This is a genomic window from Pantoea pleuroti (assembly GCF_014156615.1).
Classification (GTDB): domain Bacteria; phylum Pseudomonadota; class Gammaproteobacteria; order Enterobacterales; family Enterobacteriaceae; genus Pantoea; species Pantoea agglomerans.
The window spans coordinates 346,039-403,350 of record NZ_SBFD01000002.1 but is presented as its reverse complement, the minus strand read 5'-3'; the positions used below and the strand labels follow the sequence as shown (position 1 = coordinate 403,350).

The 57,312-nt window shown below is 57.7% G+C and carries 52 protein-coding genes (1 of these 52 only partly in view); 34 read left to right on the top strand and 18 right to left on the bottom strand.

The genetic code is table 11. The features are described from left to right. Window positions 1-135: 135 nt before the first annotated feature. A complete protein-coding gene (locus EPG66_RS05865; RefSeq protein WP_182686213.1) occupies window positions 136-1,776 on the top strand; it encodes a methyl-accepting chemotaxis protein in 1,641 nt (546 codons plus the stop codon). A 124-nt stretch (window positions 1,777-1,900) separates the two neighbouring features. On the opposite strand, the gene EPG66_RS05860 is transcribed toward EPG66_RS05865, so the two are convergent. After that, entirely contained in the window at window positions 1,901-2,344 is a 444-nt protein-coding gene (locus EPG66_RS05860; RefSeq protein WP_031292560.1) for an NUDIX hydrolase, read from the bottom strand. Window positions 2,345-2,650: 306 nt separating this feature from the next. Between EPG66_RS05860 and EPG66_RS05855 the strand changes: the two genes are divergently transcribed. The 3 genes from EPG66_RS05855 to idi all read left to right on the top strand — a co-directional run bounded on the left by EPG66_RS05855 (window position 2,651) and on the right by idi (window position 6,536). Beyond that, complete coding sequence (locus EPG66_RS05855; protein ID WP_022625997.1) at window positions 2,651-3,760, top strand: suppressor of fused domain protein; 1,110 nt, start codon at window positions 2,651-2,653, stop codon at window positions 3,758-3,760. Window positions 3,761-3,951: 191 nt separating this feature from the next. Beyond that, complete coding sequence (locus tag EPG66_RS05850) at window positions 3,952-5,847, top strand: methyl-accepting chemotaxis protein (RefSeq protein WP_022625996.1); 1,896 nt, start codon at window positions 3,952-3,954, stop codon at window positions 5,845-5,847. Between the two features lie 146 nt (window positions 5,848-5,993). Beyond that, on the top strand, window positions 5,994-6,536 hold the full coding sequence (idi, locus tag EPG66_RS05845; RefSeq protein WP_010254245.1) for an isopentenyl-diphosphate Delta-isomerase: 543 nt from the start codon (window positions 5,994-5,996) through the stop codon (window positions 6,534-6,536). A gap of 124 nt (window positions 6,537-6,660) precedes the next feature. On the opposite strand, the gene EPG66_RS05840 is transcribed toward idi, so the two are convergent. Then, complete coding sequence (locus tag EPG66_RS05840) at window positions 6,661-8,136, bottom strand: MFS transporter (protein WP_064704698.1); 1,476 nt, start codon at window positions 8,134-8,136, stop codon at window positions 6,661-6,663. A 306-nt stretch (window positions 8,137-8,442) separates the two neighbouring features. Here EPG66_RS05840 and osmF point away from each other — a divergent pair, with 306 nt between their 5' ends. The 4 genes from osmF to EPG66_RS05820 are packed head-to-tail and all read left to right on the top strand — an operon-like array spanning window position 8,443 to window position 12,192. Further along, a complete protein-coding gene (gene osmF, locus EPG66_RS05835) occupies window positions 8,443-9,354 on the top strand; it encodes a glycine betaine ABC transporter substrate-binding protein OsmF (protein WP_033766761.1) in 912 nt (303 codons plus the stop codon). 3 nt (window positions 9,355-9,357) lie between these two features. Further along, window positions 9,358-10,533: an ABC transporter permease gene (locus EPG66_RS05830; protein ID WP_182686211.1), complete on the top strand. Its 1,176-nt coding sequence runs from the start codon at window positions 9,358-9,360 to the stop codon at window positions 10,531-10,533. Then, the gene (locus tag EPG66_RS05825; protein ID WP_010254263.1) at window positions 10,526-11,473 is read left to right on the top strand and encodes an ABC transporter ATP-binding protein; all 948 of its coding nucleotides are present in this window, start codon (window positions 10,526-10,528) and stop codon (window positions 11,471-11,473) included. The genes EPG66_RS05830 and EPG66_RS05825 overlap by 8 nt, the downstream gene beginning before the upstream one ends. Continuing rightward, a complete protein-coding gene (locus EPG66_RS05820) occupies window positions 11,461-12,192 on the top strand; it encodes an ABC transporter permease (RefSeq protein WP_010669716.1) in 732 nt (243 codons plus the stop codon). Before EPG66_RS05825 ends, EPG66_RS05820 begins: the two co-directional genes overlap by 13 nt. A 175-nt stretch (window positions 12,193-12,367) precedes the next feature. Here EPG66_RS05820 and EPG66_RS05815 read toward each other — a convergent pair whose 3' ends face one another. Then, complete coding sequence (locus EPG66_RS05815) at window positions 12,368-13,102, bottom strand: MerR family transcriptional regulator (RefSeq protein WP_010254274.1); 735 nt, start codon at window positions 13,100-13,102, stop codon at window positions 12,368-12,370. Window positions 13,103-13,251: 149 nt separating this feature from the next. Here EPG66_RS05815 and EPG66_RS05810 point away from each other — a divergent pair, with 149 nt between their 5' ends. From EPG66_RS05810 to ybiB, 4 genes are all read left to right on the top strand, one after another. Then, window positions 13,252-13,815 carry an XRE family transcriptional regulator gene (locus tag EPG66_RS05810; protein ID WP_083068628.1) on the top strand — a complete coding sequence of 188 codons (564 nt, stop codon included), beginning with the start codon at window positions 13,252-13,254 and terminating at the stop codon, window positions 13,813-13,815. Beyond that, window positions 13,812-14,330: a GNAT family N-acetyltransferase gene (locus tag EPG66_RS05805; protein ID WP_182686209.1), complete on the top strand. Its 519-nt coding sequence runs from the start codon at window positions 13,812-13,814 to the stop codon at window positions 14,328-14,330. Before EPG66_RS05810 ends, EPG66_RS05805 begins: the two co-directional genes overlap by 4 nt. 191 nt (window positions 14,331-14,521) lie before the next feature. Further along, window positions 14,522-16,690, top strand: a complete 2,169-nt coding sequence (gene dinG, locus EPG66_RS05800) for an ATP-dependent DNA helicase DinG (protein WP_033767358.1) — start codon at window positions 14,522-14,524, stop codon at window positions 16,688-16,690. 26 nt (window positions 16,691-16,716) lie between these two features. Further along, window positions 16,717-17,685 (top strand): DNA-binding protein YbiB, encoded by a 969-nt coding sequence (gene ybiB / locus EPG66_RS05795; protein WP_069025980.1) that lies wholly within the window; start codon window positions 16,717-16,719, stop codon window positions 17,683-17,685. Between the two features lies 1 nt (window position 17,686). On the opposite strand, the gene EPG66_RS05790 is transcribed toward ybiB, so the two are convergent. From EPG66_RS05790 to hutH, 3 genes are all read right to left on the bottom strand, one after another. Then, a complete protein-coding gene (locus EPG66_RS05790; protein ID WP_031591721.1) occupies window positions 17,687-18,844 on the bottom strand; it encodes a M20 aminoacylase family protein in 1,158 nt (385 codons plus the stop codon). A gap of 200 nt (window positions 18,845-19,044) precedes the next feature. After that, entirely contained in the window at window positions 19,045-20,730 is a 1,686-nt protein-coding gene (hutU, locus tag EPG66_RS05785) for a urocanate hydratase (RefSeq protein WP_022625986.1), read from the bottom strand. A 15-nt stretch (window positions 20,731-20,745) separates the two neighbouring features. After that, entirely contained in the window at window positions 20,746-22,296 is a 1,551-nt protein-coding gene (gene hutH, locus EPG66_RS05780; RefSeq protein WP_182686207.1) for a histidine ammonia-lyase, read from the bottom strand. A gap of 326 nt (window positions 22,297-22,622) precedes the next feature. Between hutH and hutC the strand changes: the two genes are divergently transcribed. Beyond that, window positions 22,623-23,378 (top strand): histidine utilization transcriptional repressor HutC, encoded by a 756-nt coding sequence (gene hutC, locus EPG66_RS05775; protein WP_010254300.1) that lies wholly within the window; start codon window positions 22,623-22,625, stop codon window positions 23,376-23,378. Here hutC and EPG66_RS05770 read toward each other — a convergent pair. Continuing rightward, window positions 23,362-23,904, bottom strand: a complete 543-nt coding sequence (locus tag EPG66_RS05770; protein WP_182686205.1) for a HutD/Ves family protein — start codon at window positions 23,902-23,904, stop codon at window positions 23,362-23,364. The genes hutC and EPG66_RS05770 overlap by 17 nt on opposite strands. Continuing rightward, window positions 23,901-25,256 (bottom strand): formimidoylglutamate deiminase, encoded by a 1,356-nt coding sequence (locus tag EPG66_RS05765; RefSeq protein WP_083068613.1) that lies wholly within the window; start codon window positions 25,254-25,256, stop codon window positions 23,901-23,903. Before EPG66_RS05765 ends, EPG66_RS05770 begins: the two co-directional genes overlap by 4 nt. 81 nt (window positions 25,257-25,337) lie before the next feature. On the opposite strand from EPG66_RS05765, the gene hutI reads away from it, so the two are divergent. After that, a complete protein-coding gene (hutI, locus tag EPG66_RS05760) occupies window positions 25,338-26,555 on the top strand; it encodes an imidazolonepropionase (RefSeq protein WP_031293039.1) in 1,218 nt (405 codons plus the stop codon). After that, on the top strand, window positions 26,552-27,343 hold the full coding sequence (gene hutG, locus EPG66_RS05755) for an N-formylglutamate deformylase (protein WP_182686203.1): 792 nt from the start codon (window positions 26,552-26,554) through the stop codon (window positions 27,341-27,343). The genes hutI and hutG overlap by 4 nt, the downstream gene beginning before the upstream one ends. Here hutG and EPG66_RS05750 read toward each other — a convergent pair. Next, window positions 27,306-27,464 (bottom strand): hypothetical protein, encoded by a 159-nt coding sequence (locus EPG66_RS05750; protein ID WP_182686202.1) that lies wholly within the window; start codon window positions 27,462-27,464, stop codon window positions 27,306-27,308. The genes hutG and EPG66_RS05750 overlap by 38 nt on opposite strands. A 194-nt stretch (window positions 27,465-27,658) precedes the next feature. On the opposite strand from EPG66_RS05750, the gene EPG66_RS05745 reads away from it, so the two are divergent. Genes EPG66_RS05745 through EPG66_RS05725 form a run of 5 tightly spaced genes read left to right on the top strand, consistent with a single transcriptional unit; the run spans window position 27,659 to window position 32,290 of the window. Then, on the top strand, window positions 27,659-28,507 hold the full coding sequence (locus tag EPG66_RS05745; protein ID WP_031591733.1) for a transporter substrate-binding domain-containing protein: 849 nt from the start codon (window positions 27,659-27,661) through the stop codon (window positions 28,505-28,507). A gap of 12 nt (window positions 28,508-28,519) precedes the next feature. Then, a complete protein-coding gene (locus tag EPG66_RS05740) occupies window positions 28,520-29,239 on the top strand; it encodes an ABC transporter permease (RefSeq protein ID WP_010254310.1) in 720 nt (239 codons plus the stop codon). Window positions 29,240-29,247: 8 nt separating this feature from the next. Further along, window positions 29,248-29,979: an ABC transporter permease gene (locus EPG66_RS05735; protein ID WP_010254311.1), complete on the top strand. Its 732-nt coding sequence runs from the start codon at window positions 29,248-29,250 to the stop codon at window positions 29,977-29,979. 2 nt (window positions 29,980-29,981) lie between these two features. Beyond that, window positions 29,982-30,776: an ABC transporter ATP-binding protein gene (locus EPG66_RS05730; RefSeq protein WP_022625980.1), complete on the top strand. Its 795-nt coding sequence runs from the start codon at window positions 29,982-29,984 to the stop codon at window positions 30,774-30,776. Continuing rightward, window positions 30,773-32,290, top strand: coding sequence for an HAL/PAL/TAL family ammonia-lyase (locus EPG66_RS05725; protein ID WP_031591734.1), 1,518 nt, complete (start codon window positions 30,773-30,775; stop codon window positions 32,288-32,290). Before EPG66_RS05730 ends, EPG66_RS05725 begins: the two co-directional genes overlap by 4 nt. Window positions 32,291-32,293: 3 nt before the next feature. Here the strand turns inward: EPG66_RS05725 and EPG66_RS05720 are convergent, their stop codons facing one another. After that, window positions 32,294-32,926, bottom strand: a complete 633-nt coding sequence (locus EPG66_RS05720) for a flavin reductase family protein (RefSeq protein WP_010254320.1) — start codon at window positions 32,924-32,926, stop codon at window positions 32,294-32,296. A gap of 141 nt (window positions 32,927-33,067) precedes the next feature. Here EPG66_RS05720 and rlmF point away from each other — a divergent pair, with 141 nt between their 5' ends. After that, window positions 33,068-34,000, top strand: a complete 933-nt coding sequence (rlmF, locus tag EPG66_RS05715; RefSeq protein WP_031591737.1) for a 23S rRNA (adenine(1618)-N(6))-methyltransferase RlmF — start codon at window positions 33,068-33,070, stop codon at window positions 33,998-34,000. Window positions 34,001-34,315: 315 nt separating this feature from the next. On the opposite strand, the gene glnQ is transcribed toward rlmF, so the two are convergent. From glnQ to rhtA, 5 genes are all read right to left on the bottom strand, one after another. Beyond that, window positions 34,316-35,038: a glutamine ABC transporter ATP-binding protein GlnQ gene (gene glnQ / locus EPG66_RS05710; RefSeq protein WP_010254327.1), complete on the bottom strand. Its 723-nt coding sequence runs from the start codon at window positions 35,036-35,038 to the stop codon at window positions 34,316-34,318. Further along, window positions 35,035-35,694 carry a glutamine ABC transporter permease GlnP gene (glnP, locus tag EPG66_RS05705; protein WP_022625976.1) on the bottom strand — a complete coding sequence of 220 codons (660 nt, stop codon included), beginning with the start codon at window positions 35,692-35,694 and terminating at the stop codon, window positions 35,035-35,037. Before glnP ends, glnQ begins: the two co-directional genes overlap by 4 nt. Before the next feature lie 78 nt (window positions 35,695-35,772). Next, window positions 35,773-36,519 carry a glutamine ABC transporter substrate-binding protein GlnH gene (gene glnH, locus EPG66_RS05700; protein WP_010254333.1) on the bottom strand — a complete coding sequence of 249 codons (747 nt, stop codon included), beginning with the start codon at window positions 36,517-36,519 and terminating at the stop codon, window positions 35,773-35,775. Between the two features lie 319 nt (window positions 36,520-36,838). Further along, complete coding sequence (gene dps, locus EPG66_RS05695) at window positions 36,839-37,342, bottom strand: DNA starvation/stationary phase protection protein Dps (protein WP_031591741.1); 504 nt, start codon at window positions 37,340-37,342, stop codon at window positions 36,839-36,841. A gap of 326 nt (window positions 37,343-37,668) precedes the next feature. After that, on the bottom strand, window positions 37,669-38,583 hold the full coding sequence (gene rhtA / locus EPG66_RS05690; protein WP_010254339.1) for a threonine/homoserine exporter RhtA: 915 nt from the start codon (window positions 38,581-38,583) through the stop codon (window positions 37,669-37,671). Between the two features lie 368 nt (window positions 38,584-38,951). On the opposite strand from rhtA, the gene ompX reads away from it, so the two are divergent. Then, window positions 38,952-39,464, top strand: coding sequence for an outer membrane protein OmpX (ompX, locus tag EPG66_RS05685; RefSeq protein ID WP_010254344.1), 513 nt, complete (start codon window positions 38,952-38,954; stop codon window positions 39,462-39,464). Window positions 39,465-39,705: 241 nt separating this feature from the next. On the opposite strand, the gene EPG66_RS05680 is transcribed toward ompX, so the two are convergent. Next, on the bottom strand, window positions 39,706-39,897 hold the full coding sequence (locus EPG66_RS05680; protein WP_029518943.1) for a hypothetical protein: 192 nt from the start codon (window positions 39,895-39,897) through the stop codon (window positions 39,706-39,708). Between the two features lie 253 nt (window positions 39,898-40,150). On the opposite strand from EPG66_RS05680, the gene mntR reads away from it, so the two are divergent. The 7 genes from mntR to EPG66_RS05645 all read left to right on the top strand — a co-directional run bounded on the left by mntR (window position 40,151) and on the right by EPG66_RS05645 (window position 49,169). After that, complete coding sequence (gene mntR / locus EPG66_RS05675; protein ID WP_010254350.1) at window positions 40,151-40,609, top strand: manganese-binding transcriptional regulator MntR; 459 nt, start codon at window positions 40,151-40,153, stop codon at window positions 40,607-40,609. Between the two features lie 20 nt (window positions 40,610-40,629). Then, window positions 40,630-41,739 carry an SLC13 family permease gene (locus EPG66_RS05670; protein ID WP_022625975.1) on the top strand — a complete coding sequence of 370 codons (1,110 nt, stop codon included), beginning with the start codon at window positions 40,630-40,632 and terminating at the stop codon, window positions 41,737-41,739. A gap of 150 nt (window positions 41,740-41,889) precedes the next feature. Beyond that, window positions 41,890-43,035 (top strand): HlyD family secretion protein, encoded by a 1,146-nt coding sequence (locus EPG66_RS05665; protein ID WP_010254357.1) that lies wholly within the window; start codon window positions 41,890-41,892, stop codon window positions 43,033-43,035. Further along, complete coding sequence (locus EPG66_RS05660) at window positions 43,032-44,600, top strand: DHA2 family efflux MFS transporter permease subunit (RefSeq protein ID WP_182686200.1); 1,569 nt, start codon at window positions 43,032-43,034, stop codon at window positions 44,598-44,600. Before EPG66_RS05665 ends, EPG66_RS05660 begins: the two co-directional genes overlap by 4 nt. Before the next feature lies 1 nt (window position 44,601). After that, window positions 44,602-46,131 carry an efflux transporter outer membrane subunit gene (locus EPG66_RS05655; RefSeq protein ID WP_182686198.1) on the top strand — a complete coding sequence of 510 codons (1,530 nt, stop codon included), beginning with the start codon at window positions 44,602-44,604 and terminating at the stop codon, window positions 46,129-46,131. 865 nt (window positions 46,132-46,996) lie between these two features. Beyond that, window positions 46,997-47,398 (top strand): H-NS family histone-like protein, encoded by a 402-nt coding sequence (locus EPG66_RS05650; RefSeq protein ID WP_003850507.1) that lies wholly within the window; start codon window positions 46,997-46,999, stop codon window positions 47,396-47,398. A gap of 178 nt (window positions 47,399-47,576) precedes the next feature. Beyond that, a complete protein-coding gene (locus EPG66_RS05645; protein ID WP_010254366.1) occupies window positions 47,577-49,169 on the top strand; it encodes an ABC-F family ATPase in 1,593 nt (530 codons plus the stop codon). A gap of 387 nt (window positions 49,170-49,556) precedes the next feature. On the opposite strand, the gene moeB is transcribed toward EPG66_RS05645, so the two are convergent. Beyond that, the gene (gene moeB / locus EPG66_RS05640; protein ID WP_182686196.1) at window positions 49,557-50,315 is read right to left on the bottom strand and encodes a molybdopterin-synthase adenylyltransferase MoeB; all 759 of its coding nucleotides are present in this window, start codon (window positions 50,313-50,315) and stop codon (window positions 49,557-49,559) included. Continuing rightward, complete coding sequence (gene moeA, locus EPG66_RS05635; protein ID WP_182686194.1) at window positions 50,316-51,551, bottom strand: molybdopterin molybdotransferase MoeA; 1,236 nt, start codon at window positions 51,549-51,551, stop codon at window positions 50,316-50,318. A 256-nt stretch (window positions 51,552-51,807) separates the two neighbouring features. On the opposite strand from moeA, the gene EPG66_RS05630 reads away from it, so the two are divergent. The 5 genes in view from EPG66_RS05630 to gsiD are tightly spaced (at most 54 nt apart) and all read left to right on the top strand, a layout consistent with a single transcriptional unit that may run on beyond the window. After that, complete coding sequence (locus EPG66_RS05630) at window positions 51,808-52,767, top strand: isoaspartyl peptidase/L-asparaginase family protein (RefSeq protein ID WP_182686192.1); 960 nt, start codon at window positions 51,808-51,810, stop codon at window positions 52,765-52,767. A 9-nt stretch (window positions 52,768-52,776) separates the two neighbouring features. Further along, on the top strand, window positions 52,777-54,633 hold the full coding sequence (locus EPG66_RS05625) for a dipeptide ABC transporter ATP-binding protein (RefSeq protein WP_031594646.1): 1,857 nt from the start codon (window positions 52,777-52,779) through the stop codon (window positions 54,631-54,633). Window positions 54,634-54,687: 54 nt separating this feature from the next. Further along, entirely contained in the window at window positions 54,688-56,223 is a 1,536-nt protein-coding gene (gene gsiB / locus EPG66_RS05620; protein ID WP_010669736.1) for a glutathione ABC transporter substrate-binding protein GsiB, read from the top strand. A 46-nt stretch (window positions 56,224-56,269) separates the two neighbouring features. Beyond that, complete coding sequence (gene gsiC / locus EPG66_RS05615; RefSeq protein WP_010254376.1) at window positions 56,270-57,199, top strand: glutathione ABC transporter permease GsiC; 930 nt, start codon at window positions 56,270-56,272, stop codon at window positions 57,197-57,199. Then, a protein-coding gene (gene gsiD, locus EPG66_RS05610; protein WP_182686190.1) for a glutathione ABC transporter permease GsiD crosses the window boundary here: on the top strand, window positions 57,196-57,312 show its 5' end (the start). The gene runs 789 nt beyond the window's last position; only the first 117 of its 906 coding nucleotides appear in the window; the start codon lies at window positions 57,196-57,198; its stop codon lies off the right edge, out of view. Before gsiC ends, gsiD begins: the two co-directional genes overlap by 4 nt.

Genomic DNA, 57,312 nt, shown 5'->3' with positions numbered 1-57,312 from the left:
CAACATTTTGCGCAAGCCGCATACAGCAATAACCCCTAACTGCCTCTGAATGACCCTACAAAAATAAAAGATAAGATAATCGTTAATCCACATTTAAAGCTCTATTAAATAAACGTTATTTCAGCTAGGAACCTTATGAACAACATCAGAATCGGCACGCGGCTTGGCGCTGCGTTTACCTTCATCCTTCTTCTTCTGGTTATCGTTGCGTTTACCGGATTTACCCGCATTCAGTCTCTGGGAGAGACGGCGGATACGCTTGCAGGCAGCCGCTATCAGAAGGCCTCGACTGCAACCAATCTGCGTTACTATTCAACTGACCTTAGCCGGCTGGTCCGTAACGTTGTCCTGGCGGATGCACCTGACCGGAAGGCCGTCTTTAAAAAAGATTATGACAGGGTACATGATAAAATTACCGCTACGGTTGATCAGGTTGATGCCCTGCTGAAGGCGCCCAAAAGCCGGGAGCTGATTGCGCAAATCAGGAGCACCGGCAGTCAGTATCTGGCCTTTTCTGATGACGTTGTCGCGCTGGGAATGGCAGGCAAGCGGGACGAGGCCGCACAACTTCTTCTTGGTCCGCGCTACCAGACCCAGGTTGACTATCTGAAAACTATTGCAGACCTGGTATCTTTTCAGGAACAACAGATGCAAACGGCGCGTAGTGCTGCTGAAGATGAACAACATGCGGCCACCATTCTGCTGACTTCGCTGAGTGCTGCCGCCATTCTGCTTGCCGTCGCCGCAGCCTGGCTCATCACCCGCAGCATTACCCGCCCACTGAGCATAACGCTTGCCGCCGCACAACGCATCGCACGCGGAGACCTGAGTCAGGCCGTCCCTGTCAGCGGACGGGATGAAACCGGTATGCTGCTCATCGCAGTTGCTGAAATGCAGGACTCGCTGGCGCAGACGGTCAGCACAGTACGCCGGAATGCCGAGAGCGTTGCCGCAGCCAGCCTGCAGATTGCGCAGGGGAACACAGACCTGTCTCAGCGCACCGAGGAGCAGGCCAGTGCACTGGAGCAGACCGCTGCTACCATGAGCGAGCTCAGCGTCACAGTCAAAAACAATGCCGACAATGCCCGTCAGGCGGCACAGCTTGCTGTTAACGTGAGAGAGGTCGCCCGTCAGGGCAGCGAGGTGACTTCCGACATTTTCGGAACCATGAAATCTATCGGCGAAAGTTCTGGCCGGATTGCGGACATCACATCGGTGATTGACAGCATTGCCTTCCAGACCAACATACTTGCCCTTAATGCGGCGGTAGAGGCGGCGCGTGCGGGTGAGCAGGGGCGTGGTTTTGCCGTCGTCGCCGGTGAGGTGCGCACGCTGGCTAGCCGCAGCGCCACAGCAGCCGGTGAGATCCGTCAGCTGATTGAGGCAAACTCTGCAAGCGTAAGTGCAGGCAGCACCCTGGCGAGCCGGTCTGTAACCACGATGGCGGATATAGTGTCATCGGTCGGTCAGTTAAGTGATACCGTTGAGGAAATTACTGCTGCAAGTGCCGAACAGGCCCGCGGTATTGAGCAGGTCGGCATCGCCGTAACGGAGATGGATGGTGTGACGCAACAGAATGCGTCACTGGTCGAGGAATCAGCTTCAGCCTCGCAGAGCCTGCGCGAACAGGCATCCCTGCTGCTGCAGTCGGTGTCGGTATTCACGCTTGCTGCAGTCTCTCATCCTGCAGCCACCCGGCATGCAATTGTATCTGTACCAGCCGTAGTGAAGAAAGAAGCGCCTGCTGATACAGACGGAAACTGGACGACCTTCTGATATCTGGCTGCGTCCTGCAGAGCGCAGCCTCTCTCCTTTTCCGTATTGACTCTTAAGAATGTCCGCTTTGTGCCATAAGCGGACGTTCAGGGTATCATGTTGCAGTTAATGTTGAAGGTCCGGCTTACTCCCTTTCAAGTATGTTAATGATTAAATCGCGTGGAAAAATTGTCTCATTGGTGTGTATGAGCTCTTCAATTGTCCACCAATGATAATCGCGTATGACTTCCTGTTCATTGCTACTCCACCCTGAGCGGTCGAGCTCAACTGTATTTGCATCAATCATAAAGAAACGCTCTTCAGCAAGTACAGTCTCCCCACTGGGTAGCATCATTGTGAAGTTTTGGGACGCTATCTGTGGTCCTGTTAATGTCCTTATCAAACCCGTTTCTTCAAATAATTCGCGTATAGCGGCCTGCTCGAAAGATTCATTTTTTTCAAGCCCTCCACCCGGTGTTGCCCAGTATGTTTTTCCTCTCAGAGCTCCATCTTTATGACAGAACCTAAAGAGCAGGACGCGATTATCAGGCGAAACAATGATCAGTCGAGATGATGGTCGAATGCGCACGTATCCCCTTAAAAAAGCTTAAATACTAATTCTTGATATTTATATAAACATAAATTGCAGCCTGAATCGGCCTATAGGTCTGTATTTTCTTACAGCTTTAATCTTACACAACGTCCGCTCCTCGCTCATAGCGGCCTTTGAGACCTACAACGGCCACAATTCCAAAGCGCAGCTCTTCACCAAAAAACCTCACCACCCCTCCAACTCCCACACTTTGAGACTATTACCCTTGTCTCAGATAGCCGCAGCCAGGATCCTGCTCTATTCTCGGGGAAAATGGATTCCTCCAGGCTTTGTCGAGGCACTATGACGTACAAATCCCTGATTGCTGAAGTCCACAATCAGCAGCGCACCCTGACCGCCATTGTCGAACAGGATGAGCGCACTGCCTATTTTTACATCTGGCCAACCGACCTGTTTCGCAGCCAGTATGCGGTACGCGGCTGCTGGCTACGAAACCTGCTGCCGGCACCGGCGCAGGAAGATCGCGAGGCGATGGAGCAGGGCATAGCGCCGCTGCTCAGCGCCGAGTATTGCCGTAATCTGGAAGCGGAACCCGCGCTGGATCCGGCTGGGCTGCAGGTACTGTGGGAGCCGAGCGATGATGGCGCGGCGCTGTGGTACTACGGCCAGCTGCTGGCGGTGATCCCCGGCTGGAGCCTCTATCAGGAGAAGCAGGTGAGCTTCTCTGCGGGCTGCATCAAAAAGAACCGGCTGACGGCACCGCTGGGGTCGGCATCAACCAATGACTACTACGCGCGTGCGGAGCATCAGCGTCAGTTCTGGCGCGAATGGCACGACGGCAGCGAGTGGGATAAGGTGCAGAACGATCTGATGGCCTGCTATCAGGCGCGCTTTGGCGAGTCAGTGAAGTATTACGCTATCGATCAGGGCAGCTGGCCGCCGATGGCGATCTCCCAGCACTGGCATCAGGGCGTCTGGTATTTCCTGACCATCGGCATGAGCATCCGGCCGATGCCGCAGGTCGATTATCTGTTTGATGAGCTGGCGCCGCAGTATCGCCGCATTGAACTCGGCATGGCGGTTGACGGTGAAGTCATGACCGAAGGCAATGCGGTGCAAATGGCCAGCGCGCTGGCGGAGTTCGTGCATCTGCCGTGGGCGCGACTGACCTGGCTGGGCGAGGGCCATACGCTGGCGTCGGAAGTGGCACCCGTCGGCTTTGAAAGCTTCCTGCTCGCCAATGAGCTGGCAACCGAACAGGCGCAGTTCTCGCTGCCAAAACGCGACGGCGACCGTCCGACTCTGCTCTGGACTACGCCGATTACGGAAGCGGAGCGGCAGTTCGCCCAGGCGGATGAACATGGCGGTCAGAAGTTACGGGAATTGTTAACGGCGGATGGCAATAATCACATCTTCCGTCCGCGCCAGCAGGTCGTCAGTTCAGAAGAGTAGGCCAGCAGTAATGCGCCTGTTCGCCCATTCCCCGGTGCCCGCCGGGGACGTGATAGTTTCTCTCTGAAATTAAATTTTTACATAAATCAAACATTTCTCAAATATGTGATCTTGCCCATCTCAAGTTCCTGTTTGCCGTGCCGTTAAACCCGATCAGGCAATCGCGCCGCACCAGGTTCAGGGGAACGAAGATGTTTAAAACAACACAATCCCGCTTCACCGCAACAATGATCGCGTTCTTTGTTGCGCTTTTACTCGTTACAGTCTGGGTTATTAATCAGTTTGTCGCGCCACAGCTGGTCGATAGCGAAAGCCGTCTGGTTCGCTATCAGGTGGATTCGCTGGCTTCCGGTATCGTTGAACAGATGAACCGCGTTCAGGCCCAGCAGCGCGCCATTACCGAAGCCGCATCCGTCATGGACAGCGCCACCATCGACACCCTGTTACCGACGCTGGTTAACCAGTATCAGGACAGCAATGTGTTTGGTGGCGGGATCTGGCCACTGCCAAACCGTCGTGACCCGGCCAAAGAGAAGGACAGCAGCTTCTTTGCCCGTAATGCCAGCAATGAACTGCAGGTGAACACCTACTGGAACTCCGACGCGGCTGACAAATACTGGGAGCAACCCTGGTACAAAGATGGCATGGCCGCTCCGAAAGGCCAGTGTGCCTGGGCAAAAGCCTATCAGGATGCCGCCAGCCCGCAGCCGCGCACCAACTGTGCTATGGCTATCTACAAAAACGGCACGGCGTGGGGTGTCGCCACCATCGATGTGACGCTGGGGTTCTTTAACCAGCTGGCGAAGCAGATGGGTGAAACCATTCAGGGCAACGTCCTGATCGTCGAGGCCGATGGTAAAGTTGTGGGCAATGGCGCGCTGGTAAATGCCGCACCGAAGCTGGAGAACCTGGCTGACGTGCAGATGCCGATGGCAGCACCGCTGAAAACGCTACTTAACGGTGTTGGCAATCAGCCGCTGGAAACTACCTATGACAGCAGTGAAGGCGAGCAGACGCTGTTCGTGCAGGCCATTCCCGGCAGCCCGTGGTATCTCGCCAGCAGCCTGCCAACCAGCCTGCTGAAAGCGCAGTCGCACAACATGCTGACCCGTCTGGGTCTGGTGCAGATCCCCCTGGCGGTGATCCTGCTGCTGGTGTCGCTGGGCTTTGTCCGCGCCATGATGAAACGTCTTAACGTGCTGAACAGCAACATTGAAGCGCTGTCGACCGGTGGTGCCGATTTGACTCAGCGTCTGCCAGCCAGCAACAGCCCGGAGTTCAACGCCGTCGCGCAGAGCTTTAACCAGTTCATCAGCTATCTGCAGGGGCTGCTCCAGCAGGTGGGCGACAGCGCGCTGGCAATCACCGCCGCGTCGCGGGAAATTGCCAGCGGCAACGCCAATCTCTCCTCCCGTACCGAAGATCAGGCCAGCTCGATTGTGGAAACGGCCGCGTCAATGGAACAACTGACCGGCACCGTGCGTCAGAACGCCGACAATGCCACCCATGCTAACCAGCTGGCAGGTGATGCCTCGCAGGTGGCCGCACGTGGCACCGAAGTGGTCCGTCAGGTGGTGACCACCATGGGCGAGATTCATCACTCATCCCGCAAAGTGGTCGATATCATCAGCGTGATCGACAGCATCGCATTCCAGACCAATATCCTGGCGCTGAACGCCGCAGTAGAAGCTGCACGGGCCGGTGAACAGGGCCGCGGTTTTGCGGTGGTGGCATCGGAAGTGCGCAACCTGGCACAGCGTTCAGCCAACTCGGCGCGTGAGATTAAAAAGTTAATCGAAGAGTCGGTGGCGAACATCGATACCGGCAGCGCGCTGGTCGAGCAGGCGGGCCAGACCATGGATGAGCTGATGAAGGGCGTGAGCAGTGTGACAACGCTGATGAGCGAAATTATGTCAGCCAGCCGCGAACAGAGCCTGGGCATCGAACAGGTTAACGTTGCGATTACCCAGCTGGATGGCACCACGCAGCAGAACGCCGTGCTGGTGGAGCAGGTTTCTGCTGCCGCGCAGGCGATGGAATCGCAGAGCACCCAGCTTGAGCGGGTGGTTCAGAGCTTCCGACTGTAATCCCTCCCCAGGCCAGCCTTGCTGGCCTGATTTTCTCTCTGCTTCATCCGCTTATCTCCGCCTGACTCGGGTAAAAAATCCTCGATGATCCGCCCAAACCGATAATTCTGTGCCAGAATAGTTGGGAATAATCTCAAGGAAACGCCATGTCTGCTATTGAAGTTATCCTCGTTGACCACCTCGATCGTCCCACCGGCAAGATGGAAAAGCTGGAAGTGCATGAAAAAGGATTACTGCACCGCGCGGTGACGGTCTACGTCTTCAATTCCCGGCAGGAGCTGTTGCTACAACGGCGTGCCAGCGATAAATATCATTGTGGTGGCTTGTGGAGTAATACCTGCTGTGGTCATCCTTATCCTCATGAATCAACCCGCGACGCCGCCGAGCGCCGCCTGCGTGAAGAGATGGGGATGGTGGTGACGCTGACGCCGGTGTTTGAGCTGAGCTACAACCTGAAGCTGAGCAATGGCCTGACTGAACATGAGTATGGTCACGTCTTCTTTGCCGTCTGCGACAGCCTGCCGCAGCTGAATCCGCAGGAAGCGGATGCCTGGGATTATCGCCCGATGGCGCTGATTGAGCAGCAGATGCAGCAGCAGCCACAGCAGTTCACACCGTGGTTTTTGCATACCTTCCCGCGCATCCCGGACTATCTGGAGCAGTTTCCTTTTCCGCAAGTTACCGCATAAAAAAACCGCACTAAGGTGCGGTTTCAATGCTGGCCGGAGAAGCCGGGCCGGGATAAACAATGCGCCAGGGTTATGAGCCCGTTTGCTCCCTGAGCCGGCGCGCTATCCACGCCCTGACCATTGATTATCGCTGCAGCTCGAAATCTTCCGCATCCACATCATAACCCGACGGTTCCCAGCGGATCGCCAGCAGCGCCAGCAGGCCCGCCAGTGGTGCCAGGAAGATCACCCAGAACACGCCGGTGCCCAGCGCCGCAACCAGCACTGGAAACAGAAACAGCGAAACGGTAGAGCTGCCGCGCATCAGCGTCTGGTTAAAGCCGACACCCACGCCGCGCAGCGACGTCGGATAGCTCAGCGACGCAAAAGTCATAGTATGGGAGCCAGGCCCGAATCCCTGTCCAAACAGGAACAGCGCCAGCATGCCGATCGCCAGCGCGGCTTCCTGGCCGCCTTCCGGACGACCAATCAGCGCCAGCCCGAGCAGCGCCACGCACTGACAGGCATAACCCGCCACCGACATCTTCCACGCCCCGAGGCGCGGCACCAGTCGCACCGCCAGTATCCCGCCGACAAAGGCGAACAGCAGATTCAGGGCCAGCGACACCAGAATCGTGGTAAGCATTGACTGGGCAAAGAAGCTGGAGATGATCACCGGCAAGCCAAACGCCACCGCGTTATAAGCAAAAGATGAGGCAATGGAAGTGATGGTCGCCAGCAATGTACGGCGGCGATAAACACCCTGTAACAGCGCGCCATAGTTACGCCAGCTCGCCTTGCGCACCGGCATGGCAGGCGTCAGCGCGGCGTCGGCTGCCACCTGGGCATTAATATTCCACGCACTGCGTAAAATCGCCGCGGCACCTTTCAGGTCGCCCTGATTCGCCGCCCACACCGGGGATTCGCTCATGTAACGGCTACGGATGGCGATGATGATAATCGCCGGAACGGCACCAAAACCAAGGATCAGCCGCCAGAGCCAGTCGGTGTGGCTTTCGGGTAACACGGCATAGAGCAGCAGCACCAGCAGATAAGAGATGCTGATCGCCGCATACCAGGTTGGGCACCACATCGCCACGCTGGCCGCTTTATTACCCTTGCCACGCAGCCGGGAAAACTCCGCCAGAAACGCCATCGCCACCGGCAGATCGATTCCGACCCCCAGGCCCATCACAAAACGCGCGCCGGCCAGCACATACTCATTGGGGGCAAACGCACAGGCGATAGCCGCCACCACGAAAAAGAACATATCGGCCATAAACACCCGATAACGGCCAATTTTATCCGTGAGATAGCCGCCGATCAGTGCGCCGATAATGGCCCCGAAGGTGATTGCCGAGGCGACCATGCCGGTGCCGGTCGGGGTGAGATTGAATTCGCGCGTGATGTCTTTGATGCCAAAGGCCAGCGCACCCAGGTCGTAGGCGTCAAGGAAGACGCCCCCCAGCGCAATCGCCACCACAATGCGGGCATTATTACGGGCGCTGTCGCCACTGTTCACTAATCGGGAGACGTCAGCTGCGCTGCGGATCCACTGTGTTTCGCCACCGGGCGAACTCCCTGCTGTTGCCACGTGGGCGGAAGAGGTCAGGTCGGACATGATGTTGTGCGTCTTTTATTATAAAAACAGATTTCCGAGGATAGCCGTTTAGACGCCCAGACATAAATTCATTTCGGTTATATGAGATGAATTTATAATCTCAAATCGTTATCAATTTGCGATAAAGTCAGCTACATCGCCGCTGCGCCAGGCTACGCTTTTAAGGCAGATAATTTCCGCTGCACGCCTTGCCAGCCTCCCGCAGAGCGGCAGGAGGGCAGCCTGAACGCGCAGGCGCACAACGCCTTGTGAATCATCACGCACGAACAAAACGTAAAAACAACACACTGCGATAAGGAAAAAGCCATGGTCAGAATTCGGGGTTGGATGGGCGTCAGCGCTTTGCTGCTCAGCATGGGGATAGCACAGGCGGCGGACCCGGTGCGGGTCGGCTCAAAAATTGATACCGAAGGATCGCTGCTGGGCAATGTGATCCTTCAGGTGCTGGAAAAGCACGGGGTAAAAACCGTCAATAAAATTCAGCTCGGCACCACGCAGGTGGTGCGCGGTGCTATCACGGCGGGCGAACTTGATATCTATCCGGAATATACCGGCAACGGTGCATTTTTCTTCAATGATGAGAAAGACAGCGCCTGGAAAAATGCCGCTGAAGGCTACGAAAAGGTTAAGAAGCTTGATGCGGAGAAAAACCATCTGGTCTGGCTGACACCGGCTCCGGCCAATAACACCTGGACCATCGCTGTGCGAAAAGATCTGGCTGAAAAAAATCAGCTTAACTCTCTGGCGGATCTCAGCGCCTGGCTGAAAAAAGGCGGCACTTTCAAACTGGCGGCCTCAGCAGAATTTATTGAACGCAGCGATGCCTTACCCGCCTTTGAAAAAGCCTATGGCTTTGATCTCAAGCAGGACCAGCTGCTGTCGCTGGCTGGCGGCGATACCGCTGTCACCATCAGCGCAGCGGCACAGCAGACTTCCGGCGTAAACGCGGCGATGGCGTACGGCACCGACGGTCCGGTGGCAGCATTAGGTCTGCAGACGCTCAGCGATCCTAAAGGGGTTCAGCCGATTTATGCGCCGACGCCGGTGATCCGTGAATCGGTACTCAAAGCCTATCCACAGATTGCAGAGTGGCTGAAGCCGGTGTTCAGCGCGCTTGATGAGAAGACGCTGCAGCAGCTCAACGCCAGAATCGCGGTCGACGGTCAGGATGCCAGCAGCGTAGCGACCGAATGGCTGCAGCAGAAAAAGCTGCTGTAACCGATGCAGATATCGCGGGAAGCGATACGCCGTCCGGTTGAGCAGCCGGTGGCACTGCTGCTGCTGACGCTGCTGAGTCTTGCGCTGGTGGCATTGCCGTTTCTGAACTTCGCCCCGAACCGTCTGGTGGCGGGTGAACCGCTGATGGGCTGGCAGATTAGCCGCTTCGGGCTGTTGCTGCTGCCGCTGTTGACGCTGTGGCTGCTGCTGTGGCGGCATCCGACCCGCATCACGCTGATGCTGGCGCTACTGGCGGCAGAACTGATGCTGGCGGCGATCATCTGGCTCAGCGGGCATCAGGCCACCTTACTCAGCCAGCAGGGCAGCCGTCTGGCGCGCACCAGCTTTGCCAGCGGCCTGTGGTGCAGCGGCGCTCTGATCCTGCTGCTGATCACCGATCAGGTGCGGCAACTGACCCGTCATCGGCTGGCACAGCTGCTGCTCAATCTGCAGGTCTGGCTGTTGCCGCTGCTGCTGCTGTTCAGTGGCCAGCTCAGCGATCTCTCCCTGCTGAAAGAGTATGCCAACCGCCACGCGGTGTTTGATGCCGCGCTGAGCCGTCATCTCACCCTGCTGGCGGGAACGGTGCTGCCTGCGCTGATGATTGCGCTGCCGCTGGGCGTCACGCTGTTCCGGCGGCCTGGCTGGCAGGGCGGTGTGTTCGGCGTGCTGAATGTGATTCAGACTGTGCCCTCGGTGGCGCTGTTTGGTCTGCTGATTGCGCCGCTGGCCGGACTGGCTCAGCAGTTTCCGTGGCTCGGCGACTGGGGCATCAGCGGCATTGGGATGGCTCCGGCGCTGATCGCGCTGGTGCTTTACGCCCTGTTGCCGCTGGTGCGCAGCGTGGTGGTGGGGCTGCAACAGGTGCCGCACGAGGTGCGTGAGAGTGCACGTGGCGTCGGCATGAGTGGCTGGCAGCAGTTTTTCGCGGTGGATGTGCCGCTGGCGCTGCCGGTCTGGCTGGCGGGCCTGCGGGTAGTGGTGGTACAGACGCTGGGCATGGCGGTGGTCGCGGCGCTGATTGGCGCGGGCGGCTTTGGCGCAATTATTTTCCAGGGACTGCTAAGCAGTGCGCTTGATTTGGTGTTGCTGGGGGTGATCCCGGTGATTGCACTGGCGGTGATCATCGATGCGCTGTTCCGCCTGCTGATCTCACTGCTGGAGAGAAAAGATGATTGAGTTTGACGGCGTTTCCCGCGCGTTTAACGGTAAAGCGGCGGTGAAAGATCTGTCGTTACAGGTGGCGAAAGGGGAATTTTGCGTGCTGCTTGGCACCTCCGGTTCGGGCAAATCGACCACCCTGAAGATGATCAACCGGCTGGTGGAGTTTGACAGTGGTGAAATCCGCTTTGCCGGAGAGTCGATTCGCCAGCTCGATGCCCGCACGCTGCGGCGGCGCATGGGCTACGCCATTCAGTCGATTGGTCTGTTTCCGCACTGGACGGTGCGGAAGAATATCGCCACGGTGCCAGTGCTGCTGGGCTGGCCCCGGGCACAGGTCAATGAACGTATCACGGCGCTGCTGGCGCTGCTGAATCTCGACGCGCAGCTGCTGGACCGCTATCCGCATCAGCTCTCAGGGGGGCAGCAGCAGCGCATCGGCGTGGCGCGGGCGCTGGCGGCGGATCCGGAGGTGTTACTGATGGATGAGCCGTTTGGTGCACTCGACCCGGTGACGCGCGGGGTGCTGCAACAGGAGATGTTGCGCATTCATCAACTGTCGGGCCGCACCATCGTGCTGGTGACGCACGACATCGACGAAGCGCTGACGCTGGCAGACCGTATTGTGCTGATGGATAACGGCGAGATTGTTCAGCAGGGCAGGCCAGTGGAGCTGCTGACCCAGCCGAAAAATGATTTTGTGCGCGACTTTTTTGGTCGCAGCGAAATGGGAGTACGGCTGCTGTCCCTGGAGCAGGTCGGTAATGCCGTGCGGCGCGGCGAGTGGCTGCCGGGCGAACCGATCGCTGCGGCACTGACGCTGCGCGATGCCCTGTCGCAGTTTATCGCCCGGCGTACCGATAAATTGCCGGTCATCGACGATCAGCAGCGGCCGCTGGGCGTGCTCCACTTTGGCGATCTGCTGCAACTGCGCGAGGATTTAACATGCGCAGGCTAAGGGATCCGCTGCTGTGGCTGGTGCTGTTCTACGGCGCGCTGCTGACCCTGATGCCTTACAGCGGGCCGCTGTTTCACCGCTGGTTTCCCGAACTGGCGCGGCCACTCTATCAGCAGGAGAGCTTCTGGCAACTGACGCTGGCGCATCTGTTTCTGGTGATCACCGCCAGCCTGCTGGCGATTGTGATTGGCATTGGCAGTGGTGTTCTGGTGACGCGGCGGGCGGGGCGGGCCTTCCGGCCGCTGATGGAAACCATTGTGGCGGCAGGGCAGACGATTCCGCCGGTGGCGGTGCTGGCGATTGCGGTGCCGGTGATGGGATTTGGTGCCTGGCCTGCGGTTGTGGCGCTGCTGCTCTACGGATTGCTGCCGATTTTACAGGGGACGCTGGCGGGTATTGATAGCGTACCGGCCAGCAGTCGGGAGATCGCCATCGGGGTCGGCATGAGTAGCTGGCAGCGGCTGTGGCAGATTGAGCTGGCGCTGGCTGCGCCGGTCATCATCGCCGGGATACGCACCTCGGTGATCATCAACATCGGCACCGCTGCCATCGCCTCGACGGTCGGCGCGAAAAGTCTGGGATCGCCGGTGATTATCGGCTTAAGCGGCTTTAATACAGCCTATGTGATTCAGGGGGCATTACTGGTGGCGCTGCTGGCGATAGTCAGCGATCGCCTGTTTGAACGCCTGCAGCGCTGGCTTAGCGTGAGTGAACGATGAGAGAGTATCCCACCAGCATCAGACCGCCGGTGCCACCTGCCGCCATAATAAAAAACAGCGTAGCGAAGAAAGCTTTTTTACAGTTCATGGGTAAAACCTGAGCTCGTTAACAGTGAGGCGGGGATAATAGCGCGCGCAAGGCAGCAGGCAAAGTGCCCGGCGTGCGTTTTTGTTATCAGGCGGGGTCGTGCAACCGCACGGCATAGCCCTGTTCCTGCCAGTGTGACAGCTGTTCCTGCTGGCGGCGGGTCAGTTTTTTACCGGTAAAGACAAACATATTCATGCCGGGAAAGAGTTCAGGACGCGGTAAATCCAGCGGTTCTGCCAGCACATCAATGCGCCAGCCATGCTGCGACAGACGCCAGCCTTCCAGCCAGATGCGGGTACGATCGTCGATACCCCAGCCAATAATCAGCGCATCTTTACCCGATTTTTTGCGGCTGCCGGTCAGGCAGAACGCGACATAATCGATCAGCAAACCATCCAGCAGACTGCACATGGTGCGGGCGGTGTTCTGATCCAGACTCAGCTTCTGGCGCACCGGCATAAAAACATGGTCGATCAGCGCATCAATCGGATGTTCGCGACCAATCGCGGCAATTTTATTACGAAGTTTAGCGGGTCTGACGTGACGCAGGACGCTGATCAGCTCATCCTGGAGTGTGGTCCAGCCGTCATGGGCATCTACATCGCCACCTTCCAGCAGTGCCTTAACTTTACCGACCGGCACGCCGCTTTCAATCCAGCGCATAATCTCTTCGATGCGATGAACATCTTCTTCGTCAAACTGACGATGTCCGCCTTCGGTACGTTGCGGCTTCAGTAAGCCATAACGACGCTGCCAGGCGCGCAGGGTGACTGGGTTTATGCCACAGCGCTCGGCGACGTCACCGATACTGTATAAGGTCATAAATTCCTCTTTCGATTGGTCTGAGTGTAATTACCATAACGAAGCCGACTAAGTTGTACAATACATTTCTCGATGTACAACTTGACTGATACGCCGTTTCTTCGCTATATCTCATATAAGAGAATTATTCCCAAATATGAGAAAACACCATGTCAGAGCTGAATACGGAGCAACGACTGGCGGTGAGGCTGGCAGAATTACGCCTGCAACGCGGCTGGTCGCTGGATGAACTTGCTGTCGCAACGGGCATCAGTCGTGCGTCATTATCGCGCATTGAGCGAAGCGAGACCAGCCCTACTGCTGCGCTGCTTAACCGTCTGTGTGTTGCCTACGGATTAACGATGTCGCGCCTGCTCAGTGAAGTGGAGGAGGAGTCCAGTCTTCTGATCAGAGATGACCAGCAGCCCGTGTGGCAGGATGAATCCAGCGGATTTATTCGCCGGAATGTTTCACCCCCTGCGCTTCATTTCCGATGCGAACTGGTTGAGGGCAGATTACGGCCCGGTGCACGTATAGATTACGATGCGCCACCCATTCAGGGGCTGGAGCAGCATATCTGGCTGCGCGAGGGCGGCCTCACCGTCACGATGGGGACGCAGCAGTGGGCGCTGAAGCCCGGTGACTGCTTACGTTTTCATCTGGTCGGGAAATCGGCTTTTGAGGCACACCTGACTGACGGCGCGCGCTATTTACTGGTGGTGGCGAAACCATGATCGATTACACAATACTTCGCGCCGACGAAGCGCAACAGCAACTGGGCGAACTTACAGCGGTGCTGCAGGCCTGTGTGGCAGACGGCGCCAGCGTCGGCTTTATTGATGCCGCAGACGAAGAGGTGATGACGCGATTCTGGCAGCAGCGGATTGCCGGTCTGGCAGACGGCGACAGCGAATTATTCGTTGCGCGGCAGCACGGTCGCATCGTGGGCACGGTCATGCTCACTGGCAGCGCCATGCCTAATGGCCGACACCGGGCGGAGATCAGCAAACTGCTGGTGCATCCGCAGGCACGCCGTCAGGGCATCGCGCGCGAGCTGATGCAGCGCGCTGAGCAGCAGGCCCGCGCGCAGGGCAAAACGCTGCTGGTGCTGGATACGCGCAGCGGCGATGTCGCCAGCGATCTCTATCGCTCGCTGGGCTGGCAGGTAGCGGGGTCGATCCCGTTTTATGCCGAATCCACCGCCGGCGTGCTGGATTCCACCACTTATATGTACCAGGTGCTGGCGTAGCCAGCCGCTACCTCATGCGGCTGGCCTTTCTTTATGCCTGAGCGGCCCGGGTTGACGGGTTGCCCGCACGACCCTGAAACGGGCAACCGCTGAAATTTACGACGTCGCACGAAAAATTCGGCGCGAAAGCTGACGCCAACAGGATACTGTGTAAAAATACAGGCCATATTTTCGGTGTGGTAACGCAAATCATGGCCCTGACAGCCGCAGTAAAAAGCCAGATAGCGCAGTGGTATAAAGCGCTTCAGGAGCAGGTGCCTGACTTCATCCCGCGTGCGCCGCAGCGCCAGATGATCGCCGAAGTGGCGAAGTGCCTGGCGGGCGACGATTCGCGCCATCTGGCGGTTGAAGCGCCAACCGGCGTGGGCAAAACCCTCTCTTATCTGATCCCGGGCATCGCGGCCAGCCGCGCCCAGGAGAAGCGGCTGGTGATCAGCACCGCCAACGTGGCGCTGCAGGATCAAATCTTCACCAAAGATCTGCCGCTGCTGAAAAAAATCATTCCCGATCTCACCTTTACCGCCGCCTTTGGTCGCGGGCGCTATGTCTGTCCGCGTAATCTGGCGGCGATGGCGGCCGATGACGATGAGCAGGGCGATCTGCTGCTTTATCTGGACGATGACGCCGTCAGCAGCACTAAAGAGGAGCAGACGCAGTGTGGCCGGTTGCAGAAATCGCTGGATCGCTATCAGTGGGACGGCCTGCGCGATCACAGCGACGAGAACGTCAGCGACAGCCTGTGGCAGCGGCTCTCCACCGACAAAGCGAGCTGCCTTGGCGCACACTGTCGCTGGTATCGTGAATGCCCGTTCTTTGTGGCGCGGCGCGAAATCGAGCAGGTGGATGTAGTGGTGGCGAACCATGCGCTGGTCATGGCCGCAATGGAGAATGAGTCGGTGCTGCCACCGGCTAAAAACCTGATGCTGGTGCTGGATGAAGGGCATCATCTGCCGGAAGTGGCGCGCGATGCGCTGGAGATGAGCGCCGACATCACGCCGGGCTGGAGCAGCCTGCAACTCGACCTCTTTATCAAGCTGGTGGAGAGCATCATGACGCAGATGCGGCCAAAATCACCGCCGCCGCTGGCTAACCCGGAGCGGCTGAAAGCGCACTGCGATGAGCTGCGTGAACTGCTGACGATTACCGCTCAGGCGCTGAATCCGCTGCTGCCACCGCATAATCAGCCGGGCGAATTCCGCTTTGTGCTGGGGGCGCTGCCGCAGGAGCTGCTGGATCTCTGCGCCCGGCTCTTTAAGCTCAGCGATGCGCTACGCGGCCTGAGTGAAGGTTTGATTAATGCGCTGAGCGAGCAGACCGGCAAGGTGGATGTGGTGCGACTGCATCGCAATCTGCTGCAGCTCAATCGCCAGTTTGGCTGGTTCGAATCGGTCAGCAAACTGTGGCGGCTGGCGGCGATGGAAAAAGCCTCTGGCGCGCCGGTGTCGAAGTGGATCACCCGCGAGCTGCGCGAAGGTCAGGCGCACCTGCTGTTTCACTGCGCCGGCATCCGCGTCAGCGACCAGCTGGAGAAGATGCTGTGGCGTAAAATTCCGCACGTGGTCGTGACCTCCGCCACCCTGCGATCGCTTAACAGTTTCAACCGCCTGCAGGAGATGTCGGGACTCAGCGAGAAGGCGGGCGACCGCTTTGTGGCACTGGACTCCCCGTTTAACCACGTGGAGCAGGGCAAGCTGGTGATCCCGCAGATGCGCTATGAGCCGCTGATGACGCACGAAGCGGAGCATATCGCGGAGATGGCCGGTTTCTTCCGGCAGCAGATGGCGGAGAAAAAGCACAAAGGCGTGCTGGTGCTGTTTGCCAGCAACCGGGCGATGCAGCAGTTTGTCGCCTGTCTGCCCGACCTGCGCCTCTCAATGCTGGTTCAGGGCGATCAGCCGCGCAGCCGCCTGGTCGATCTGCATCGTCAGCGTGTCGCTAAAGGGGAAACCAGCATCCTGATTGGCCTGCAGTCTTTTGCCGAAGGGCTGGATCTCAAAGGCGATCTGCTGAGTCAGGTGCATATCCACAAAATCGCTTTTCCCCCGGTAGACAGTCCGGTAATTTTGACCGAAGGCGAGTGGCTGAAAAGCCTGAAACGCTATCCGTTTGAGGTGCAGAGCTTACCCAGCGCCTCTTTTACCCTGATTCAACAGGTCGGACGCCTGATTCGCAGCCATCAATGTTATGGCGAAATCGTTATTTACGACCGCCGTCTGCTTAGCAAATCCTACGGCAGCCGGCTGTTAGCGGCGCTGCCGATCTTCCCGATTGAGCAGCCGGAAACGCCAGAGCCGGCAGCGATACCGGCCACCGTGGTGCCAAAAAATACGGTGCGTAAACGACGTCCCACGCGGCGCTGAGCCGCGCACTTAACCGGAAGCGAGTGATGGAACTGAATAAAATCATTAAAGAGATTGGTCGCGGTAAAAATCATGCCCGCGATATCGATTTTGATACCGCCGTGGCGCTCTATGGCGCGATGCTGGCGGGCGAGGTGCCGGATCTGGAGCTGGGCGGCATTCTGATTGCGCTGCGTATTAAAGGCGAAGGCGAAGCGGAAATGCGCGGCTTTTATCAGGCGATGCAGGCGCAGATGATGCAACTGCAGGCGCCGGAAAACCGCCCGATGCCGGTTGTGATCCCCAGCTACAACGGTGCGCGGCGGCAGGGCAATCTCACGCCGTTGCTGGCGCTGCTGCTGGTAAAACTGGGCTTCCCGGTGCTGGTGCATGGCGTCAGCGACGACGCGACGCGCATCACCAGTGAAGCGGTGTTTGCCGCGCTGGGTATTGCCCCCGTCACCACCGCAGAGGCGGCGCAGGCAAAACTCGATCAGGGCGAACTCGTGTTTATCACCATCGATCATCTCTGCCCGCCAATGGCGAAACAGCTGTCGCTGCGCTGGCGAATGGGCGTGCGTAACAGCGCGCATACGCTGGCAAAACTGGCGACCCCGTTTGCCGAACGTGCGGCGCTGCGTCTGTCGAGCGTGTCGCATCCGGAGTATGTGCCGCGTGTGGCGAAATTCTTCAGTGACATCGATGCGCCTGCGATACTGCTCAATGGCACCGAAGGGGAAGTCTATGCCAATCCACAGCGCTGCCCGGCGATCAGCATGATTCAGGGCGCAGGCGCAGAAGCGGAAGTATGGGTTGAGCGTCAGCCTGAAGTGGCCGTTGAACTGCCGGCGGACAAGACGGCAGAGGTAACCGCGCGCTGGATTGAGCAGGTTCTGAATCAGCAGCGGCCGGTGCCCGCATCACTGCGACTTCAGCTCGCCTGCTGCCTGCGCGCCAGCGGCCAGTGCGCCTCGCTGGCGGCGGCAGAGCAGCAGATCCTCGCCGCCGGTTACTGACTCAGGCTGCTGGCAGCGCCTGTTCAACCAGGTTCTGCCAGAAAGTAATGCCAATTGGCAGCAGCGCGTCGTTGAAGTCATAGCGGGCGTTGTGCAGCGGGGCGGAAGGCGTATCGCCATCCGCGCCCAGCCAGAAGTAAGCACCCGGACAGGCCTCCATCATGCAGGCAAAATCTTCAGACGCCATCGACGGATTGACCTGCCACTGAACCTGTTCGGCTCCCAGCGTCGCCAGCGCCACCTCGCGCACCTGCTCAGCCGGGGCAGCATGGTTGGCGGTCACCGGATAACCCGGTAACCACTCAATCTCACCGCTGACACCAAACGGACGTGGCAGGGTAGCGACAAATTCATCAATCAGCCCGCGTACTTTTTCGCGCACGCTGGTCTGCAGGCAACGCACCGTGCCGCGCAGTACAATCTGTTCCGGGATCACGTTGATTGCTTCGCCACCGTGGATCTGCGTCACGCTGACCACCGCCGAGGCGAGCGGCGAGAGCCGACGTGACGGAATTGTCTGCAGCGCCAGAATCAGCTCGGCCGCCACCACCATTGGATCGGCACCGCTTTCCGGCATCGCCGCGTGGCAGCTTTTGCCGTGCAGGGTAATCTCAAACGAATCCAGCGACGCCATCATGGCGCCAGGGTTAACCGCCAGTGACCCCAGCGGCAGGCCCGGCCAGTTGTGCATCGCATAGATCGCATCCATCGGGAAGCGCTGGAACAGTCCCTCTTCCACCATTTTGCGCGCACCGCCCAGGTTCTCTTCGGCAGGCTGAAAAATGAAATGTACCGTGCCGCGGAACTGGCGTGTGGCGGCCAGCTGTCGGGCGGCGGCCAGCAGAATGGCGCTGTGACCGTCGTGCCCGCAGGCGTGCATCACGCCAGGAGTCGCGGAGCGCCATTCAGTGTCGCCTTTTTCCGTAATCGGCAGCGCATCCATATCCGCACGCAGCCCGATAACCGGGCCGGGACCGTTTTCCAGCGTGCCGATTACGCCGGTGCCCGCCAGACCGCGAAACACCTGCAATCCCGCCCGCTCTAACTCATCAGCGATAAACTGGCTGGTTTGCTGTTCCTGGTAACCTAATTCGGGGTGGCGATGAAACTCACGGCGCCAGCGCAGGGCATCTTCAAGCAGGGCAGGGGAAAGGGTCATGCAGAGTCGCGCTCCATACAGAATGAGAAGATTTCACTTTAGAGGTCGGGTGGCGCTGCGTCTATCGCCGGCAGGACGAAATCTGGCTATAGGCTAAATCAAAATGGAATAAGTAATAAGGAAGTGATGTCCGGGCAGGGCTTCAGAATGGAAAAACGCGAAGAAAACGGGGCAAGTCGCTGCCCGCCCCGTTCAGCGTATTACTTCTGCATCGGCAGGTTCAGATCGTGCTCTGCCGCGCAACTTTGTGCCAGCTCATAACCCGCGTCGGCATGACGCATCACGCCGGTGGCCGGATCATTCCACAACACCCGACCCAGACGCGCATCCGCCTCTTTGCTGCCATCACAGACAATCACCATACCGGCGTGCTGCGAGAAGCCCATGCCGACACCGCCGCCATGATGCAGGCTGACCCAGGTCGCACCGCCTGCGGTGTTCAGCAGCGCGTTGAGCAGCGGCCAGTCTGAGATTGCATCCGAGCCATCCTTCATCGCTTCGGTTTCACGGTTAGGTGAGGCAACCGAGCCGCAGTCGAGATGGTCGCGGCCAATCACCACCGGCGCTTTCAGCTCGCCGTTGCGGACCATTTCATTGAACGCCAGACCGGCAAGATGCCGTTCGCCCAGTCCCAGCCAGCAGATACGTGCTGGCAATCCCTGGAAGGCGATGCGCTCCTGCGCCATATCCAGCCAGCGATGCAGCGTTTTGTGGTGCGGGAACAGTTCCTTGAGTTTCGCGTCGGTCTTGTAGATATCTTCCGGATCGCCGGACAGCGCCACCCAGCGGAACGGACCTTTTCCTTCGCAGAACAGCGGACGGATGTAGGCCGGTACAAAGCCAGGGAAGTCGAAGGCGTTGCTGACACCCTCATCCAGCGCGACCTGACGGATATTGTTGCCGTAGTCCACGGTCGGGATGCCCATATGACAGAAGTCGAGCATCGCCTGCACGTGGACCGCCATTGACGCACGTGCCGCTTTCTCTACTGCCTTCGGCTGTGAGACGCGCTCCTGCTGCCAGCGCACCAGATCCCAGCCAGCCGGCAGATAGCCATTAATCGGATCGTGTGCCGAGGTCTGATCGGTGACGATGTCCGGTTTTGGCCCGCCCGCCCGGGCGCGTTTCACCAGCTCCGGCAGGATCTCGGCGGCATTGCCCAGCAGCCCGACCGAAATCGCTTTTTTCGCCGCGGTCGCTTCGCTGATTAACGCCAGCGCTTCATCCAGCGTGGTGGCTTTGTAATCTACATAGCGGGTACGCAGGCGGAAATCGATGCGCGACTCCTGACACTCAATCGCCAGCACACAGGCCCCGGCCAGAACACCCGCCAGCGGTTGCGCGCCGCCCATGCCGCCCAGCCCGGCGGTGAGGATCCAGCGTCCGCTGAGGTCGTTGTTGTAGTGCTGACGTCCCGCTTCCACGAAGGTTTCGTAGGTGCCCTGCACGATGCCCTGCGCGCCGATATAGATCCAGGAACCGGCGGTCATCTGGCCGTACATCATCAGGCCCGCTTTATCCAGCTCATGGAAGTGATCCCAGGTTGCCCAGTGCGGCACCAGATTGGAGTTTGCCAGCAGTACGCGGGGTGCATCCGCGTGGGTGCGGAAAATGCCGACCGGCTTGCCGCTCTGGATCAGCAGGGTTTCATCCGGCTGCAGTGCCCGCAGCGAACGCAGGATCTGCTCGAAGCACTCCCAGTTACGCGCCGCCTTACCGATGCCGCCGTAAACCACCAGATCTTCCGGTCGCTCGGCAACATCGGGATCAAGGTTGTTCTGAATCATGCGGTAAGCGGCTTCAATCAGCCAGTTGGCGCAGTGCAGCGTGGTACCGTGAGGCGCGCGAATTTCACGTGCCACAGCCTGAGAAAGAGTTTCGCTCATGAAAGATTCCTTAATTCAAGAAGTTGGGCGCATGCTCGGCAGCAGCGCGGTTAATGCCTGAGGCCAGTCAGTGCGACTTGCCCACTGACGCATTGCCTCGATATCGGGAGCCAGCAGGCGATCCTCCTCAAGGAAGGCGACCTGCTCGCGAATGGTGTCGATGGCCTGCTCAATCAGCGCAGAGCTTTTCAGCGGCCGGTTGAATTCAATGCCCTGTGCAGCGGCCATCGCCTCAATGCCCACGACTGCGGCGCTGTTAAAGCACATGCTGCCGAGACGGCGCGCGGCGTAGGTCGCCATCGAGACGTGATCTTCCTGATTAGCGGAGGTCGGCAGGCTGTCGACGCTGCCCGGATGGGCCAGCGATTTATTCTCAGAGGCCAGCGCGGCGGCGGTCACCTGGGCGATCATAAAGCCGGAATTCACGCCGCCGTCGCGCACCAGGAAGGGCGGCAGGCCTGACAAGCCGCTGTCCAGCAGCAGCGCCAGCCGCCGCTCGGAGATGGCTCCGACTTCGGCAATCGCCAGCGCCAGGATATCCGCAGCAAAGGCCACCGGCTCGGCGTGGAAGTTGCCGCCGGAGATCACATCGCCGCTGTCGCTGAACACCAGCGGGTTGTCAGAGGCCGCGTTCGCTTCGATTTCCAGAATCCGCGCCGCGTGGCTGAAGTTGTCCAGGCAGGCACCCATCACCTGCGGCACGCAGCGGATGGAGTAGGGATCCTGAACGCGGCCGCAATGCGTATGCGACAGCACTATTTCACTGCCCTCAATCAGGGTACTGACGGCAGCAGCGACCGCAATCTGACCATGCTGGCCGCGCGCCTGATGGATACGGGCGTCGAACGGTTTCAGTGAGCCTTTAATCGCTTCCAGCGACAGCGCACCGGCCATCAGACCGGCGGCAAACAGGTTTTCACCCTCAAACAGGCCGCGCAGCGCCAGCGCAGTTGAGGCCTGAGTGCCGTTAAGCAGCGCCAGTCCCTCTTTCGGGCCGAGTACAAACGGCGACAGGCCCACGCTTGCCAGTCCTTCGGTGGCCGGGATCAACTCACCCCTGAGCCGGACCTGACCTTCGCCCAGCAGCATCAGCGACATGTGCGCCAGCGGTGCCAGATCGCCGGAGGCACCGACCGAGCCTTTTTCCGGGATGCAGGGCATTACGCCCGCATTGAACAGCGCCAGCAGCGCCTCAACCAGTTCGATTCGCACGCCAGAGTGACCGCGCGCCAGGCTGATGATTTTGGTGGCGACCACCAGACGGGTAACATTGTCTGGCAGCAGATCGCCCAGCCCGACGCTGTGTGACAGCACCAGATTACGCTGCAGATCCGCCAGCCGGCTGGCCGGGATTTGCGTCTGCGCCAGCTTGCCGAAGCCGGTATTAATGCCATATACCACGTTGCCGGAGGCGACAATCGCATCCACGGTTTGCTGCGCCGTCGCAATGGCCTGACGCGCGGGCTCATCAAGCGTCAGCGTGACGTTACCCTGATAGATAGCGCGTAATGTGGCGAGGTCCACCTCGCCTGGCACCAGGCGCAAAACCTGAAACGAACCTGACATAGCCTACTCCTGTCTATACAAGTGTGCTGGTGTGGCTAAACTGCTCTCCTTGCCCTGATCCAGCGGAATAATACGAGTGAAACATAAGCGTTAATTCTTGTCTATGCTTGTCTATACAATCAAAGGGAGCAAGCAAGTGCCGTGCCAGGCCGATCACAAAAATCGATTGCCCGTCCGCTGCGGGTTGACTATTTAGCGCTACTCAGAGGCTGCACCATCAGGATGCGCAGGCTGCACCATTGGGGCACCGCGCAGCGTACTGGATGTATATACATTCACACGGTGAGACAGTAAACTTAGGGGACTTTCAGCATAAGGAACAGCAAATGGTTGAGCATACGGCACTGGCACAACTGGCGGCGGCAATGAGCGATGAGCCTGCCCCGATTTATCAGCGGGTGAAGCAGGCCATCGTCAGCCAGATCCGTGAAGGGTTGTGGAAAGCGAATCAGCGTGTGCCATCAGAAAGTGAACTGGTGAATGAACTGGGCGTCAGCCGCATGACCATTAACCGGGCGCTGCGTGAACTCACCAGCGAAGGCTTTCTGGTGCGGATGCAGGGCGTCGGAACCTTCGTGGCGGAGATGAAAGGCTACACCGCCATGCTGGAGGTGCATAACATCGCCGATGAGATCGCTCAGCGCGGCCATCAGCACAGCTGCAAAATTCTCGCCATCGGCCAGGACAAAGCCGATCCTGAGCAGGCGGCGGTGCTGGGACTGACCACCGGGCAGACGCTCTATCATTCGCTGATTGTGCATTACGAAAATGATCTGCCGGTGCAGCTGGAGGACCGTCTGGTCAATCCGCTGGTCGCGCCCGATTACCTGACGCAGGATTATCAGCAGATGACGCCTTACACCTATCTGATGCGCGTTGCGCCGCTGACGGCGGGCGAGCACATTGTTGAAGCGGTGTTGCCCGATGCGCGTCAGCGTAAACATCTGTCGGTGGATGAGCACGAACCCTGCCTGCTGATTCGCCGTCAGACCTGGAGCGACACTAAAATCGTGACCTATGCGCGGCTGCTCTATCCCGGCTCACGTTACAAATTACTGGGCCGCTTCAGAGGACACGGTTAAGACGGGTAAACAGCAGCCGGGCATCGGTATCGCACGGGCTGAATGCTGTTTCTTCATCGACCCACCACGCGCCCTGCTGCGCGGTCAGCCGTTCCCCGTCAGCCGTCTGCCAGGCGCCAGCCAGCACCCAGGCAACGCCATGCAGAGTGCTGACCGGTGTGGTCACCACCTCTACCGCTGCCTGCCATTCCCCACGCCGCGTCATGACATTAAAATCTTCGCTGACGCTGCCCTGCAGCTTTGCCGTTAAAGCGAGTTCGCCGGCAAACGCCCAGGGCTGTTGAGGCGTCAGTAAGTGCTGCACGCCCGGCGCGGTCAGCAACACCGGATCGCCATGTAGCAGGGTAATCACCCGATCAATGTCAGGAAAGGCAGAGAAGGGACCATCCTGCGCCAGCGTCGCAATGCTGGCGCGCCAGCCGAAACGCTCCGCGCCGGGTGGAAAGCTGATGATTTCGCGGGTTTCGCCGCCGCCGTTGCGCCAGCGGCTGACCGCCAGCTCCGGGTACGTGAACCGGGCGATCATCGCAGCGCCTCCATCGCCTGAGCAAAACGGGCGGCACACGCCGTCTGGTGCGGATGCACCCCATCTTCAACCACGGCTTTACCCGCCACATAAACGTCCCGAATCTGATCGCGCTGCCCGGCAAAGAGCCAGCGGTTGAGTACGGCGTGCGACCCGACGCTGCCGAGCCACGCCTCATCCCGCAGCACCAGCCAGTCAGCACGTTGTCCTACCGCCAGCGTGCCCTGTTGAATGCCACACGCCTGCGCACCGCCCGCTGCTGCCTGTTGCCACAGCAGATCGCCTACCGACGGCTGGCCGGGCAGGGTAATCCGGTTGCGACGCTGGTCGCGCAGTCGCTGAGCATACTCCAGCCAGCGCAGCTCCTCCTGGGCGCTCAGCGAAACGTGACTGTCAGAGCCGATGCCCCAGCATCCGCCCTGCGCGATGTACTCCACTGCCGGAAAGATGCCGTCACCGAGGTTGGCTTCGGTGGTCGGGCAGAGACCCGCTACTGCGCCGCTGCGGGCGAGACGCGCCAGCTCACTCTCATCCAGATGGGTGGCGTGGATCAGGCACCAGCGCGCATCCACCTCAAAGCGGTTCAGCAGCCAGGCCACCGGACGCTCGCCGCTCCACGCCAGCGAGTCATTCACCTCTTTCTGCTGTTCAGCCACATGGATATGTACCGGCAGCGTCGGATCACTGGCCGCCAGCACGTCCTGCATCTGGCTTTCACTCACCGCCCGCAGCGAATGGAAACAGAGGCCACGGTTCAGCAGTGGTCTTTGCTGCTGCCACGCATCAAGCCGCGCCTGCTGTTGCAGATAGCGGTCGGTCTGCTGGATAAAACGCTTCTGACCCGCCGACGCTGGCTGGCTGCCGAAGCCGCTGTAGGTGTAGAGCACCGGCAGCAGCGTCTGGCCGATACCGGCGATCTCCGCCGCTTCAATCAGCTGTTGCAGCATCGCATCATCACTGTAGGGCGCACCCTGTGTGTCGTGGTGCAGGTAGTGAAACTCTGCCACTTGGGTGTAGCCGCCTTTCAGCATCTCGATGTAGAGCAGGGCGGCAATATCGCCCACCTGTTGCGGCGTCAGGCGCTGCACCATGCGGTACATCAGATCCCGCCACGTCCAGAAACTGTCCTGAGGATCGCCCGCTACTTCAGCCAGACCCGCCATGGCACGCTGGAAGGCGTGCGAGTGCAGGTTGGCGATTGCCGGGAGCACCTCGCCGTTGAGCCGGATAGCCTGACCAGCGTGGCTATCCGGGGTAATGGAGTCGATAAAACCGGCCTGGTTGACCGTGATACGCACCTGCTGCTGCCAGCCCTCCGCCAGCAGTGCACGCGAGGCAAAAAAAGTCGCCATGGTTGATCCTCATCGGATGTGGTTGTATATACATATACATACTTTGAGGCACAGTGTAAACGGCGGAGGCATGAGGCAGCGATGGCAGAAGAGATGCGCGTAGAGACGGTGTGGACTGGGGCTGACCTGGTCACCATGCGTGACGGAAAGTACCATCTTATCCCCCAGGGCGCGCTGGTGGTGCGGGCGGGCAGGCTGGTGTGGGTCGGGCCGCAGGCGGAGATGCCCGCGTTCGTCGCCGATCAGCATCATCATCTGCCGGGCGGCATCGTGACCCCGGGACTGGTGGATTGTCATACTCACCTGGTGTTTGGCGGCGACCGCAGCCAGGAGTTTGAACAGCGCCTGAATGGCGTCAGCTATGCAGAGATTGCCGCGCAGGGCGGTGGCATTCTCTCAACCGTGCGCGCTACCCGCGCCGCCACTGAAGAGGAACTGGTGGCATCGGCTCGCTGGCGGCTTAACCGCCTGCTGGCCGAGGGCGTCACCACCGTGGAGATCAAGTCCGGCTATGGCCTGGATGAAGAGAGCGAACTGCGGATGCTGCGGGCGATTCGCCAGCTGGGAGAGAGCGTAGCCGCTGACGTGCGCGCTACCTGTCTGGCAGCACATGCTTTTCCGCCGGAGTTTAAGCACGACCCGGATGGCTGGGTCGATATCATCTGCGAACGGCTGCTGCCGCAGGTGCAGGCACTGGGACTGGCGGATGCGGTGGATGCGTTCTGCGAGCATCTCGCCTTTTCACCGCAGCAGGTGGCGCGGGTGTTTGATCGGGCGGTGGCGCTTGGCATGCCGGTGAAACTGCATGCGGAGCAGCTCTCGGCGTCAGGTGGCGCAGCACTGGCGGCCCGCTATGGGGCGCTCTCTGCCGACCACCTTGAATATGCCACCGAGGAGGATGCCAGAGCGATGGCACAGCATGGCACCGTGGCGGTGCTGCTGCCTGGTGCATTTTATCTGCTGCGGGAGACCCAGCGTCCGCCGGTGGATCTCTTCCGGCGTTATGGCGTGCCGATGGCGCTGGCCAGCGATGCCAATCCCGGCACCTCGCCTGCGCTGTCGCTGCGTCTGATGCTTAATATGGGCTGCACCCTGTTTGGCATGACGCCGGAAGAGGCGCTGGCGGGCGTCACGCTGTGGGGGGCAAAAGCGCTGGGGCTGGCCGACAGTCACGGCTCGCTGGAGGCGGGAAAAGTGGCGAACTTCGTTCACTGGCCGCTGGCCCGTCCGGCGGAACTGGTTTACTGGCTGGGTGGTGAACTGCCCTGTACCGTTATCTATCGTGGAGAACCGCAATGAACCCTTTCCATTTTACCCAGGGCAGTCTGCCGCTGCTGGTCAGCATTCCCCACGCCGGTACCGAGCTGACGCCCGACGTGGAAGCCGGATTGAGTGAGGCCGCGCGCGGCTTACCCGACACCGACTGGCATATTCCGCTGCTGTATGATTTTGTGCGTGATCTCGGGGCCAGCGTGTTAATCGGGCGCTACTCCCGCTTTGTGGTCGATCTCAATCGCCCGCCCGATAACCAGCCGCTCTACACCAGCGCCACCACCGGCCTGTTCCCGGAAACCCTGTTCGACGGCACACCGACCTTTGCGCCAGGCAAAACACCCGACGACACGGTGCGTCAGGGCTACATCGATCAGATCTGGCAGCCCTATCATCAGCAGATTCAACAGGAGCTGGCGCGGCTCAAAGCGCAGCATGGCTATGCGCTGCTGTTTGACGCCCACTCTATAGCCAGTGAAATTCCCCGCCTGTTTGACGGCCGCCTGCCCGATATCAACATTGGCACCAACGACGGCGCAAGCTGCACGCCAGCAATGAGTGCGGCGCTGGAGGCCGTGTGCGCGGCGCAGAACGACTACAGCTGGGTGATTAACGGGCGCTTTAAAGGCGGTTACATCACCCGTGCCTACGGTCAGCCGCAGCAGCAGATTGAGGCGGTCCAGCTGGAGCTGGCGCAGCTCAACTACATGGATGAAACCCCACCTTACGCCTGGCAGCAGGCCCGTGCCGCCCGGTTACAGAATGTGCTGAAGGCACTTATCCACGCCATGCTGGCACAGGCTGAATCGCAATAAAACTCTCCAGAGCGATGCGCCACTCCGGTGCATCGCTGCCCTGATTAAGTGCAGCGGCGGGCAGGTCGCCTGCCAGCTCCCATACTCCCGCCGCTTTTTTCCACCTCTGCAGAGCTGGCATAACCTTTGCTTGGTTGTATGTACAAGTGCAGCAGCGCCTCCATCTGCGTAATAAATTCTGTCTGGCTCACAAAACGATAAAGCCGGCAATGAACTGCGCTGCGTTAACTTGTATATACATGACATATCATCCTGTGAAATTTATGTTAAATCTCGTCAGGACGATCACCAGGCCGCTACTTTCAGGAGAACCGTATGACGCACCCTCTGACTCTTCGTCGTTTATGTCTCACTACGCTGGTTTCCAGCCTGCTGCTCTGTGGCGTCAGCGCCCAGGCCAAAGAGTGGAAGTCGATCACCATTGCCACCGAAGGCAGTTATGAACCCTGGAACCTCACCCTGCCAGGCGGCAAGCTGGGCGGTTTTGAACCGGAGCTGATGGCCGATCTCTGCCAGCGCATGGCGATACAGTGCAAGCTGGTGGTTCAGAACTGGGATGGAATGATCGCCGGTCTGAATGCCGGAAAATATGACGTGATCATGGATGCAATTGTGATCACCCCCGATCGCAAGAAAGTGATCAATTTCACCGTGCCCTACGCCTCAACGCCCGCCACCTTCATCACGGTGAAAGGGTCGTTGCTGCCTGCCGACAGTAAGATCATCAAACTCACCGACGATGAGAAAACCGTGGAGCCAGCCATCGCACCCCTGAAAGCGGCGCTGAAGGGCAAAACCATCGGTATCGCCTCCGGCACCGTCTACACGCCGTTTATCGACAAGTACTTCAAAGAGGTGGCGGATGTCCGGGAATACACCAGCTCAGCCGATGCGATCCTCGATTTGCAGGCGGGACGTATTGACGCGGTGTTTGACGATGTGACCTTTGCGCAGTCGATGCTGGCGCGACCGGATAACCGTAACCTCAGCTTTAGCGGTCCGCAACTGGGCGGCCCAATCTGGGGTGAGGGCGAGGCGATGGGCGTGCGCATGGCAGACAACGATCTGAAAGCCCGGCTGGATCAGGCGATCAAAGCCGCGCTGGCCGATGGCACAGTGAAAAAGCTGAGCGAGAAGTGGTTCAAAACTGACGTCACACCCTGAGTGAGGTAACTGATGATAAGCCTGCTGAGTTTTGGCCCGGAGGGCTGGGGACGGTTGATTCTGAGTGCGACGCTGACGACGTTGCTGCTCTCATTTGCCGCGCTGCTGGTCGGTGCGGTGGTGGGATCGGGCGTCGCCGCTGCAAAGTTATCCCCGCACCGCGCGGTGCGCTGGGCAGGGGAAGGCTACTCGGTGATCTTTCGTGGCATCCCTGAGCTGCTGGTGATCTACCTGTTCTACTTCGGCGGATCGGGATTGATCACGCAGATCGGACAACTGTTTGGCGCGGACGGGTTTATCGAAGCGCCGCCGTTTCTGATCGGGGCGCTGGCCATCGGGCTTATCTCCGGCTCTTACCAGGCGGAAGTTTATCGTGCCGCACGGCTGGCCCTGGCGAAAGGGGAGATCGAAGCCGCTGTTGCTATTGGTATGCCGCGCTGGCGCATCCGGCAACGCATCCTGCTGCCGCAGGTGGCGCGCTATGCGCTGCCCGGCCTGTCAAACGTCTGGCAGATGAGTCTGAAAGACTCGGCGCTGGTGTCAGTGACCGGCATTGTCGAGCTGATGCGGGCCAGCCAGATTGCGGCCGGCTCCACCCGTGATTACTTCTCCTTTTATCTGGTGGGCGGTGCCTGTTATCTGCTGCTGACGCTGCTGTCGAACCGCGCCTTTCTGCGGGCTGAATCCCGTCTTGGTCGCGCCTGGCAAAGCCGCACCGCTGCACAGCATTAAGGAGACTTATGATCGATTTTGCGTTCCTCACTGACACCTTCCTGAAACTCAGCGCCGCGTTGCCGGTTACGCTGGGCCTGTTTATCAGCGCCTTTCTGTGTGGTGGCGTGCTGGCGGTGGGTATTCTGGCGCTGCGCATGAGCCGCTGGCGTCTGCTAAGTGCTTTTGCCCGTGGCTACATTCTGGTGTTTCGCGGCTCGCCGCTGATGATCCAGCTGTTCCTGATCTACTACGGCCTCGGGCAGTTTGGTGTGATCCGGCACAGTCTCTTCTGGCCGTTTCTGCGTGAGCCCTTTACCTGTGCGGTGCTGGCGTTGTCGCTCTGCACCGCCGCCTACACCGCGGAGATCCTGCGCGGCGCGCTGCTGGCTGTGCCGCCCGGTCAGGTGGAGGCGGGGATGGCGTGCGGCATGTCGCGCGGGCTGCTACTGCGGCGCATTATCGCGCCAGTGATGCTACGTTATGCGCTGCCCGCGTACTCCACCGAGGCGATTCTGCTGGTGAAATCGACCGCGCTGGCCAGTCTGGTCACGGTCTGGGATGTCACCGGAGTGGCGCAGCAGATTATCCAGCGTACTTACCGCACCATGGAGGTGTTTCTCTGTGCGGCGGCGATCTACCTAATCCTCAACTTCATCATTGTGCAACTCTATGCCCTGCTGGAGCGGCGCCTGACGCCGGTTCATAAACCGGAAAAAAAGCCGTTACCGGCCGCTAAGCCGATTCCTGGAGGAAAATAAACATGTCTGAACTGCCACCCGTCACGCTGTCGGCCAGCGATATCCATAAATCCTTTGGCGCCATGGAGGTGCTGAAAGGCATCTCGCTGCAGGCGCACCAGGGCGATGTTATCTCAATACTCGGTGCCAGTGGCTCGGGCAAAAGTACGCTGCTGCGCTGCATTAATCTGCTTGAGACACCTGATGCGGGCGTGGTCAGCGTGGGCGGTGAAACCATTGAGATGAAGCGCCATGCCCGGGGACACCAGCTGGCGGCTAATCCGCGTCAGATTGAGCGGTTGCGCTCCCGTCTCGGCATGGTGTTTCAGAGCTTTAACCTCTGGTCGCACCTGACGGTGCTGCAGAATGTCATTGAAGGGCCGCACTACGTCCTCAAGCGCGATAAAAAAGCCTGTATTGCCCAGGCGGAACAACTGCTGGATCGGGTCGGTCTGCTGAATCGCAAAGATTTCTATCCCGCCCAGCTTTCAGGCGGTCAGCAGCAGCGGGTGGCGATTGCCCGGGCGCTGGCAATGGACCCGGAGGTGATGCTGTTTGATGAGCCAACTTCGGCACTCGATCCGGAACTGGTGGGCGAGGTGCTGAAGGTCATGCGCAGCCTGGCGGAAGAGGGCCGCACCATGCTGGTAGTGACTCATGAGATGGGTTTTGCCCGCAACGTCTCTAACCGGGTGGTGTTTATGCATCAGGGCACCATTGATTGTCAGGGCACGCCAGAGGCGATGTTCGGCGAGGCGGGATCGGCGCGCTTTAAGCAGTTTATCTCCAGTCATCATCAGGTGGAGCCGGTGGTATGAGTGACGTGATACGTCAGACGCTGGTCTGGGGCGATGGCCCGCTGAAATGGCAGGCGCTGGTGCAGGTCGCCCGGCACGGTGCCACCCTGACGCTGAGCGACAGTGCCTGGCAGCGAATTGCGCAGAGCCGTGAAATCGTCGGGAATATCGTGGCGGCGGGGCAGGTGGCTTATGGCATCAATACCGGGCTGGGGGCGTTGTGCAACATCACCCTGTCTGAAGATGAACTGAGCCAGCTGTCGCGCAATACCCTGCTGAGCCATGCCTGTGGCGTCGGGCCGGTGCTGGCAAAACCCGAGGTCCGCGCCATTCTGTGCGCTGCGATTGCGAACTACAGCCACGGAAAATCAGGTGTTTCAGTGGCGCTGGTGCAGCAGCTACTGGCGCTGCTAAACCTGCAGATTACCCCACAGGTACCGTCACAGGGATCGGTGGGATATCTGACCCACATGGCGCATATCGGCCTGGCGATGATTGGCATCGGCGAGGTGGAGTGGCAGGGCGAAATCGTTCCGGCGCAGCAGGCGCTGGCCCAGGCGGGATTAGTCCCTTACCGGCCTGGTGCCAAAGAGGGGCTGAGCCTGGTCAACGGCACGCCCTGCATGACTGGCTTAGCCTGTCTGGCGCTGGACGATGCCGAACGGCTGCTGGACTGGGCAGACGTTACCGGTGCGATGAGCTTTGAAGCGCTGCGCGGTCAACTGGTGGCGTTTGACCCTGAGGTGCTGGCGCTGAAGGCCAGCCCGGGGATTCAGCGCAGCGGCGAACGTCTGCGCCAGTTGCTGAGTGACAGCCCGCTGCTGAAAGCCAGCGTTGGCATCCGGACTCAGGATGCGCTGAGTCTGCGCTCGATGCCGCAGGTGCACGGCGCCTGTCGCGATCAGTTTAGTCACGCTGTCCGTCAGGTGGAGACCGAACTCAACGCCTGTACCGACAATCCGCTGGTGCTGGGGACGCCGCAGGCCTGGCGTGTGGTGTCACAGTCCAATCCGCATGGCGAGTCGGTAGCAATGGCCTGCGACCTGCTGGCGATTGCGATGGCGGAGCTGGGCAGCATCGCCGAGCGACGGCTTGATCGGCTGGTGAATCCGCTGGTCAGCGGCCTGCCGCCGTTTCTGGTGGCCGAGCCGGGCGTGAATTCCGGCATGATGATTGCGCAGTACGTGGCGGCGTCACTCTGCGCGGAGAACCGTCAGCTGGCGCAGCCTGCGGTGCTTGATAACTATGTCACTTCAGGATTACAGGAGGATCATCTGAGCCTCGGCACCGGCTCGGCGCTGAAGCTGCTGAAACTGGTCAGCAATGTTGATCACATTATCGCGATTGAGTATCTGCTGGCGGCGCAGGCGCTGGAGTTTCACGGTGAATCACAGCTGGCAGCAGGCACGCGGCGCGCCTGGCAGCATTTGCGGCAGGTTGTTGAGCGCTGGCAGCAGGATCGCTGGCTGGCACCCGACATCGCCTGCGCGGTAGCTCAGATTAAAGCGCACCGGGCCGATGCGCTTGTGGGGTGAGGATTACCTGCGGCGTGCGTCCGGACGGACTAAATCAAAACGTTGCGCTTCGCTGATGCCGTAATAGGCGCTGGGGCCGCCCGCGCGCAGAATCGGCTCGGCTTTAGCGGTCTGATAAATGCCCTCTTCCAGCAGCGATTCATCGATGTGAATCGCCACCGCTTCCCCCAGCACCAGCCAGCTGTCGATCAGATTGCCGCTGGCATCCTGGAGCTGAATCAGTTGCGTCAGGCGGCACTCGAAGTTGACCGGGCTCTCTGCCACCAGACTGGCGCTGACCTGAGAAGCTGCCAGCGGAGTTAAACCGGCAAAGGCGAACTCATCCTGATCGGCAGGCAGCGAGGCGGAACTCTCGTTCATCGCTTCCGCCAGCGGACGGGTCGCCAGGTTCCAGACAAACTCTTTGGTCTCAGCAATATTTCTCACGCTGTCTTTCCAGCCGCTACTGGCGAAACCGATAATCGGTGGATGATAGTTGAAACAGTTAAAGAAGCTGTAAGGTGCCAGATTGCGCTGGCCGCTACTGCTCACTGAGCTAATCCAGCCTATCGGGCGCGGCCCGATAATGGCGTTCAGCGGATCGTGCGGCAGACCGTGACCAGCACGGGGTTGATAGGAATAGCGTTTCCGGGTCATAACTTCTCCAGCAGGGAATTTTATTTATCTTAGCCCGACAGCATCGCCCGACGGAATCGGAAAGAGGTAAGCGGATGGTGCGGGTTTATTTTCCGCCGCCTACAGCGTATTGTACGCGCGCCTGAATAATTGAGAGAACGTATGAAAAAGTCAGCCAGCACGTCGCCCTTCCACGCCCGCAATCGCCATCAGGGCGAATACGATTTTGCCGCGTTAACCGCTGCCCATCCGCCGCTGAAAGCCAAAGTCCGGCCCAATGGGTATGGCGTGCAGTCCGTGGATTTCGCGGACCCGGAGGCGGTGATGCTGCTGAACCAGGCGCTGATCAAACTATTTTACGACATCGACTGGCAGCTGGCTCCCGGCTCACTCTGCCCGCCCGTGCCGGGACGCGCCGATTATCTGCACTACCTTGCCGATCTGCTGGCGCTGGATAACAACGGCGTGATCCCGACGGCGGACGTTCTGGATATCGGCTGCGGCGCAAACTGCATCTATCCGCTGATTGGCGCTGCAGAATATGGCTGGCGCTTTACCGGCACCGAAGTCGATGAAGCCGCCATCAAAGCTGCTAACCGCATTGTTGCGGCCAATCCGCGCCTGACGCGCCAGATCCGTCTGCGTCGTCAGAAAAACAGCGATGCAGTGCTGGCTGGTGTGGTCAGTAAAACTGAATTTTTCAGTGCAGTAATGTGTAACCCGCCGTTCCACGCTTCGGCGGAAGAAGCGGTATCGGGATCGCAGCGTAAGGTCCGCAATCTCGGACTGGATAAGAGTGCGCCGCTCAACTTTGGCGGACAGCACAATGAGCTGTGGTATCCCGGTGGCGAAAAAGGTTTTATCGGCAAGATGATCGCCGAGAGCGTGGCGTTTAGTCGTCAGATCGGCTGGTTTACCTCGCTGGTGTCGCGCAAAGAGAACTTACCAGCGCTGGAAAAACAGCTGCAGGCGCTCGACGTGGCGGAGATGCGCGTGGTTAATATGGCGCAGGGTCAGAAGCAGAGCCGCTTCCTGGCGTGGAGTTTTATGCCTGCCGCCCAGCGCACTAAGCTGCTGAGTCGCCTGGGGAACTGAGGTATCGCTTTACATGGGTAACAGGTGTATCTGTGGGCGAAGAGTAAAATAGAACGGGCCGCGATGCGGCCCGTTTTGATTGTTGACAACGCCCGACTCGGTGGAGGTAAGACCGAGCTGGCACAGGGAACCCGGTCAGATCGGAAAGACGCAAAGGCTGTCATCCATGACACGCTCGGCCCGCGCCGTCCCTGGCGCGGGACGCTTTCCTCTTCTGACCGGGTTCCCTGTGCTTCGGGTTTATTCGTTGCTGCCAGATTTACCCTGGTTTGGATTGTCATCAGTTTTAACGGGCCGCGATGCGGCCCGTTTTGATCAGGAGACGTGCTGCAGGAATTCGCGCAGACGCTCGCTGGGTGGGTTGCTGATCAGGCTGTCGGGATCGCCATCTTCCGCAATCCGGCCTTTATCGATAAAGATCAGCCGTGAAGCCACCTTCTGTGCGAAGCCTACTTCGTGCGTCACAATCACCATCGTCATGCCTTCTTCCGCCAGATCCTGCATCACCTTCAGCACTTCGTGACGCAGTTCCGGGTCGAGCGCTGAGGTTGGCTCATCAAACAGCATCATCTTCGGCTTAACTGCCAGCGCACGGGCAATCGCCACGCGCTGCTGCTGACCGCCGGAAAGCTCAGACGGGAAGTGGTGCGCGCGCTCGGCGAGGCCCACTTTGCCCAGCAGCTCACGCGCCAGCTGGCGTGCCGCCTCTTTGCTGGCACCGCGCACACGGATAGGACCAAAGGCGACGTTATCCAGCGCACTCATCTGTGGGAACAGATGAAACTGCTGAAACACCATGCCCGCTTCCTGACGAATCAGGCGGTCGTCGACTTTCGGGTCATTGACGCGCAGACCATCGACAATCAGTTCGCCACTGGTGATCTCTTCCAGCTTGTTAATGCAGCGCAGCAGGGTTGATTTACCGGAACCGGATGGGCCGATAATCACCACCACTTCGCCCTGGTTAATCTTCAGGTCGATATTGTGCAGCACCTGGGTCTGGCCAAAATGCTTGGAGACATCTTTAAATTCAATCACAGGATTTTCACCCTTTTCTCAATGCGGCGCAGCACAAAGCTCAACACCAGCGTAATAACCAGATAGATAATCGCGACGGCGCTCCAGATTTCCAGCGCGCGGAAGTTACCGGCAATAATCTCCTGACCCTGACGGGTCAGTTCAGCCACACCGATAACGATAAACAGCGAAGTATCTTTGATGCTGACAATCCACTGGTTGCCCAGCGGTGGCAGCATACGGCGCAGCGCCAGCGGCATAATCACGTAGCGCAGCGTCTCGCGGCTCGACAGGCCAAGCGCCAGTCCGGCTTCGCGGAAGCCCTTGTTGATCGACAGCACGGCACCACGGGTAATCTCGGCAATGTAAGCGCCGGAGTTAATCATGATGGTCACCACCGCCGCGCTGAAGGGATCAATGCGCAGGTCGGGGAACGCCATCGGCAACGCAAAATAGATAAACATCACCTGCACCACGATAGGGGTGCCGCGAATAATTTCGATAAACACCAGTGCGATGTTATTGGTGATCCAGCCACCGTAAGCGCGGGCAAAGCCCGCTACCAGGCCGATGAAGAGGCCGCCAACCAGTCCAATAATTGAGATAATTAAGGTCAGTTTAGCGCCTTCAAGCAGCGCTGGCATGGCGGGCCAGATGACGCTCCAGTCAAACTCCATGGTGTCACTCCAGATATGTTGCGATGGAAAAAAGCAGGGAAAAAGTTTCCCTGCTGAAATCAGATAACGGGCAAATTATTATTTAGGTTCAGTGCCAAACCATTTTTTATAGAGCGTGTTGTAGGTGCCGTTCTCTTTCAGGGTTTTCAGTGCGCCGTTTACTTTTTCACGTAAATCGTCGCTGCCTTTCGGGAAGGCGATACCATACTGCTGCGCTTCAATTGAATCGCCTACCGCTTTAAAGCGGCCTTTACCGGCGGTATGGATGAAGTAAAGGATGTTTGGCGTGTCGTGCAGCACGGCGTCCGCACGGTTGGTGCCCAGCTCCATATAGGCGCTGTCGATATTCGGGAACTGACGCAGATCTTTGGATTTGATGTTGGCTTTCGCGTATTCCACGGAGCCGGTGCCGCTTTTCACTGCAACCACTTTACCGTTCAGATCGCTGATGCCTTTGATGTCGTTTTCATTGTTACGCACCATCACCTGCAGACCGCTTTTGTAATAGCCGTCAGAGAACTCAATCGCTTTTTTACGTTCTTCGGTAATGGTGATACCCGCCAGTGCCAGATCGACATTGCGCGTTTGCAGTGCAGGGATAATGCCGCTGAAGTCCATTGGCTTCAGGGTGTAATCGAGCTTCAGCTCTTTCGCAATGGCATCCCACAGATCCACATCGAAGCCGACATATTTATCACCTTGTTTAAATTCAAACGGAACAAAGGCGGTATCCGTGGCGACGACCAGCTTCTTGTCTGCTGCAGTGGAAGAGAGAGAGAAGGCCAGCGCCAGCGCGGCCACAGAAACTTTTAACAGTGACTTCATCATTTTTCCTTTTTTTACTACCAGGCGGCAGGGCCTGCGTTTGCGGCTTGTCATATGAAAGAATTATGCCAACTTTGCAAAATCCGCGAAATCAGAGAGTTAAATAACATAGCTGACACGATTTTGCAGTTAATTCTGCCATTGCACCAGTTTGGTGCTCAGTTTTGGTGCAGGTGGCTGTTTTGGTGCAAGCGGTAGTGTGCCTCAGATGTTAAGGCTGTGAAGCGGAGGAGGGAAGAACTGTTAACAGGGTCATAAAAATGCGGTAACACAGACGTAAAAAAGGCGGGTTTCCCCGCCTGACAGACTGCATTGAGTCTTATTCGATGTTCGCTTCGATAAACCACAGGAATTTATCAAGGTCACGTGATGCCGCAGTGAAGATGTCAGCGGTATCTTCGTCTTTCACTTCAGTGATCGCTTTACGGGTGTCATTCGCGACAACGCTGTAACGGTCTGCCAGCGCTTTCAGATGATCCTGAACGCTATGGATATTCAGCGGATAGCTCTTCAGCGGAGTCGTATCGTTTACGACCTGCGTGGTGCCCAGCGCCACGCCACCCAGCTGAACCACACGCTCGGCAATAGTATCCTGATGATCGGTAATCGCGGTGCGGAAACCGTCCAGCATCTCATGCACACCGATAAAATTAGCACCGCGCATGTTCCAGTGCGCCTGCTTAGTGATCAATGACAGGTCAATAAACTCGACTACCATACGGTTTAACACCGCGATGGTGGCTTTTTTATCGTCTTCGGCCACATCATTACGGGTATAAATCAGGTCAGAAGATTTAGTTTTAACCAATTTAGCGGTACTCATCGTTTCAGTCCTCTCTTTGATGGTTGTCCTAATCAAGTACCGGATAAGTATAGCAGCGCTTTTCAGCTTTGCAGAAACGACTTTGTCGATGGATGAAATAGCGTGCGTCTTTAGTCAAAGCAGAGCTGGGCTAAGAAGGTTAATGCCATGTTAAAATATAAAATCAAATAAATAGCTATTTAAATCATGTTGTTATTCTATTATGTAAATAACTGGTAAGTGTCTGTTTCAAAATAGGCAGCGCAGGAAGGAGCGAAGATTAAGAATAATTCTCACGATGAGCATGATTATTATTTAGCCCCGCCGGCAGGCGGGGCGGATAGCGTTTATTTTTGGATATCGTCTGATAATTCAACGCTGTTTAACTGACTCTTTTTCGGCCGCATGGTCAGCGTTGAACCTGCCGAGGCGATGATGATCGCCAGCAGCGCCAGCCACTGTAGCCCGGTCAGGGTTTCCCCCAGAAACAGCATGCCGGAAAAGGCAGCCATGGCGGGTTCCAGACTCATCAGCGTGCCAAAGATGCGCGCCGGTAAGCGGGTGAGGGCGATCATCTCCAGCGAATAGGGAATGGCGCTGGAGAGCAGGGCAACCAGCAACGCGATCGGCATAACGGCCCATGTCCAGATGCCACTTTCTGCGAACGTCAGCCCCAGCGGTACAAAAATCACCGAGGCAATCAGCGACCCGATAGCCACTGTCGCCGGGCCATGTTCTGCGCCTGCCCGCTGTCCTGCCAGGATATAGATCGCCCAGCAGGCGCCTGCACTCACTGCCAGCGCAGCGCCCAGCGGATCAATCGCAGTCATGCCTGTGCCAAAAGGCAGCAGGAACCACAGACCAATCACGGCCAGCAACACCCAGACAAAATCCAGTGGCCGGCGCGATCCGAATAGCGCCAGCGCCAGCGGGCCGGTAAATTCCAGTCCCACCGCCACACCCAGCGGCACGGTACGAATCGCCAGATAGAACGTGAAATTCATTGTGCCCAGCGCCAGTCCATACATCAGGAGTGGCAGACGTTGTTCCCGGCTAAAGCGTAAACGCCAGGGTTTGAAGATAATACAGAGTATCAGGGTGCCAAAGCCCAGACGCAGCGCGGTGATGCCGGTAGCGCCAACGGCAGGAAACAGGCTTTTCGCCAGCGAAGCACCGCCCTGAAGCGACAGCATCGCAATCAGCAGTACGGCAATCGGCATCACTATCGGGGCAAGGTTTTTAGAAGCGGGAGAGGCAGACATCCTGTGTACTTTTCCTGGTCAGCAACGTAATGAGTCAGCCAGTGTAAAGGAAATAGCAGGCAAAAAATCACGGAATGGGGTTTTAAATTTGTCTCAACTGAGCGATTTTTGGCCACAATCAGGGCCATTTAGGTAAAGAAATGTCAGGTTTTTTTAGGATTTAACTTAAAGAACGAAATGAGCACAAAATGATTATTGCAGAAAGATGACGGATTTTATAAGAAAAATGAATGACATAGGTTGTCGCATTAACTTCCTGTTACACCAAACATTCTGTTAGACAACAAAATCCGGGCAGAGTTTCTCGCTATTTTTTGTTATATTTTCAGCGTTGTCAGGAGAGAAGTATTTTCACATTTGAGGTGGTTATGAAAAAAATTGCATGTCTTTCAGCATTAGCCTGTGTACTGGCAGTATCTGCAGGTTCAGCAATGGCACAGAGCACCGTAACTGGTGGCTATGCTCAGAGCGACTATCAGGGCGTAGCTAACAAAGCTAACGGCTTCAACCTGAAATACCGCTACGAAGACGGTTCTAACCCACTGGGTTGGATCGGTTCATTCACCTACACAGAAAAAGATAACACCGATTCTGGCATTTATAACAAAGGCCAGTACTACGGTGTGACCGGTGGTCCTGCTTTCCGTCTGAATGACTGGGCAAGCATCTACGGTGTTGTGGGTATCGGCTACGGTAAATTCCAGCAGAACGATACTTCATCACGCGATAAAACTGATTCAAGCGACGTAGGTTTCTCTTACGGCGCAGGTCTGCAGTTTAACCCAGTTCAGGACTTCGCAGTTGACGTGGGTTACGAGCAGAGCCGTATCCGTAACGTTGACGTTGGCACCTGGATTGCTGGCGTAGGTTACAGCTTCTAAGTTTAGCTTAGCTGACCTGCAAAAAAACGGCCCCCGGTGGGCCGTTTTTTATTGTGCTGATTTTACTGACCCCTTTCACGTGTCTGCACGTTTCCCGACTTTTCCGGATCGCTGTAGCCGATCAGCCGCCATGCTGGTTGATACCGCAGGACATATTGATTCGAAGGGGAAACAGGAAAAAGAGAAAGCAGAAAGGGAGAGTGCGCCTCTCAGCCAGCGGCTGAAAGGCATAGAATCAGGCTTAGCCGCGCCAGATCAGATTCTGACAGCGACGATCGTCAGACTTATGGCCCAGCAGTTTTTCCAGCAACATCAGACGCAGTGTGAACGGTGAACGCGTCAGCAGGCACAGCCAGGATTTCATCTCCGTGGTTGTTTTCTTCTCAGCCTGGAAGCATTTGCTGCAATCTAAGCAACATTTCAGGGTGCTCATAGAATCACCTCCCAATCATTGTCGACGCGGTAGTCAGCAGCCTGCGGTGAGAAGCGTCATCATCACCGGAGCAACAGAGGATCACCAGGGATCGCTCTTTTGCTGCTTACATTATCGTCAAATATAGCACTGGCTATATCCTTTAGCCAAGGCTAATGACGAAAAATTTGAGCTTCTTTGCGGCTGGTTTACAATGAGCGCAGCTAAATCCGTACAGCAGTGACAGTACGGGAAAAAATAATGAGGAAGCTGAATGAGTCGTCGTGCTAAAAGCGTGGTTTCTGCGCCAAAAGGACCACTGAAAGATATTGAAGAGCATGTCGAAGGTTTTCGGCAGGTGCGGGAAGCGCATCGTCGGGAATTAATTGATGACTACGTTGAGTTAATCTCTGATTTGATTGGTGAATTTGGCGAAGCGCGTCAGGTCGATATGGCGGCCCGCCTGGGCGTTTCGCAACCGACCGTAGCGAAAATGCTGAAGCGGCTTGGCAGTGCCGGGCTGGTTGAGCAGGTGCCTTACCGCGGTGTCTTTCTGACCGGTGAAGGGGAGAAACTGGCAGAGGAGAGCCGCGCCCGTCATCACATTGTTGAAAGTTTTCTGCTGGCGTTAGGCATCAGTCCCGAAACTGCCCGACGTGATTCAGAAGGGATTGAGCATCACGTCAGTGATGAAACGCTGGCCGTATTTAAGAAATTCTCCGAAACCCGCTAACGCTAAGGCGCACCTTCATCATGCCTCAACTGCTTCGATCTTTTTTGCATGACTCTGTTTTGCATTTATTAATCGTGATTGGTGTAGTTCTGGCATTTCTGGCGGATTTTCGCTGGGCCGATCTGCCCGGTGCCGTAGACTGGCATACCATTATTACGCTCACCGGATTGTTGATCCTGACCAAAGGGCTGGAAACCAGTGGCTACTTTGACGTGCTGGGGGGACGACTGATTGCGCGTTTCCGGCACGAACGTGCGCTGGCGCTGTTTATGGTGCTGGCTGCCGCGTTGCTCTCTACGTTTCTGACCAATGATGTGGCGCTGTTTATTCTGGTGCCGCTGACGCTGACGCTGCGAAAGTTCTCTCACTTACCCATCTCGCGACTGATCATCTTTGAGGCGCTGGCGGTCAACGCCGGATCTCTGCTAACGCCAGTCGGCAACCCGCAAAACATTCTGCTGTGGAGCCACGGCAAACTAAGCGTTGTCGCGTTTATTGTGCAGATGCTGCCGCTGGCCGCCTGGCTGCTGCTTAGTCTGATGGTATTAACCTGGTTCAGCTTTTCAAAGCGGTCGATTGATAAGCATGACAACCCGGAACAGCCGCAGTGGCAGAAGCCGCTGTTTATTGTCAGCGTGGTGTTATACCTGCTGTTTATCGCCGGCCTGGAGCTGGAAATCACCGGTTGGGTCCTGCTGCTGATTCTTGCTACTTTCCTGGTGATGGCGCGTCCGGTGCTGCTGCGCATCGACTGGAGCCTGCTGGCGGTGTTTATCGCCATGTTTATTGACGTCTTCCTGATGACGCGTCTGCCGGTGATGCAGGCTCACTTTGATGCGGTTTCTCATTTCGGTCAGGGGCAGCTCTACCTGCTGGCGATTGGTCTGTCACAGGTGATCAGCAACGTCCCGGCGACGATTCTGCTGCTGCAAAAAGTCCCGCCTGGCGATGTGCTGGCCTGGGCGGTCAATATTGGCGGATTCGGCCTGCTGCCGGGTTCGCTCGCCAACCTGATTGCCCTGCGTATGGCGAAGGATCGGGCCGTCTGGTGGCATTTCCATCTCTTTTCTCTCCCTCTGCTTGCCTGGTCGATGGCCAGCGGCTGGCTGCTGTTGCGGCTGCTCAATTAGACCCGACGCATCCTGCTACCCGCCACAGGTGGCAGGATGTGCGCCATTTCTCAAGTTTCGTAAAGTTGCGCTGGATTTTGTCAGTTTCCGATATAAGGTTAACAGGACCTTTATGCCCGGGAATTAGGGCCTTAGCCAGTGATGGGAACTATGAGCGAGAATAACCAACGCGATCCACACCAGCAGGACGCAGAGAATGCGACGGATAAAAACCGTCAGTCAGAGGAAAATCAGGACAACGACCAGCAGCCTGAGCGTAAACGCCCCGGTAAAAAGCCGCTGATTATTCTGGCGGTAGTGGTGGTGATTATGCTGATTGTCGGCTTCTGGTTCTGGTTCACTACCCGCAATATTGAAACCACCGACGACGCCTTTACCGAAGGCGATGCCGTTACCATTGCGCCTAAAGCCTCCGGCTATGTCGTGAAGCTGCTGGTGAAAGATAACCAGCGGGTGAAGAAGGGCGATCTGCTGGTGGAGATCGATCCCAGCGACAATCGTGCCCAGCGTGAACAGGCTAATGCGCAGCTCGGTTTAGCTGTCGCACAGCTACATCAGGCGCAGGCTCAGCTGGCGCTGTCAAAGGTACAGTATCCTGCACAGCGCGATCAGGCGCTGGCGGATCAGGCGAAAGCCGAAGCGAATCTGCTTAATGCGCAGGCGGATTATCGTCGCCAGCGCGGCGTCGACCCGCGTGCGACCAGTCAGCGTAATATCGACAGCGCGTCCGCGCAGTTACGTTCAGCGCAGGCGCAGTTACAAAGCGCGAAAGCACAGGTTGAAGTGGCGTCACAGGTTGCTCTGCAGATTCGCCAGCAGGAGACCAATGTTGAAGCGCGTCAGCAACAGGTTGAGCAGGCGAAGGCACAGTTAAGCACGGCCGATCTTAATCTCTCCTATACCCAGGTCCGTGCGCCCTATGACGGGTTTGTCACCAAGCGTAACGTTCAGCTGGGCACACTGGTGCAGGCGGGATCGTCGCTGTTTTCGCTGGTCTCGCCTGAGATCTGGGTCACCGCTAACTTCAAAGAGTCTCAGCTGCAACACATGAATCCTGGCGACAAAGTTGAAATCAGCGTCGATGCCTGGCCGGATATGAAGCTGGAAGGGCATGTCGACAGTATTCAGATGGGCTCTGGTTCACGCTTCTCGACTTTCCCGTCAGAAAACGCCACCGGTAACTATGTGAAAATCGTTCAGCGCGTGCCGGTTAAAATTGTCATCGACAAAGGCCTTGATCCAAACCATCCTCTGCCGCTGGGTCTCTCAGTTGAACCGAAGGTAACGGTGGAATGAGTACGGCGCAGAGCTGGAAACCCGCCAGTAATCCGTGGTTAGTGGCGATCACGGTCACGCTGGCGGTGTTTATGGAGATCCTCGACACCACCATTGTTAACGTGGCGCTGCCGCATATCGCCGGTTCGCTCTCCTCCAGTTACGATGAGTCAACCTGGGTGCTGACCTCCTATCTGGTGGCGAACGGAATTGTGCTGCCTATCTCTGCGTTCTTCAGCCGACTGTTTGGCCGTAAACAGTTTTTCCTGATCTGCATCGTGATGTTTACCATCTGCTCATTCCTGTGCGGCATCGCTACCGAACTGTGGCAAATCATTCTGTTCCGCGTGCTGCAGGGCTTTTTCGGTGGCGGATTGCAGCCGGTTCAGCAGTCTGTGCTGCTGGACTATTTCAAGGCGGAAGATCGCGGCAAGGCATTTGGGCTCTCCTCTATCGCCATTATTGTCGCGCCGGTGATTGGCCCGACATTAGGTGGCTGGATTACCGACAACTACAGCTGGCGCTGGGTGTTCTTTATCAACATTCCGGTCGGCGTGCTTACCGTGCTGGCGATCTATCAGCTGCTGGAAGATCCACCGTGGGAGCGTAAGTGGGCCAAAGGTAAGCTGAAGATCGACTATATCGGCATCAGCCTGATTACCTTAGGACTGGGTTGTCTGCAGGTGATGCTGGATCGCGGAGAGGATGAGGACTGGTTTGCCTCGCACTTTATCGTGCTGTTCGCCATTCTGGCGCTGATCGGCATCGTCGGTGCCATCTACTGGCTGATGTATGCCCGTAAGCCAGTGGTCGATATTCTGGTGATGAAAGACCGCAACTTCTGGGTCGCCGGCCTGTTGATGGCGGGGATGGCGATGATTCTGTATGGCAGCTCCGTAGTGCTGCCACAGCTGGCGCAGCAGGATCTGGGGTACACCGCCACCTGGTCAGGTCTGGTGCTGTCGCCTGGCGCGGTGCTGATTGTACTGACCATACCGCTGGTGCTGAAACTGATGCCGATCGTTCAGACGCGCTACATCATTGCCTTTGGCTTCAGCTGTCTGGCCGTGGCGTTTCTCTACTCCGCCACCTTAACGCCCAATGTCGATTTCAACACGCTGGTGTTGATGCGTAGCGCACAGTCAATCGGGCTGGGTTTCCTGTTTGTCCCGCTGACGACTATCGCCTTTGTCACCATTCCGCAGCGGCTTAATGCTGACGCCTCGGCGCTGTTTACCATGTTCCGTAACGTAGCCGGATCGATTGGGATTTCACTCTCGACCGCTGCCATTACCGAGCGCGAACAGGTGCGGTCGGCGCACATGGTGCATAACATGACGCCGCTGAATGAGCCGTTCAACATTACGCTTCAGCACTGGGCGCAGGCGATACGCGACTTTACCTCGGCGGTGGGCGATCCCGTCACGCTGGCAACCGGTCAGCTCTATCAGGAGATGATTGCGCAGTCGCGTATCCTCGCTTACATCGATGTCTTCTCAGGCCTGAGTATTGTCGCCCTGATTTTGATTCCATTTTGTTGGCTGCTGTCGCCGATTAAGAGCGAAGGCAGTGCAGGAGCACACTAACATGAAGGTTTTTTACTCTCATCGCCTGAAACCCCTGAGTTTACTGCTGGCCCTCGGGCTGGCGGGCTGCGCCGTCGGACCTGACTATCAGGCGCCGAAACCTGCCGTGCCGGGTGGTTACAACACTCTGGATTCGCAGGAGGCGTCAAAGCCACAAAATGCCGCGATTAATTCACGCTGGTGGCACAGCTTCAATGATCCGCAACTCGACAGTCTGATTGAGCGGGCGATTGCGGGCAATCTGAGCCTGCAGCAGACGGTGCTGCGCATTGCCGGGGCACGTGAACAGCTGACGCAGGCGCAGGGCAGTCTGTTCCCCACCCTGGGCGGTTCAGCCAAAGTGACGCGTCAGCAGCTCGGGCTGGAAGGCTTGCTGAAATCCAATGGCGCAACCGATCAGCTCGACAGCAACGTTGCCAGCCAGCTCAATGGATTGACCCAGCCGGTTAACCTCTATCAGGGCAGCTTTGATGCCAGCTGGGAGCTGGACCTGTGGGGCAAAGTGCGCCGTCAGGTTGAGGCAGCTAATGCCCAGCAGCAGGCAGCGATAGAACAGCGCAATGATGCGCTGGTCTCACTGGAAGCCGAAGTGGCGCGTGCCTGGCTGCAGCTGCGCGGCGCGCAGAGCACGATTCAGACGCTGCAACAGCAGATTGAGGTGGCGCAGCAGACGACCGAGCTGACCCAAAGCCAGCAGCGTAATGGCCTGGCCCCGCTGACCGATGTGGAAAATGCGCGTGCCCAGCTCAGCACGCTGCAGGCGCAACTGCCGCAGTATCAGTCGCAGGCGCGGCAGGCGATGAATGGGTTAGCGGTGCTGCTCGGCAAGACACCGGGGGCGCTGGATGCTGAACTCAGTACGCCAAAAGCGTTACCCCCGCTGCCACAGTTTGTCCCGGTAGGCATTCCTTCTACGCTGGCACGTCGTCGTCCTGATATTCGTCAGGCTGAAGCGACGCTGCATGCACAAACCGCTGAGATAGGGGTTTCTGTCGCGCAGCTTTTCCCGAGCCTGTCACTGACCGGCCAGCTGGGCGTACGCAACACCGATGTCAGCTATCTGGATAACTGGAGCAGCCATTTCTACAGTTATGGCCCGTCGTTATCGATTCCGATTTTCCAGGGCGGACAGCTGGTGTCGAGCGTGAAGTTAGCGCGGGCGCAGCAGGCCAGTGCCGCGCTGGATTATCGCCAGACGGTGCTGACGGCGTTGCAGGATGTGGAGAATGCGCTGGTCAGCTATCGCGCCGATCAGCAGCGAGTCACCGCGCTGGATGAGACAACCGGTGCGCTTCAGCGCGCCTTTGATCTCGCCAGCGACAGTTATCGCCAGGGGCTCTCGACCTTCCTGGAGGTGCTGGATGCGCAGCGTCAGCTGGCACAGGCAGAGGAGCAGGCGACACAGGCGCGGATGCAGAGTGCACTCGATTTAGTGGCGCTCTATAAAGCGCTGGGCGGCGGCTGGGAGACTTACCAGAACGTGAATATGCCGCAATATCCGGTATTTGGCCCGGCCACGCAGGCTAACTAGTCATCCGGCGGTAGCTGCCTCTGCGCAGTTACCGCTTTATCTCTCCTCCGGCAGCGTTAAAACCGATGCTGCCTGTCTCTCCATGTTGTTCACCATGATCTAACTCATTGAAAAAGAGAGCTTCTCAGCATCACTGTAACGGTTGCAGCCAGCAGAAAATAAAGCAGTGGTAAGCGCAGGGTTATTATCAGCGCCTCCGGCGAGCGATTATTTTTATGTTGCTGGCACTTTCCGCATTCAGGTTTTTGAGCTCTGTCACCTTTCTCAATTTATTTCTTTGATGCTTTTTTAAGGCAACTTACGACTGAACGAGTGGGGACGCGTGAGACTATTCAGTCAGCCTGAGCCGGGCGGAACTGTTATTGCGCAGTTAAGCGATCTGCGAATAATCCGACTCTGCTATAAATTGCAGCGGCAAAAATGGTTAACAGGTGGCAAAGGGCATAATTAAAAAAGCCACCAGAGCGTTAATTCTTTTGCGCTATTTAACGGTGCCGGGGGTGGCTTTTTAAGCATAATCTGTAAGCTGGTGTGACTGAGGTCACGAGCCGGCACATTTTTAATCTGTTATCCCGGGCCCGTAATCGTAAATAATGATGTGCACAGCCCGCATTTAGCGGATAGCGTTGACAGCCTTCTGCCGGGATAATCTGCCTGAAATCGTTTTCAACTCCTGAGTAAAAGTGCCATTTGTTGTTAATTCAGCGTTAATAAAAGGTCAGGTACGCCTGTTTTTAATAGCTCTGTTTCGGCTGAATTAATACTTAGGAATTATCTGTAGCGTAAAAATAATTTATTTTTTTATTTGAATTAGGTAGTCTTGGCGCTACAGTTTTATTAACCCCCCTTAATCAAGGACATTGTGATGAGTGACGCATTTAAGGTACTGAACAATATTCGCACATTACGTGCCCAGGCTCGTGAACTGCCACTGACCGATCTTGAAGAGATCCTGGAAAAATTAACGGTGGTTGTTACTGAGCGCCGTGAAGAAGCAGAAGCGGAAGAGACGCAGAATCGCGAAAAAGAAGAAAAGCTTTCTAAATATCGCGAAATGCTGCTGGCTGACGGTATCGATCCTAATGAATTATTAGGTGCACTGGAAAGCGGGAAAAAACGTACCAAGCGTGCGCCGCGTCCGGCTAAATATTCTTACACTGACGAAAATGGTGAGCAGAAATCCTGGACTGGCCAGGGCCGTACCCCGGCAGCGATTAAAAAAGCGCTGGATTCCGGTAAAAGCCTGGACAGTTTCCTGATCGATTGATCAACACAATCCTTGTAAGTGGGAGCCGGGGGGCCATCATGGCCTTCCGGCTTTTTTATTTCTGCCGGGATATCAATCACCCCGGAAGGAATCAACGGCTGACGCTGGCGTGCGCTGCGTCACATCTGGCATAATAGCCGCCGTTTTTTCATCCATTCTCTTCACAAAGGTCAATGCCGTGTTAGTTAGCAGCAATATCACCATGCAGTTTGGCAGCAAGCCACTGTTCGAAAATATCTCCGTTAAATTTGGCGGCGGTAATCGTTACGGTTTAATCGGTGCGAACGGCAGCGGAAAATCCACCTTCATGAAGATTTTGGGTGGCGATCTGGTGCCTTCAGGCGGCAATGTTTCTTACGATCCCAACGAGCGCATCGGTAAGCTGCGTCAGGATCAGTTCGCCTTTGAACAATTTAGCGTACTGGACACCGTTATCATGGGTCACCATGAGTTATGGGAAGTGAAGCAGGAGCGCGACCGTATTTATTCTTTGCCAGAAATGAGCGAAGAAGAGGGGTATAAAGTCGGCGATCTTGAGGCACTTTACGGTGAGATGGACGGCTATAGCGCGGAGTCTCGTGCCGGTGAGTTATTACTCGGCGTCGGCATTCCGGTTGAGCAGCATTATGGCCCGATGAGCGAGATTGCGCCGGGCTTTAAATTACGTGTGCTGCTGGCGCAGGCGCTGTTTTCTAATCCCGATATTCTGTTACTCGACGAACCGACGAACAACCTGGACATCGATACTATTCGCTGGCTGGAGCAGGTGCTGAACGAGCGTGACAGCACCATGATTATCATTTCGCATGACCGTCACTTCCTTAATATGGTCTGTACGCACATGGCTGATTTGGATTATGGCGAGCTGCGGGTTTATTCCGGTAATTATGACGAATATATGACCGCGGCGACCCAGGCGCGTGAACGTCTGTTATCCGATAATGCCAAGAAAAAAGCGCAGATTGCCGACTTACAATCGTTCGTCAGTCGTTTTAGCGCCAACGCCTCTAAATCGCGTCAGGCGACATCACGCGCTAAGCAGATGGATAAAATTAAACTGGATGAAGTGAAAGCCTCCAGCCGTCAGAACCCGTTTATCCGCTTTGAGCAGGACAAGAAGTTATTCCGTAATGCGCTTGAAGTGGAAGGTTTGACCAAAGGATTTGATAACGGTCCGCTGTTTAAGAATTTAAATCTGCTGCTGGAAGTGGGTGAGAAGCTGGCGGTGATCGGTGCCAACGGTATCGGTAAATCAACCCTGCTGAAATCGCTGGTGGGTCAGCTGACGCCAGATAACGGCAGCGTTAAATGGTCAGAGAATGCGCGTATTGGTTATTATGCTCAGGATCACGCAGACGATTTTGCCAATGACCTGACGGTATTTGACTGGATGAGTCAGTGGAAACAGCCTGGCGATGATGAGCAGACCATTCGCGGTATTCTGGGTCGTCTGCTGTTTTCACAGGATGATATTAAGAAGCCGGCCAAAGTGCTTTCCGGTGGAGAGAAGGGTCGTATGCTGTTCGGTAAGCTGATGATGGAAAAACCGAACATTCTGATTATGGATGAGCCGACCAACCACCTCGATATGGAGTCGATTGAATCGCTCAATATGGCGCTGGAGATGTATGAAGGCACGCTGGTGTTTGTTTCACACGACCGTGAATTTGTCAGCTCTCTGGCAACCCGCGTGATAGAGCTGAAAGCAGACCGTGTGGTGGACTTCACCGGTAATTACGAAGATTACCTGAGGAGTCAGGGTATCGTCTGATTGAAATGGGGTGGCGCAGGCCACCCCGTTTTTTTTGTGCTGATGATTGGTTTTGTTATTTTTGATGCTGTTGGTTCTGTTGGTTCTGTTGGTTCTGTAGTTCAGCATAGACTCAGGGATTATCTGGCAGCAACGCATATGCTTAAGGCGCGGGGAACATGGTCAGAGGAGGAAAGCGTCCCGCGGCATGGACAAAAACGCCGGGAGCGTTTTTGAACAACGCAACGCGTTGGCCCGGTACGGGCGCACCTCAGGGATGAGGTGCGTAATCGCGCAGGCCGAGCGCCCATGGATGGTTTAAGCGACTTTCCGATCTGACCGTGTTCCCTAAGCAGGTAAAACCTCACCACGGTGCGGGCTCAGGGAGCAGAGGCGTTCCTGCCGACGCTACGCGCTACCACCACACACTTCACAGTGCGCATCCTGCGCCACCTTCATGCTGCGGAACTCCGCGCTCATCGCATCGTACATCAGCAACCGGCTGGTAGCGGGCTTGCCAAATGCCGTCAGCACTTTAATCGCTTCCATCGCCTGCATCGCACCAATCACGCCAACCAGCGGAGCCATGACGCCCGCTTCCACACAACTCAGGGTTTGTTCCCCAAACAGGCGGCTGATGCAACGATAGCAGGGTGTGCCGGGCTGCCAGTTGAATACACTGATCTGACCTTCCATCCGAATCGCGGCGCCGGAGACCAGTGGCACCCGCTGCTGACGACAGAGCCGGTTAAGCTGCTCACGCACTGCAACGTTGTCGGTGCAGTCAAGCACCACCTGCTGCCGGGCGATCAGCGCCAGCAGCGCTGCATCGTCCAGCTGTCCATTGACCGGATGCAGCTGGCAGTGCGGATTGATGGCGGCCAGGCTTTGTGCGGCGGAGTCCACTTTGGCACGACCAATGTCAGCATCGTGATGCAGGATCTGCCGTTGCAGGTTGGAGTACGACACGGTATCGAAGTCGAGCAGCGTCAGGCTACCGACACCGGCAGCCGCCAGGTAGGGCGCAGCGGCGCAGCCGAGTCCGCCCAGCCCGACGATCAGCGCATGACTCGCTTTCAGCCGCTCCTGACCGTCGAAATCAAAGCCGCGCAATACAATCTGCCGGTTGTAGCGCAGCATCTCCTCATCGCTTAATTCAGGCAGCATTTACGCCTCCAGCAGGGCGTTGAACGGTTCCACCTCGACCCATTCGCCCGGTTCAACATTGCCACGATCCCGTTCCAGCACAATAAAACAGTTTGCCTGGGCGAAAGAGCTGAAGACGTGTGAACCCTGCATCCCTGTAGTCTCTACCTCCAGTTCACCCTGTGCGTTCTGTCGCAGGATGCCGCGCTGAAAATCGAGCCGGCCTGGTGACTTTTTAAGCCGCGAAGCGCAGCGCACTTTCTGACGTGGCGGCAATGCTGATTTTTGCTGGCTGGTGAGGGTGGCAAGCAGCGGCTGGACGAGCTGATAAAAGGTCACGGCGGCGGAGACAGGATTACCTGGCAGGCCGCAGAACCAGCTGCTGTTGAGGCGGCCAAAAGCAAATGGCTTGCCAGGCTTGATCGCCAGCTTCCAGAAGCTGATGGCACCAAGCTCTTCCAGCATCGTTTTGGTGAAGTCCGCTTCGCCCACCGAGACGCCGCCGGTAGTAATCACGACATCCGCCTGCCGATCGGCCTCGGTGAAAGCAGCACGCAGTGCGGCCGGGTCATCTTTGATGATGCCAAGGTCGATGACTTCGCAACCCAGCTTATGCAGCATCAGCGATACCGCAAAGCGGTTGGTATCGTAGATCTGGCCTTCGGCCAGCGGCTCGCCGACCGGCTGGAGTTCATCACCGGTGGAGAAGATAGCGACCCGCAATTTTCGCAGCACGCTGACCTGTGCGATACCCAGTGAGGCGAGCAGTGGCAGCTCCGCCGCGCCCAGCCGCGTTCCCGCTTCCAGCACCACGGTGCCTGGCTGAATATCATCGCCGATGAGACGAATGTTCTGTCCTGGACGGACCGGCGCGGTGATCATAATCGCATCACCCTGTGTTTCGGTCTGCTCCTGCATCACTACTGCTTCACAGCCTGCAGGCACCGGCGCACCGGTCATGATGCGAATCACGCTGCCCTGCGGCCATTCACCGCTAAACGGTGCGCCTGCAAAGGCTTTACCCGCCACCGGCAGCGGCTGACTGCTACTGGCGTCTGCCAGCCTGACGGCGTAGCCATCCATCGCAGAGTTATCAAATGGCGGCACGGCAATCGGTGAAGTCACCGCTTTGGCGGTGATACGCCCGACCGCTTCGGCCAGCGGCACGCTAAGAGAGTCGGTGACGGGCGTCAGCTGTGACAGCATTTTTTGTTGTGCCTCCTCAAGGGAGATCAAGCCTGCAGTAAAACTTTCCATGGATATTCCAGCCTGGTTATCTCAGATGCTGCCTATTATGGTGGGAATTAGCCGCTGAGTCACATCGGTGTCGGCCTGACTTGCCTGTTGTTGTGGCCAAAGTGAAATATGGCGGTAAGAAAAGGTTATAACCACAGGAACAGTTTCCGCTTTACAACACTTAGCAGGCTTTCTATAGTCAAAAATCACCAAAAATGGGTGAAAACCATTTTAAATCAGTGTTTTTCGTCCTGATGCAACCACAGGGTAGATCGTTATGGTCAATGCAGTGATCGCCATTCATGGAGGCGCCGGTGCCATTACGCGCTCAGCAATGAGCGCCGAAAAAGAGCAACTTTATCGTCAGGCGCTACACGATATTGTCACTCAGGGCCAGCAGATACTGGCTCAGGGCGGCAGCGCACTCGATGCGGTGACCGAAGCGGTGCGACTGCTGGAAGAGTGCCCGCTGTTTAACGCCGGTAAAGGTGCGGTCTTCACCCATCAGGGCACACATGAACTCGATGCCTGCATCATGGATGGCCGCACGCTGGGTGCAGGAGCGGTCGCGGGCGTAACGCGGGTACGGAATCCGGTGCTGGCGGCACGTGCCGTGCTGGAACATAGCGAGCATGTCCTGTTTATCGGCGAGGGCGCAGAGCAGTTTGTTGAAGCGCACGGGCTGGAAACGGTCACGCCTGATTACTTCTCTACCCCGGAACGCTGGGAGCAGTTGCAGCGCGCGCTGAACAGCGATACGGCAGTCCTGGACCATGATGGTGCTGCGCACAGCGACGACCCGCTCGACCCGGACCGTAAGTTTGGTACGGTGGGGGCCGTCGCGCTGGATCTTGAGGGCAACCTCGCGGCCGCCACGTCAACGGGCGGTATGACCAACAAGCAGGCCGGGCGGGTCGGCGACTCGCCGCTGCCAGGCGCGGGCTGTTACGCCAGTAACGACAGCGTGGCGGTCTCCTGTACCGGCACCGGAGAAGTCTTTATGCGGACGCTGGCGGCCTACGATGTGGCAGCGCAGATGCGCTACGCCGGGCGCTCGCTGCAGCAGGCCACAGTTAATGTCATTCATGACAGTGTGCTGGAGCTGGGCGGCAGCGGGGGGCTGATTGCCGTCGACCGCGCAGGCAATGTGGCGCTGCCGTTCAACAGCGAAGGGATGTATCGCGGTGTGGCGCGGGTTGGCGAAGTGGCAGACGTCGCTATCTATCGTGAAAGTTAAGGAGCAGAGATGAGCGACAGGCAAACGTTACCGCCGCTGGCCCCTGAGCAGGTCCTGGCGGTGCGCGATCTCAATGTGCGTTTTCAGCACGAAACCACCGTCACTGACGCGGTGCGTCATTTGTCACTCGATCTGTTTCGCGGCGAAACGCTGGCGCTGGTGGGGGAGTCAGGCTCGGGGAAATCAGTGACCTCGCTGGCGCTGATGCGGCTGATTGAGCAGGCTGGCGGGAGGGTCAGCGGCGAGGTGCTGCTGCGGCGTCGCAACGGCGACGTGCTGGATCTGATGCGCGCCTCAAAAGGTCAGATGCGCCGGGTGCGCGGTGCGGATATGGCGATGATCTTCCAGGAGCCGATGACCTCGCTGAATCCGGTCTTCTCCGTGGGCGAGCAGATCGCGGAATCCATCCGTCTGCATCAGGGCCTGAGCCACGCTGGCGCGCTGGCCGAAGCGCGCCGGATGCTGGATCTGGTACGAATTCCCGATGCGCAAAAGGTGTTATCCCGCTTTCCGCATCAGCTTTCGGGCGGGATGCGTCAGCGCGTGATGATCGCCATGGCGCTCTGCTGCAAACCGGCCCTGCTGATTGCCGATGAGCCGACCACCGCGCTCGACGTCACCATTCAGGCGCAGATTCTGCAGCTTATCCGCGTGCTGCAAAAAGAGATGCAGATGGGCGTGATTTTTATCACTCACGATATGGGCGTGGTCGCCGAAATGGCCGATCGGGTTCAGGTGATGTATCGCGGCGAAGTAGTAGAAAATGCCCCGGTAGCCAGGCTGTTCAGCGCCCCGCAGCAGCCCTATACCCAGGCGCTGCTGGCGGCGGTGCCAAAGCTCGGTTCGATGCAGGGCCAGCCCCTGCCAGCCAAATTTCCGTTGCTGCACAGCGATGCCGTTGATGACGTACCGCAGGATACGGTTCGCCGCCTGCAGCCACCCATTTTGCAGGTGCGCGATCTGGTCACCCGCTTTGATATTCGCGGCGGCCTGCTGAACCGCGTCAAAAGCCGGGTGCATGCCGTCGAAAAAGTCAGTTTTGATCTCTATGCCGGTGAGACACTGGCGCTGGTGGGGGAGTCTGGCTGTGGTAAATCGACCACCGGACGATCGCTGCTGAAGCTGGTTGCCAGTCAGGGTGGCACCCTGACGTTTGACGGGCAGCGGATAGACCATTTGTCGGGTGCCGCGCTGGCCCATCTGCGACGCGACATTCAGTTTATCTTCCAGGATCCCTACGCCTCGCTCGATCCCCGGCTGACGGTTGGCTTCTCCATTATGGAGCCGCTGCTGGTTCACAAGGCGATGCCGCGTCGTGAGGCGGAGCAGCGCGTCGCCTGGCTGCTGGATAAAGTGGGTCTGCTACCGGAACATGCTCAGCGCTATCCCCATGAATTTTCCGGCGGCCAGCGTCAGCGCATCTGTATAGCCCGCGCGCTGGCGCTGAACCCCAAAGTGGTGATCGCCGATGAGTCCGTTTCGGCGCTGGATGTGTCAATTCAGGCGCAGATAATTAATCTGATGCTCGACCTGCAGCGCGAGTTTGGCATCGCCTTCCTGTTTATTTCTCACGATATGGCGGTGGTGGAGCGTATCAGCCACCGCGTGGCGGTGATGTATCTCGGTCAGATTGTCGAGATGGGGCCGCGTCAGGCGGTGTTTGAGCAGCCTCAGCACCCTTACACCCGAAAACTCATGGCAGCGGTGCCGGTAGCCGATCCGGCTCACCGGCGTCGCGAACGAGCCTTACTGGTCGATGAGATCCCCAGCCCGATTCATGCGTTAGGGGATGAACCTGAAGTGGCGCCGCTGATGGAGGTGGCTCCGGGCCATTTCGTCGCCCGCCACGTTATCAGCGCGACCTGAACAGTGACGATGTCGCCCCGGCGACCAACCCGACAGGGATTACAGGAGAACAAGATGCAGATTACGATGCGTAAAGGGTTACTGGCGGCTGGCGTGTTAAGCAGCGCAATGGCATTGCCCGCCTGGGCAGCACAGGATGCGGTGATTGCTGTCGCGTCCAACTTCACCACTCTCGATCCCTATGACGCCAACGACACGCTGTCGCAGGCGGTCGCGAAATCCTTCTATCAGGGCCTGTTTGGCTTTGATAAAGAGATGAAGCTCACCAACGTGCTGGCTGAGAGCTATCAGGCCAGCGCCGACGGCCTGACCTACACCATCAAACTGCGTTCCGGGGTTAAATTCCAGGATGGCACTGACTTCAATGCGGAAGCGGTAAAGGTCAACCTCGATCGTGCCAGCAACCCGGATAACCATCTCAAGCGCTACAACCTGTTTAAACATATCGCCAGCACCGAAGTGGTGGATCCGACTACGGTAAAAGTAACGCTGAAAGAGCCGTTCTCCGCCTTTATCAACATTCTGGCCCATCCGGCGGCGGCGATGATTTCGCCCACCGCGCTGAAAAAATATGGCAAAGAGATCGGTTTCCATCCGGTAGGAACCGGCCCGTTTGTGTTTGAAACCTGGAACCAGACCGATTTTGTGAAGGTGAAGAAGTGGGACGGCTACTGGAAGCCGGGCTATCCGAAGCTGGACAGCATTACCTGGCGACCAGTGGTGGACAACAACACCCGCGCGGCGATGCTGCAGACCGGCGAAGCGAACTTTGCTTTCCCGGTGCCCTATGAGCAGGCAAAACTGCTGGAGAAGAACAGCAAGCTTGCAGTGGTAACTACGCCATCGATTATGCAGCGTTACATCAGCCTTAACGTCACTCAGAAGCCGTTCGACAATCCGAAGGTACGTGAAGCGCTGGAGTATGCCATCAACCGTCAGGCGCTGGCGAAAGTGGCGTTCTCCGGTTACGCCACGCCTGCTACCGGCATCGTACCGCCCACCATCGACTTCGCTCAGACCTATCCGGCCATCAGCTACGATCCGGCCAAAGCGAAAGCCCTGCTGAAAGAGGCGGGTTACCCGAACGGGTTTGAAACCACGCTCTGGTCATCACACAACCACAGCACCGCGCAGAAAGTGTTGCAGTTCACCCAACAGCAGCTGGCGCAGGTTGGCGTGAAAGTTAAAGTTACGGCGATGGATGCGGGTCAGCGTGCCGCTGAAGTAGAAGGCAAAGGCCAGAAAGAGAGCGGCGTGCGCATGTTCTATACCGGCTGGTCTGCCTCAACCGGCGAAGCGGACTGGGCGCTGACGCCACTGTTTGCTACTACGGCCTGGCCACCGGCGATCTTCAATACCGCGTTTTACAGCAATCCTAAGGTCGATAAAGATCTGGCAGATGCGCTGAAAACCACCGACCGTGCTGAGAAAGCGCGTCTCTATAAAGATGCGCAGGATACCATCTGGCAGGATCACCCATGGATCCCACTGGTGGTTGAGCAGTTGGTTTCTGCCAACAGCAAAAACCTCAGTGGTTTTTATGTAATGCCCGATACCTCATTCAATTTCGATGAGGCAACTCTGAAGTAACGGAGACGGCCAGCCCGTGAGGCTGGCCGCAGCTGCAGGATGTTGCATGTTTAACTATTTTCTCAAACGACTCTTTGGGCTGATCCCCACGCTGCTGATTGTGGCGGTGCTGGTGTTCCTGTTTGTTCACCTGCTGCCGGGCGACCCGGCGCGTCTGATCGCCGGGCCGGAAGCCGATGCCTCGGTGGTGGCGCTGGTGCGTCAGGAGCTGGGACTCGACCTGCCGCTGCCGCAGCAGTTCTGGCACTTTATGCTGAATGCGCTGCAGGGCGATTTCGGCCAGTCGATGGTCTCGAAGCGGCCGGTCGCGGAAGAGATCGCCTCACGCTTTATGCCAACTTTGTGGCTGACGCTGGTCAGCATGATCTGGGCAGTGATTTTTGGCATGGCAATCGGCATCGTTTCCGCTGTCTGGCGCAATCGCTGGCCCGATCGACTGGGGATGACCCTGGCGGTGTCGGGCATTTCGTTTCCCGCCTTTGCGCTGGGCATGCTGCTGATGCAGGTCTTCTCAGTGGAGCTGGGATGGCTGCCAACCGTCGGTGCAGAGAGCTGGAAACATTACATTCTGCCCTCCATCACTCTGGGCGCGGCGGTGGCGGCGGTGATGGCGCGCTTTACCCGCGCCTCATTCGTGGAGGTGATGCAGGAAGATTATATGCGGACCGCCCGGGCCAAAGGAGTGCGCGAGTCGCTGGTGGTGGTGAAGCATGGCCTGCGCAACGCCATGATCCCGGTGGTGACGATGATGGGGCTGCAGTTTGGTTTCCTGCTGGGCGGATCGATCGTGGTCGAGGTGGTGTTTAACTGGCCGGGCCTGGGGCGGCTGCTGGTCGATTCCGTGGCGATGCGCGATTACCCGGTTATTCAGGCGGAAGTTTTGCTGTTTTCACTGGAGTTTATTCTGATCAACCTGTTTGTCGACATGCTCTATGCGGTGATTAATCCCGCTATTCGCTTTAAGGAGTCGCGATGAAAAACTGGCGACGCGAAGCGGCACTGAAAACGATGCCGCTGATTGCGGAGAATCGGGTGCGAACGCCGTGGCGTGAATTCTGGCGGCGTTTCAGAGGACAGCCGGTGGCGCTG

Bases quoted from the DNA above. Each gene is read 5' to 3' on its own strand.
- EPG66_RS05865 (WP_182686213.1), top strand. From the start codon at position 136: ATGAACAACATCAGAATCGGCACGCGGCTTGGCGCTGCGTTTACCTTC.
- EPG66_RS05855 (WP_022625997.1), top strand. From the start codon at position 2,651: ATGACGTACAAATCCCTGATTGCTGAAGTCCACAATCAGCAGCGCACC.
- EPG66_RS05850 (WP_022625996.1), top strand. From the start codon at position 3,952: ATGTTTAAAACAACACAATCCCGCTTCACCGCAACAATGATCGCGTTC.
- idi (WP_010254245.1), top strand. From the start codon at position 5,994: ATGTCTGCTATTGAAGTTATCCTCGTTGACCACCTCGATCGTCCCACC.
- EPG66_RS05840 (WP_064704698.1), bottom strand. From the start codon at position 8,136: ATGTCCGACCTGACCTCTTCCGCCCACGTGGCAACAGCAGGGAGTTCG.
- osmF (WP_033766761.1), top strand. From the start codon at position 8,443: ATGGTCAGAATTCGGGGTTGGATGGGCGTCAGCGCTTTGCTGCTCAGC.
- EPG66_RS05830 (WP_182686211.1), top strand. From the start codon at position 9,358: ATGCAGATATCGCGGGAAGCGATACGCCGTCCGGTTGAGCAGCCGGTG.
- EPG66_RS05825 (WP_010254263.1), top strand. From the start codon at position 10,526: ATGATTGAGTTTGACGGCGTTTCCCGCGCGTTTAACGGTAAAGCGGCG.
- EPG66_RS05820 (WP_010669716.1), top strand. From the start codon at position 11,461: ATGCGCAGGCTAAGGGATCCGCTGCTGTGGCTGGTGCTGTTCTACGGC.
- EPG66_RS05815 (WP_010254274.1), bottom strand. From the start codon at position 13,102: ATGACCTTATACAGTATCGGTGACGTCGCCGAGCGCTGTGGCATAAAC.
- EPG66_RS05810 (WP_083068628.1), top strand. From the start codon at position 13,252: ATGTCAGAGCTGAATACGGAGCAACGACTGGCGGTGAGGCTGGCAGAA.
- EPG66_RS05805 (WP_182686209.1), top strand. From the start codon at position 13,812: ATGATCGATTACACAATACTTCGCGCCGACGAAGCGCAACAGCAACTG.
- dinG (WP_033767358.1), top strand. From the start codon at position 14,522: ATGGCCCTGACAGCCGCAGTAAAAAGCCAGATAGCGCAGTGGTATAAA.
- ybiB (WP_069025980.1), top strand. From the start codon at position 16,717: ATGGAACTGAATAAAATCATTAAAGAGATTGGTCGCGGTAAAAATCAT.
- EPG66_RS05790 (WP_031591721.1), bottom strand. From the start codon at position 18,844: ATGACCCTTTCCCCTGCCCTGCTTGAAGATGCCCTGCGCTGGCGCCGT.
- hutU (WP_022625986.1), bottom strand. From the start codon at position 20,730: ATGAGCGAAACTCTTTCTCAGGCTGTGGCACGTGAAATTCGCGCGCCT.
- hutH (WP_182686207.1), bottom strand. From the start codon at position 22,296: ATGTCAGGTTCGTTTCAGGTTTTGCGCCTGGTGCCAGGCGAGGTGGAC.
- hutC (WP_010254300.1), top strand. From the start codon at position 22,623: ATGGTTGAGCATACGGCACTGGCACAACTGGCGGCGGCAATGAGCGAT.
- EPG66_RS05770 (WP_182686205.1), bottom strand. From the start codon at position 23,904: ATGATCGCCCGGTTCACGTACCCGGAGCTGGCGGTCAGCCGCTGGCGC.
- EPG66_RS05765 (WP_083068613.1), bottom strand. From the start codon at position 25,256: ATGGCGACTTTTTTTGCCTCGCGTGCACTGCTGGCGGAGGGCTGGCAG.
- hutI (WP_031293039.1), top strand. From the start codon at position 25,338: ATGGCAGAAGAGATGCGCGTAGAGACGGTGTGGACTGGGGCTGACCTG.
- hutG (WP_182686203.1), top strand. From the start codon at position 26,552: ATGAACCCTTTCCATTTTACCCAGGGCAGTCTGCCGCTGCTGGTCAGC.
- EPG66_RS05750 (WP_182686202.1), bottom strand. From the start codon at position 27,464: ATGCCAGCTCTGCAGAGGTGGAAAAAAGCGGCGGGAGTATGGGAGCTG.
- EPG66_RS05745 (WP_031591733.1), top strand. From the start codon at position 27,659: ATGACGCACCCTCTGACTCTTCGTCGTTTATGTCTCACTACGCTGGTT.
- EPG66_RS05740 (WP_010254310.1), top strand. From the start codon at position 28,520: ATGATAAGCCTGCTGAGTTTTGGCCCGGAGGGCTGGGGACGGTTGATT.
- EPG66_RS05735 (WP_010254311.1), top strand. From the start codon at position 29,248: ATGATCGATTTTGCGTTCCTCACTGACACCTTCCTGAAACTCAGCGCC.
- EPG66_RS05730 (WP_022625980.1), top strand. From the start codon at position 29,982: ATGTCTGAACTGCCACCCGTCACGCTGTCGGCCAGCGATATCCATAAA.
- EPG66_RS05725 (WP_031591734.1), top strand. From the start codon at position 30,773: ATGAGTGACGTGATACGTCAGACGCTGGTCTGGGGCGATGGCCCGCTG.
- EPG66_RS05720 (WP_010254320.1), bottom strand. From the start codon at position 32,926: ATGACCCGGAAACGCTATTCCTATCAACCCCGTGCTGGTCACGGTCTG.
- rlmF (WP_031591737.1), top strand. From the start codon at position 33,068: ATGAAAAAGTCAGCCAGCACGTCGCCCTTCCACGCCCGCAATCGCCAT.
- glnP (WP_022625976.1), bottom strand. From the start codon at position 35,694: ATGGAGTTTGACTGGAGCGTCATCTGGCCCGCCATGCCAGCGCTGCTT.
- glnH (WP_010254333.1), bottom strand. From the start codon at position 36,519: ATGAAGTCACTGTTAAAAGTTTCTGTGGCCGCGCTGGCGCTGGCCTTC.
- dps (WP_031591741.1), bottom strand. From the start codon at position 37,342: ATGAGTACCGCTAAATTGGTTAAAACTAAATCTTCTGACCTGATTTAT.
- rhtA (WP_010254339.1), bottom strand. From the start codon at position 38,583: ATGTCTGCCTCTCCCGCTTCTAAAAACCTTGCCCCGATAGTGATGCCG.
- ompX (WP_010254344.1), top strand. From the start codon at position 38,952: ATGAAAAAAATTGCATGTCTTTCAGCATTAGCCTGTGTACTGGCAGTA.
- EPG66_RS05680 (WP_029518943.1), bottom strand. From the start codon at position 39,897: ATGAGCACCCTGAAATGTTGCTTAGATTGCAGCAAATGCTTCCAGGCT.
- mntR (WP_010254350.1), top strand. From the start codon at position 40,151: ATGAGTCGTCGTGCTAAAAGCGTGGTTTCTGCGCCAAAAGGACCACTG.
- EPG66_RS05670 (WP_022625975.1), top strand. From the start codon at position 40,630: ATGCCTCAACTGCTTCGATCTTTTTTGCATGACTCTGTTTTGCATTTA.
- EPG66_RS05665 (WP_010254357.1), top strand. From the start codon at position 41,890: ATGAGCGAGAATAACCAACGCGATCCACACCAGCAGGACGCAGAGAAT.
- EPG66_RS05660 (WP_182686200.1), top strand. From the start codon at position 43,032: ATGAGTACGGCGCAGAGCTGGAAACCCGCCAGTAATCCGTGGTTAGTG.
- EPG66_RS05655 (WP_182686198.1), top strand. From the start codon at position 44,602: ATGAAGGTTTTTTACTCTCATCGCCTGAAACCCCTGAGTTTACTGCTG.
- EPG66_RS05650 (WP_003850507.1), top strand. From the start codon at position 46,997: ATGAGTGACGCATTTAAGGTACTGAACAATATTCGCACATTACGTGCC.
- moeB (WP_182686196.1), bottom strand. From the start codon at position 50,315: ATGCTGCCTGAATTAAGCGATGAGGAGATGCTGCGCTACAACCGGCAG.
- moeA (WP_182686194.1), bottom strand. From the start codon at position 51,551: ATGGAAAGTTTTACTGCAGGCTTGATCTCCCTTGAGGAGGCACAACAA.
- EPG66_RS05630 (WP_182686192.1), top strand. From the start codon at position 51,808: ATGGTCAATGCAGTGATCGCCATTCATGGAGGCGCCGGTGCCATTACG.
- EPG66_RS05625 (WP_031594646.1), top strand. From the start codon at position 52,777: ATGAGCGACAGGCAAACGTTACCGCCGCTGGCCCCTGAGCAGGTCCTG.
- gsiB (WP_010669736.1), top strand. From the start codon at position 54,688: ATGCAGATTACGATGCGTAAAGGGTTACTGGCGGCTGGCGTGTTAAGC.
- gsiC (WP_010254376.1), top strand. From the start codon at position 56,270: ATGTTTAACTATTTTCTCAAACGACTCTTTGGGCTGATCCCCACGCTG.